The sequence below is a fragment of the Helicobacter felistomachi genome, from assembly GCF_030296895.1.
Lineage (GTDB): Bacteria > Campylobacterota > Campylobacteria > Campylobacterales > Helicobacteraceae > Helicobacter > Helicobacter felistomachi.
Genome location: NZ_AP028022.1, coordinates 912651 through 970321, shown reverse-complemented (window position 1 = coordinate 970321; position 57671 = coordinate 912651). Strand labels below are relative to the sequence as shown.

The window sequence follows — 57671 nt, the reverse complement described above, 5'->3', positions numbered from 1 at the left end:
GCTGGATCACCCCCAAGGATTTATCCACTTTGAAGGGACGCTATATTGAAAAAGGCAAGAGAAATCTTACAAAATTAGGTTTTAAATCTTGCTCTACGGTCTTATTACCCAAACATGCCATTTTATTTTCATCTAGAGCACCCATAGGCTATGTTGCGATTGCCAAAAGGAGAGTATGCACTGGTCAGGGTTTAAAAAACATGATTGCTAATAAAAAAGTTTATTTTGAGTTTTTGTATTATCTAATACGATATAACAAAGATATTCTTGAACTTATGGGTAGTGGGACTATTTTTAGAGAACTTAATGCGGATACAATAGGATCACTGAAAGTTAAGATACCAATAAACTACCACACACAAAAAGCCATTGCCCATGTGCTCTCCATCTTGGATCAAAAAATAGAACTCAATGAAAAAATCAACCAAGTCATATTGCAAAGCGTGAATGATGTTTATTGGCACTATTTTTATGGGCGATGCAAGAACGGCACGCTAGAAGACTTAATCATTGAAAACCCCAAATCCAAGATTGCAGTAAAAGATGCCAGAAATGCTCGCGGTCCCTACCCCTTTTTTACCAGTGGGGATGCTATTTTGTCCTACCCCCATGCCATCATCGATCGCATCGATCAAAGAAATTGTTTTTTGAATGACGGAGGAAATGCAGACATTAAATTCTATGTGGGTAAAGCAGCATACTCATCGCACACATGGTGTATCCATGCCAACGAATTTAGCGACTATCTTTTTTTACTTCTACTTAACTTAAAACAAGAACTACAGGTTAGATTTTTTCATGGCAGTACGCTTAAAAACTTACAGACAGATTCTCTCAAGAAACACCCAATCTATATCCCCACACCAAATGAGATCGAATCCTTTAATAAAATCGTTGTGCCCCTACTCACCCTCCGATCGCTGAATATGCAAAATTCTAGGCAACTAGAAGAATTAAGGGATTTTTTACTCCCCCTGCTCATGTCCAATCAGTGCAAGGTATCCCTTAAAAATCTCCACTAATTATTATATGATCTAGTCTTATTGTCTGCCGTTTGTGTGGAACACTTATAAGCGTCTTGCGTGAATGGACTTAGATTTTTTGGCTCAACCAAGTCTCCAACTTCAGCACAAATCATCTCTATTGTTCCAACGGCTCTTGACTTCATTGTGACAGACATGCCCATGAGCTCTCGCCTCACTACCAAATGTCTAGTTCTAGCTTGTGTTTTAGTGAGATCTATGGGCGATCACGCTGTCTTTAAAAAGTATGGATTTGATTGAAAAGAGCGGCGCATGCGATTATAGGTAAGAAAAAATAGGTGAATGGGTGGGCGGTGGCAACGCCTCATTTTAAAATAACCATTTAAAGCGGATTTTTAGTTATCTTATGCTAGAATGGGCGGACAATTCGGAGAGCGGACTTTCGCTCATCAACCACCCTTAGTGGTTGGCATATCTTAGTAAATCCTCACTGAAAGCCCTCAATAAGTCGTCTAAGAATTTTCCAATCTTGCTTGGGTGTATGCCTATAAAGTTATCTAGGATTTTTGTTGTCAATCTTGGGTAGGTCTGTCCGTTCTTGCCTACCCTAACCTTTGTGAGGTTCTCCCAATGGTAACAGCGGTTGCGTAAGATGTGAAACAGACTTAAAACGGCTTCAGCTTTGTGGTAGTGGTTTAAGTGGCTTTTTCTGCCATTGATAAAATGCCTTTTCTTGTTGCTAGGGTCATAGCTTTGGAGTTCTATTTTTGTGGCGTCCAAAATGTGTGCCAAAAGATTTTCTTGCCGTATGACATAAATCACCATGCCTAAAGTCATTTTAGAGAGATAGCTATCGTGGCTAAGAGTGGTCGCCTTGCATGCCTTAAGTGTTTCTGTGCGCATTTGGATCACACGGGGGTCTGTGGAGTTGTTAATCCATTCTGTATCTTTGGCACTCAGCAAATGGTCTAAAGAATTACGCAAGGCAATCTCTACAAGTGCAATTTTAGGCGTGTATTTGCCGATGAGTTTTAAATTCTCTAGGTGCGCTTGTAGGTCTTTGTTGTAAGAGTCCAAACGCTTTGTAGAGAGTAGGGTTTCTAGGTCTAACACTTTTCTAACTCCATTTGTCCAATCTTTTTTCTTACCCTTAAATTTTTGGGCTTGGTCTGTTGTCTGATCTATCAAGGTGTGTCTTACTTGTCTTTCTTAGGCTTTTTGCCATTTGCCTTTTGAGGTTCTTTTGGGCTAGAGGGCTTAGAAGTGCCTAGTCTTTGCTGTTGTTTTGTTTTTGTGCTCTGTGTGTCTTGTGTAGTGCTTTGTGGGGTTTGTAGAGCTTGTGTGTCTTGTCCTTGGGTTTGTGGGCTGGCTTCGTTCTTTGCACTCCCTTGCTCCTGCACCACTCTTGCTTGCGTGGCTGTAGCCACTTCTTGTGCCACCTTTCTAGGTCTGCCCACAGGTCTTTTACCCATAAGCTCTGCTGTCAGCATTTTTTTATTCTTATTAGACAAGGCTAAAAGGTGTTTAAAACCCTCCTGAATCTCCAAAGCTTCCTCAAACAACTCCAGCAAGTTCGCTTCTTGCATTTTGTCTTTGATCTCTTGCAAACGCAAGGCATAGTGAGTACAAAAGCTTTTAAGTTTAATTCTTTATCATAAAGGCACGCACACAGCTTGCCCTATCTTTAAGGTGTCTTTAGTGATGATGCATTTTAATCCTTTGTAGTTTTCAATGTCAAAGCGTAAATCCGTCAGCACTTCATGGATTTTTTGATCGAGTGCGCTCATGCCTGTGCCCTCTTTTAAAGCGTCTTCAATCAATAGGCGCTTAGCATCTGAGCTAAACTCTAAAGCACTCCACTTTTCTTTAAATTCTTCACAAAAGGGCTGGATACGGCGGTTAAAAAGTTCAGCGAGCATGTCTATATCCACCAAATCAAAAACGACTCGCACGGCAAAACGGCGCAAAAACTCCCGTTTCATCCCACATTCCATTAAATCTTCATTGCTAAATTGTGGCAATTTAAAAGGTTTGGAGTAGTCTGTGGGGATAAAACCGATAGAATGCGCTTTTTGCTCCGTTGAATTGCCGTGCCATAACTTTTCAAAATGCCCTAAAGCTACAAAAAGGATTTGATCGGTTTTTAAAGAAATGGTTTTCTTATCATATTCAAACGAAATCACGCCTTTTTCAATCGCCTTCAATAATTCATTCTGCACCCCCTGCCGCCATTCTTTAGAGTCGTCATTCCCTTGTCCTAATTTATCCACTTCATCTAAGACAATCACGCCTTTTTGTGCTTTTTCAATGTTCTTGTCAGCATTCACATAGAGTCCTATAAACATTTGGTCGGTTTCCTCCCCCCTATAACCTGTGGGTGTGAAGGAAGCCGCATTGGCGATACAGTAGGGGATGTCTAAATATTCTGTGGCCTTTTCAATTAAAAAAGTCTTGCCACTACCTGATGGTCCTACACAAATGGCGTTGGCTTTGATTAAATTAGACTGCCCATTGATGCGCTTATAATGGTCGCTAAAAACCAAACTCATGCGCTTTTTAGCCCCATCTTGACCGATGATGTGTTTATCTAAATACTTCTTAATGGCTTTGGGAGAATATTTGTTCTGGGGGTCTGTGGATTCTTCTGCTTGTAATTGAGTTGCATAGCTTTGGATGTTGCAATGAGAGTTTTCCATAATCTCTTTTATTTTGGTTTCTTCTAAGCTCCCAAAGCCAAAAAGAGTGCGTAAATTCCCTAAATCACGGGCACCCCTACATAAAAGCGCACTTGATTTGAAGTCATGGTTTTTGGTAAAAATCAGGTTTTCTTGGTCTTTAAACACAGCGATAGGAAAATCCATATGACACAAGATAGATTCCAAAGATACCACACATAAACTTTCCTCGTGTTCATAAAAAGCTCTTTCAAATATTTGGGATTCTACAGGGCTTAGACTTGCCAAAAGACTTAGTTTAACTTCTTCTAACTCTCCAAATTCATCAAAAATTTCCAATAGGTGCTCCAAAGCCCAAACCCATAATGCTTCTGCAATGTAATAGTTCTCTTGTTCGCCGTGTATAAAATGCCACCTCGCTAAAAAATTGTCTTTCTTGGGGTTGCTAAGGCGGAACTCTGCAATGTACTCAGGTGTAATTAGACCACAATGCCATTTTAAACAAAGCCTTGCAAGTTTATAGCGGACTTGGCGTGCTGAGTTATCTTTAACTCTAGAGCGAACCAAGTGCTTGATCACGCGTTCTAATTTGTTTTGGCAGATGTCAAGCTGTTTAGAGAGAAATGTGCGCAAGTACTGGGAATCGTATTTAGGCATGTTGTTGGGCACTGGATCGCGATCAATTGGAAAAACATAGACATCACCTTGGCGGTATTTTTCTAGGACAACAGAGACATGTTTGGGGAGAAAGGCAAGCCGTTCGACATCCACTTCTATCTGGGAGGTTGTTTCTACAGCGTTTAAAGAATCATAAAAATTAGCATGCCAGTCGTCCAATGCGAGCTCTGTTGCCCTTTGATTTATCTCATCTTCATCATAACCCTCATCATCTTCATCGCAATCACCATGAAGTTGCTCCCACTTAAAGTTCTCATAATCTTCAAACTTTGGATCATAGTAAGCGTAACAGTCAGCTAAGTCATACAAAAATTCCTCTAGCGTCCCGCTGTCAAAAAACCCGGGCACGGGCTGTATTGCTTGCCTCTCTTGGCATATTTGAGAAAAAAAGTACCACTTCCCACCCCAAAACTCACAATCATCGGCAATGCTGTCCCATTTGATTTGTATATCCTTAAACTCTTTTTCCTCTACATTAACCCACCCATAATTTTTAAACGCCTTTTGTAAAAACAATTCAGCAACTTCACCTGCTCCATTTTCCAGTAGATATTTTTCTAACTCATAACGACTCATGGATTTTTTGGGTTCTTGCATAAAAGATCCTTGCAAAAAATTAAATATTAGATACTAGCAAATCCTGTAATTAGACGAGTGCCAATGTCGAACATGCCATCACGCTTGGTTATATCAAGTCATGGCTAATTATTGTATGAAAATTAGAACTATATAAGCAAATTGATAAAAGCAAATTGATAAAATAGTGTTAAGGTGTTAGGGCATTTCTAGGACCCCAGTACTCCCCATCTCTGCAGTCTTTTAATACCCAACAGCCCTCGAATGGTCTTTGAGGATACTTTCGTCTCTTAGTATATACCAAATCACAGAGCTCAAGCAAGCGTTACACAAAGGCGACTTACTGCTAGTGGCTGAATTAACCCGCTTGGGGCGTTCAATGGTTGAAGTGATGAACCTAGTAGAGCATTTTAACCAAAGCGGGGTTTCTGTGCGCTTTATTAGACAGCCCGAGCTCAACACCTATAAAAGCGCATTAGGCGGGCTACTCATCGCCATTTATGGCTATATCGCTCAAGCCGAACGAGAGATGATAAGCCTACGCACAAAATCCGCTCTCGCCGCCAAAAAAGCCGATGGCATACACTTAGGGCGGGCTAATACAGAGAAATGGGACTCGCTTTTTCTGAAAGTTTGAAATTGCTGGACTGCCCAAAAACCAAAGCTTGTGAGTTTCTTGTGCTACTCAAGACTAGTGGAATAAATGTTTTCGATAAGTCTTGTTGTCTCTCTTTCAAAGGCTTTAATGTGTGTTTGACTCTTGGCATCTAACTTGGCTTTCTTTGATCATTGTCTTATAATGTGCTCGAATAAATATGGTGTATATAATCAACTTTCAATTTAATCAAGGGTAATGACATGCTTTTAAATGCCGTGATAGAAAAGGATGAACATGGGTACTTTGCTTTTGTCCCTTCTTTACAAGGCTGCATGACACAAGGTGATAGTTATGAAGAAGCTCTAGAGAATATTAAAGAGGCTGCAGAGCTTTATTTAGAGAGCTTAGAGGCAGATGAGTTAGCTCATCTCTCCAATAGAAATTCTGTAATAGTTCCTATTGAGGTAGCGGTTAATGCCTGAATTGCCACGCCTCACAGCAAAAAAGCAGAAAAACTCCTGTTACAAAATGGGTTTATCTTGGCTAGACAGAAGAGCAGTCATAGAATTTATGTGAAATGGACACAATTTTCCAAAATTCTCTCTAAAGAGAGTGCCTCTTTCTTTACTTCAAACTTTGGAGGTCAGTTTATATGCAATCAAATAAAAAAGAAAATCCAAGATGCATGCAAAGTTTTCTGATAAATACCATGACATTTCTAATGGAGATTGGAGATGAAATAAAAATGGTTTACCATGGATGAAAATCTTGATCTAGAAGCCCGACATGCGCAAGTCCAAGCCTTTAAAAGCGACATTAGAAATCTCATATCCTTAGAGCGTTTAAAGACCTATGACAATGACATTGCCAAGCACAACGCTAGTTTAGAGTTCAATGCTAGGCTCACCCCAAAGATCGCCCAAGCAGAGATTTATCTAAGGAACATTGTAGATTTTTGTATGCAATTAGTCACTGGCAGTCCAGCTTGGATTATCAACGCACCTACTTAAGCAAAGAGATAGAGAAGATTCATAAGCGAACAAGGAGAGATAGGTCAGCCCAAGAGGATATAGACCATGCCCAATCTGTTGATTTTAAAGCTTACAATTCGTATTTGCTGTCTAATTTAACCTTGGGATCTGTTATCGTTGTCATCAAACAAAACCATTTGCAAAATTTGATCTTTGATTTTAGAAAACATAGATTAGATTTTAGGGATTTTTGTAGTCTTAATAAAAGAGTGGATTTAAAACTCCCCAATTATCACAAAGTCAACATTGTCTTAGACCTATTTTCTAATTTGAGAAATGCTTGTTTTCACTAGGAAAATCTAGCAAAGACCAAAGTCAAGGATGGCATTGCATATCCTAGAATTTCTGTGCGCATTCTAAGTGGCGAGATGGGGTTGCATTCCAGGCGGATCGTGAATCTTGCACACGAAAAGATTGAGCATTTTTTAGAGTTTTTACTGCAGAAATTAAGGCAAAAAACCCAGTGAAACAACCAAAAAACCAATCTTCAAGTCGGGGGAGCCCCCCGTTGAATTTCATGCTTATTGTTACACAGATCGTGTAAAAAGCTCCTTAACAATATGAAAACACAACTGCAAACAAAATAAGGATATACTAAACACATGATCAGAAAAAAAGCAACAACACAGACCCTAAAACCCCATATAACACTCCCACCACCCTTTGGACTAAAGGAATTTGAGAATAGGTTTTGGCGTTTAAAAGAGAAAAAGTTGTTAGTGGATGCACACATCGGTTGCGTGTATGCGGATAAAGCCAAAGTGTGCGGATATGGAGCGGTGCTCACTTTGTTTTATAAAGAGAAAGACGAAACTCTTTCATTAGAGCAAAGAAAACTTGAACCTTGGCAACACCTAGAACACACCTTGCAGGGTGTGCCACCCACTAGCGTGCTGTCTTGGGATTTGGATCGGATGTATTTGTACACTCTGTGCAAAGTCTTAGGAAGTATTGGACGACCCTCTTATGTCTTTTTACACACAAAGTCCTCTTATCTTTTGGAGAATGTCCCCCATTTTAGGTCTCTAGCAGATCGTCCCACTCTAAAAGACGAGGATTTATGGATGCGCTTAGGGCACTTGTTAAATGAACACACTCTCATTTTTGACACAAAATGGTGTAAGAATGTGTGTTTTAAGTTTGCTTGGGACAACATCACCACTTCTTTACAAGAACGCAGAGAAAAGCGAGAGGAATTGAAGGCATGCAGGGCGCAATTAAAAAAATACAATGTGCAATTAAAGCCATATAAACACGAGAGACTTAAACAGCGCATTGCTTCTAGCTTTGCTATGGCAAAAAGAGGGACAAAAAGAAAGGACGGATGAAGCACCGAAACAGCTCCTAGCTTGATCCCCGCTTAGAGTGGGACACATACAGCGTAGCCCAACTAAGCATCCTTTTCTTCTGTTGTATCATCCTCATCTACACCTAATTCTAAAATTTTCAAGGGGGCGATGGCGTTGCCAGCAATACCTTCAATACAGCCACGTGTGCGCGCCACAATGAAATGCAAGCCCTCTATTTGTTTCTCCCTTTTCGCCCATTGCTTCTCAAGCTTACCCATGTATTTCTTTGCTTCTTTTTTCTCTTCATTGAGGCTAGCTTGCATGGCTTGAAAAATCACAATGGCATCGTGCACTTCTCTTGCAAACTCTGCCCCCACCAAGTAATTATAGAGCTCGTGGACTTTACCGCCCTTGTTTTCTTGGCTTCTTTGCGCTAAGGCGACATGCAAAATCATCTCCCTTAAAATCCCACAAAGCCCCTTAAATTCTTGAAAAGTGCAGACATACACACCTTTATAAAGCCCCATGCGCTCCATCGTTTTAGGCAGGGCTTGTGTCACAAGCACCCCCAAATGCGCCCCGCATTCCCGTTTGTTTTGTGTGAGTTTTTCAATCCATTCTTCTTTGAAATGTTGGGCGCGCTTGCTTTCATAACAAATCATGCCACAATCTTGCCCCCTATCGTCCCGCACGATTTGTAAACAATCCGCTCCCCTTGTTCCTTTGGGGACTTCTTGAATGCCATCTAGTGGGAAATTATGGCGTAAATATTCCTCAATCACCAACTCTTGGACTTCTCCTTGTAATTGTTGCGAAATTGTGGGTTGTGCTTTTTTATGGGCTTCTTCTAGGGCTTTTTCTAACCGCTCTTTTTGCACCCTTTCTTCTTTGATTTTGAGCTCGTATTCTTCTTGCAACTTGAGCCTTAAAGTTTTTTCTATTACTTCTTGCTGTGCCTGCAATTGCATGGCATTTTGGGCTTGCAAGCGGGCTTGCTCTTGCTGTATTTGGGCTTGCATTTGGGCGCGTTCTTTCTCGAGAGCCTGTGCTATACCCTGTTGTACTTGCTGTGCCATTACTTGCTTTTGGGCTTCTAGCTGTTTTAGGGCTTCTTGGGTTTCTTGCTTGTTTTTAGCCATTTGTGTGTTTAAGCGGGCTTGCTCTTGGGATAAACGGGTTTTCTCTTGCTCTAAATTAGCCTTCTCTTGAGCCATTTTGTGTTCTAACTCTTTGGCAACTTGCTCAGATAGAATCTCGCCCACATTAAAGGTGTGCTGACAATTAGGGCATGTGATGCTGTCGTTCATGGTTGTCCTTTGTGTTTAATAATGGCGCATTATAAACGACAAGTAATAAATTTAGCACCCACCAGCCCTAGATAATGGGTAAAATGTAGTTGAAAACAAATGCAGCTAGACAGCACTTTTGATACTGTGCAACTAATCACTTGTGATAAAATCCAAAAAGCAATAGAGTGGACGCGTCGTTTCAAGTTATCGACCCGAAGTCACAAGACTTAAAGGTTGCCAAATTTATTACAAAAAGAATCTATAGATTTTTTGAAAAAGTAGGGTTAGAATGCGACATCCCAATTATTCCGTGCGTAATATTGAGAGCATGGGAGGATTGTGAGCCTATGGGTAAAAATACAGCAAAAAGCCATTGCTTAAACCTCTCCAACACTCGAGTAACCAAAATCAATAGTGCCATTATCTAGTGTTATAATTCATTTCACTAATTATTAACGGATAATGAAAATGATAAATGATACAAGTGATAATAATATGACACAATGGACAGATGAACAAAAGGCAATCATTACAAAATATCAGCGCATTAATTTTGTCAACGCTTGCGCTGGATCAGGCAAAACCGCTACGATATTAGGGGTGATGGAGCACATCAAACAACAAAGAGATGCAAGAACCAAGACCCAAAAAACCAACGGCATATTAGGTTATGTTGGCAAACAAGAAAAATTGTTATATCTTTGTTTTAATAAGCACTTAAAAGAAGATGTAAAGAAAAAGCTAGCAATGAAAGGTTTAGAAAAACAAGTGCGGGTGGGGACTTTTAACTCTATAACTTATCAGTATGTTTTTTTTGAAAGGAACGGTGGGGTACCTAAATTTGATGATTTTCTAGTTGCTAGAGGTTTTGATTTGACATGCATGGACATGTCTGATTGTTGTAAAGCAATTTTGAAAGAAATGAGCAAATGGTTGGTAAATTGGAAAGAAGATCAAGAAATGGAGTTTTTAGTTGAAAAATTGCTAGAGTGCAAGGATTTTAAGATCACCCATGCACTGTGTGATAGATTGTATATGCTAGACAATCAAGTGCAACCTTATCGGTATATTTTTGTAGATGAAGTGCAGGATTTGAAAGGGTTGTTTTTAGAGATGCTGGTGCGGCAAGTTAAGTATGTTGATAAAATGTGCAGTCAAGGACAGGAGGGGGCGGTATTTTTTGTGGGAGATCCATGTCAAAAGATTTATGGTTTCTTGGATCCTAGGGAGGGATTTAACTTTTTACATAAACGTTTAAAAGAAGAAGGGGTGTCTTATAAAGAGTTTCACTTAACTTGCTCTTTTAGATGTCCGCCCCATGTCGTAGGAGAAGCTAATAAAATCTTGGCATTACTAGGTGCGATACCAATGCAATCTTTTAAAAACGAGATGAAGAATGAATACAGGGATGAATTTAAAGGCAAGGGGAGTATTTTATTGTGTCGCACAAATTTTGCAATTTTAGAGCACATTGCGCGGGCGATTCTACCGGACGGTAAGCGCGAAAAAGAGCTGCGGTTTTTTAATTTAGGTGAAAAAGATATAGGACAGATTTTTCGAGATTTTGAAGACATGTGTCTTTTTTGGAAAAAAGATTTTGACAAGATAGATAATAAAGAAAAGTTTAGCCCCTATGAGAAGTTAATGCAAAAGCAAGGTAGTTTATTAATAGTGCTGAAAACGGCTATTGAAAAAGGCGATAGTGTATTTGCTAGCGATTTGTCAAGTTTTATGGATATAAAAGAGCGTTTAGAAAATAGGGGGATTAATGTGGGGGTATTGCTTGATGAAATTAGGCGCCTAGAGGAGGAGGGGAAAAAGGATAGCCCTTTTGATTGTTACATCAGCACAGCACATAAAAGCAAGGGTATGGAGTTTCAGTCTGTGTGTTTAGCGCCACAAGGATTTATGCGTTATTATGGGATTGATTTGTTTGATTTTGATGAGCTGAAAAAATCTCTAGATAAGGTAGAGTTTAAAGTGAGGGAGGTGAAAAAGAAGGGAGAGGGTGAGGTGGGAGAGGTAGCAAAGAACTACTTGCGTGTTTTACGAGATTTTAAAGCGTTTTTAAAGCAAGATTTTGAGGACAATGTGGTGGTTGAGGAGTTGCGGTTACTGTATGTTGCCTTAACTCGCTCACAGAGCCATCTTGAAAATGCTACAAACTACACAAACAACTTAGAGAAGTGGTTAGATGGCATAAAAGATGTTGTAGTGAGCTACAAGGATCTTGCACAAGAAGGTGAGCGCCTTTATGAGAGAGAAAAGATCTCTACGTAGAATTTGTCTATAGTCTATTGTGTAGAATAGATGGTGGTAACTGATTGTGGCAAAGACTGCGGTTGTGTTTCTGTAGGCGATGGGCGTTAGTCTTGTTGTTCTGTTGATTTAAATAACTCTTGCACCACTGGGTCAATCTCACTAAAGGCATGGGCAAGATTACGCAAATAGTTATCTAGCTTGCCCCGTGGGTCGGTGTTTTTGATTGTTGCCACTCTAGCAATTTGTTTTTGTGCTTTGTTAATCACGCCAAGAACTAACCTAAGTGCATCATGGACCGCCTTAGAGTTTTTCTTACTAGGTAGCCTATTGATACAGTGCTCTAGTTCATTAAGGTGTTTTTGCAAGCTAGCATAGGTTGGCTGCTGATCAGGTAAAATTTTGCTCTGTGCTCTAGAGAATAATTGTGTGCGTACACTTTCTTTGTCCAAAGCTTTGAGATAATGGCTGGTGATCTGTTGCAAGGATGCTCCCATACTGTATTCTAGTCAAGATTGTTTAAATGAAAGATAAATGAAAGATAATAGCTTGTCTGGCCACATGTACATGCCCTGTTAGTACCTCTTGGATTTTTGATCGAGTGCGCTCATACATATGTTTTCTTTCTGAAGCCTCTTCAAGCAATAAGCATTTGGTATTGGAATAAGCTCTAAAACGCTCCCTTTTATAAATTCTTCACAAAATGACTAGATACGATACTTAAAGAGTTCAGCAGGCATATCTATATTCACTAAATTGAAAATCACCCACATTGAGAAACAACGTAAATTCACTCTGGTGCGTCCGTAATATCGCTCGCTCCTTGTTCTAAAAGTATTTTTCTAACTCATAATGACTAATGGAAAATATGTGGTTTCTAGTTTAATGGACATATCTGACTTACCCGTTGATATGCGTGGTTTGAATATCCCCATAATAGATTGAGTATTACCGTGCCATGGATAAACAAGATAAACGCTCACTCGTCGTCGTTTTTCTCGTTGTTTTTCTAAAGAAGCGTATACACTTGCGTACGCCCACATTTGGTACAGATCAGCTTTTTCAACTTTTTTTGATTTTTCAACTTTCCATTTGGTGTCTAAAATCAAAATTTCCTTTTCATTCTTAAGAACAATGTCGGGAACTAATGCAGAGTGATCTTTAAGTTTTTCATCTTCCATAAGGTATTCTCTATTCTCTTCTTGCAAGCTCACACGATAGCCCTCTACACTCCTTTGTAACCAATGCCCTACGAAGGACTCAAAGAGTCTTTCCATCTGGAACAAAAAAGCGTGAGCCTGATCTACTCCGCTGTAGGGAGTCAGAAATGTTTGGCGCAAAAACAGACGACACCATGCTAATAAACTTTGGTATTCTCTAAAACGCGTGGCGTGTTCGCTTTTGGCAAAGTCTGAATCGATTTCTGTGTCTAGAGTAGGGCTGATCTCCTCAAAGACAAACCACACAGGGTTAAATTTATCTTGTGTCTTAGGACTTAACGCTAGCGTTTTAAGATATTTAAGTGTGGCTTTGATTAGGCGGTTAGGTGGCACATCTAAACTATATTCATTGCTAGTGGTGTAAAAACGCTCCTTGTGGATTAAATTGAACTTAAGATGTTTAGCAATCTCTAACTTGCCCTTGAGAAAGGTGCGGTTTTTAGCTACACGCAAATAATCGCGTTTGAGTCCGCGTTTAATCAGTTGCTGGCACTCCTCTAAAAACATGCATGCAAAAATATCCAACAAGGGCAAGTTTGCATTGCCTAAATAGGCAGATTGGATCTTCTTAAAGGGAGCACTCCTAAGAGTGGCTAGACAGTTGTAGAGAATTTGTTTGGCATGGCAAATGCGGCATGGTGGTGGTGCTATGGGTTTTTGTTTCTCAGGTTCTTCTCCATGTTCTTCTTTCTTTTTGGGTTGAAGTTTCTCAACAAACTCCACGACTTGTTCTTGAAACTTAGTGTTGTCAAATGCATATAGAGAATTTTGGCAACTAGAGTCATGTTGGGCGTTTGAATCGCCCTCATGCACCTTAGGCAAAATTTCTAAACAAAACCCCCTCACTTGGAGCAAACCTACATAATTTTGTGTTCTCAAGGTATCCTTATTTTCAAATTTCAAAAAACAGCGATTTTTCTTTGGGTCGGCGAAATTCTGCAAAGTCTTCCATATTCTTTGCGCCTCCTCATCGTCATTGGGATCGGGTAGGCGACCCCTTATATCCTCCTTGGTGAAGTCAGTGTATTCTGCTCGGCAAAGTGTAGGTATGGTGCGCATAGGAGTTATTCATCAGTGGATGGTGTATTAGATTCAGGAGACGCGCTCTCTTCATCTGCTGGGCTTGTTTTGACTTCGTCTGACACCTCTTCCCTATCTGTATCGCTTGTCTCCCTTTTGCCATCATTCAATTTGTCCGGTTCACCGTTGTATATTTCCCTAAAAGACTTAGCCTCCCACTCATCCGATTCTGTAATCTCATAAATCCTTTTATCGGTATCGACAAAACCATTAAAAGATTTTCTAAGTTTCTTGTCATCTTTTACCGCTACCGCCCCATCCTTCATTGCATCTTCTATTGTCTCATTTTTTAGCATACCATTGCCATTCAGCACAATATCAATCTTGGCATAATCATCATAGAAATACTCTTGCAAAAGCGGGATGATCTTGTTTGTAAAGCACTCTCGCAAATCCTCTAAAGTCTCTAGCCCTAAAAAGTAAGTGTGCCCAATGGTGTGGTGGCGATCTAGTAAAAACTCTATGCGTTTATTCATTGCCCTTAAGAGTTTCGGCAAACTTATATGTGTGTCCTCGTTTTTCGCATTTCTGATACAAAGGTTTTTAAGCTCCTTAGGCTTTGACATCATCTCCACAAAAGTAAATCTACGGCGTAAAGCGGTATCCATCAAGGCAATATTCTTATCAGCGGTGTTCATTGTGCCAATGATGTAAAGATTCTTAGGGACACCAAAAAGTTCTTTTTCTCCATTTCCACTCTTTTGACCTTGACTATAAGGCAATACAACCTTTAACTCCTCGCTATTGCCTAGCCGTTTGCTGGGTTCTATGAGTGTGATGAGCTCACCTAAAATGCTCGCAAGATTGCCTCGGTTGATTTCATCGATGATGAGGATGTAGTTAGGCGCATCCTTGTCTAATGGATTCTGCTGGATTTCTTGTTCTTTTGACAGAGCATATGGAGTTTGTTGTCCCGAATATTCCAGCAATTCAGGGTCCTCTTCTCGTTCAAATTTCATCATTTTATTAAGCATTGCCCAAATGTAGGTATTGCCACCAATTTTAAGATCCGTTGGGTTCGGAGGTTTTCCATCCCGTATTGATTCATAGAATTCTTTATACTTATTCCTTAATGTTTCTTTTGATGGGGGGTTACCGACTTTTTTCCAGTATTTTTGATTTGTCAAGATAAATTGTGCTTGACTTATTTCCCCGATATTGTGCACTATGCCACTATAAAGTTTGGCAGTTCCATAATTCCCTTCTTCTTTGTATCTTTCTTCCAAAGCCTTAACAAACCTGTTAAACAAATTATCCACATGGAGTTCTAGACCTATCCTATCTATATTCTCATGGTGTGTATCAGATTGTACCTCCGTGTTTGATTCCATACTACTGGACTTCTCATTAGAAACTTGCTTAGATTGAATGCCTAAGTATTTTTTTGCGCTTTCACATATCCTCTTAAAAACTCCATCTTCGACAGGGTAATCAACTTGATTGCCTTTTGGTTTAGGTTTGATCCCCTCTACAAACTCTTCATAGCTATAACTCTGATGAAAGGTTACAAACTCGATCTGCCCTTGTTCTCTGTAATGATCAAACAAAGCCTTAGCGTAGATTCTTCGTCTTTTTTCTTCTCTTTTACTCTCATCAGTTTCATTAATCTCCTTTTGGACAGACTGAGGAATTTTATATTTGACAGAATCTCCAAATAATTTTTTTTCAATTTTTTCGTGATCTAACTTCCCTCCTGTTTCAAACTCCAAAATTTTTAACGCCTCTTCAATAGTTCTGTAAGTTTTGCCCGTCCCAGGAGGTCCATAAAGGATTTGATTTAAAGGATATTTAGAATCTGCCACTACATCTCCTCCTAATATCAAAAGTCTCTAGAAAACACCATCTATCGAATAATCGCATAAAAATCTAAACTGCACCACTGCATCCATCAATTTCTACCATTAATCAAGTCAAAATTTGACTAGCTACACATTCAAATATGCTCACTATCTAACTCCTCCCTATACCAATCCATCTCTTCTATTTTTGTCCCTTCAGCGACCAAATGAGGTCTGCCCGTTACAAGTGTATCGCTTGTGATGACACATTGATGCCCCACAAACTTTTGTTCTTGCAAGTCGGATATAATTAGGAGCAATCTGTCTGTTAACACAAGCCCAATGGCTCTCATGCCCGTTCCCTCTTGCATCGTTTGATCGATGATCATTTTTTTGGCTTTGGGAGTAAAGACAAGACAACTCCCATATCTTAAAAACTCATTTTCATATTCAATGATTGCCCGATCAAAGGCACTCTCTAACATTTTCGTATCCACATTTTCTAACACAATGCGCACGGGAATACGCCCTATAAGTTCTCTAATCAATCCACAACGCATTAAATCAGCACTTTTGACCTCTTGGGGAACACTGGGCTCTTGTGGTTAAACAATAGGCGGACGCTTGACAAACCCTATCGTATCTTGTCCTTCTTGATGGTCTTGATTATCCTTATTGTGATAAAGATTTGCAAAATGTCCAGCCAAGATAAACAAAATTTTTGAAGTGTCTATAGATATCTTCAGCTCTTTAGTCTTTCCATCTTCTTGTTGGTTGTAAGTAAAGGTGATGTTATGCCCTTCTATAATTTTAAGCAATTGTGTTTGCACGCTCATTTTAAACGAATCGTAATCACTAACTTCTATTCCTAGTTTATCTATTTCATCTAAGAATATCACGCCCTTTTGGGCTTTTTCAATTTCTTGCCCAGCATTTTGATAAAGATCAGCAAACATGCTAAGAATGTCTGCACCACGCCAGCCTTCTGGTGTAAAATGTGAGGCATCCATAATGCAATAAGGGATACCCAAATGTTTTAAAAGTGTCGTTGTCATAAAGGTCTTACCTGAACCAGAAGGACCTATCAATAGTGTATTTGTCTTGGGCATAACATTCTCATCCCCCACAAAGCGCTTATAGTGATTAGCAATGACCATACAGAGTCTTCTCTTAGCCTCTTCTTGTCCACTCACATACTGATCTAAATAGACTCTAAGCCCTTTGGCAGAACGATCATTGGGATCTACATTGATAACGGTTTCGATCTCTTTTTTAAAAGTAGCCGTTTTGGAGAAATTAGGGATTGCAACACTATTTTTGCTTGGTGAAACCTCTGTTTTTAATGGATCTCTTGTCAAGGCATATTGTAAGGCATTTAGAAGAGATTCAAAAGTCTTTCGATCGCTTTGCAGGTCAGATGTCCTAGTATGCCCTCTAAACTCTATGTCCAGCCCATTAGCCTGCTGATCGTTTAAAAAAGTTTGCAAGTCAAAAAAACGCGCACGGCAAGAGATGGTGAAACAATCATCATTTGTAACTTGATAAACAAGAGCCACATTAGCTTTATGGCGATCAAGCAAGCAGTAAGCTAAGAGTCCTAGAAAGCCCAAAGGCAAAGTAGCATTACCAGCCACAACTAATCCATCTGCATACTCTGTAGCACGGAGATCAGCAAGTAATTTTCTGTTTAACTCAAGTCGCTTTCTGTTGTAGTCATTAAGAATGCTAAGACTAGCCTCACACTTGGGATTAAGACAATAATGAAGAGCACAGTAATGATTATGGTTGTATTCTTTTTGATCTAGCTTTAGACCACTCAAACGCCCCGAACTATTAATCACATTGATGAAGTGAAATCCATACTGATAACTTAGATTTTCCCATGTGTTTTTATCTGTGCCAATCAGTTGTTTGATAGCCATGTGCTTAGGATTAAGCAGTCTCTCGTAATAAGGACGGTTACAATCATCTAGGGGGATATAACTACTCAATAATCCTACACTTGCTAACTCTAAGGCATCCTCGCAATCCTCCAATTCTAGCATTTCCTTAAAAAAATGGTAAGCCACCAAAGAACCGCTGTAGCTATGAATATTCGCTTTTTCGGGGTTATACTGGTAAACTCGTGTCTTTGTAGGTGTGTGATTGTCTGTGATAATGATATTCTCAAAAAAAATAGAATATTCTTGTAGAACACCCTCTTTCGCCATAGCTAAGCCAATACTCACTAACAAGGGTCCCAAGTTGCCATGTTTTTGCAAAATGTTCTTGTAGCTTGTCTTGAGATATTCTGGGGAGCTTTGAGAAGAACCAAATGCACATGCCATCAAACAAGACTCGTTATTAGCAATCTCATCTAAAGCCGCTAAGCTCAAACCATACCCATGGGTGTTGCGATTGGGGCTATAAACATAAACCCTACTTTCTATACCTGACTTTTTTAAAAGAGTTACTACACTGCTAGCCCCCATTAGTCCATCACAGTCATAATCACAAAACAATACAAGTGGATGCGTGTGAATTTTCTGTCTAAATTCTTTAAGCTGTCTGGCGTTGGGATTGTAAGGGTAAAGCATCAACGCATCCTTATAAAGTCAGTAAGATTAGCAGAAATCATACTACCAAATCGTAGTAAACTTAATGCCTTATTCTTTTCACACCCCAGTATCTTTATAAAACGACTTCCAAATATAAGGCTTACATATTGAGGAATGGTTTTAAAACCCGCTTGCAGAGAGATTTAGCTTATAGAGAGCTTTATCTGTACACTAAAAATTCATCCGTGTACAGTGGGCTTAATGTATAATCAACAATCTTGATACTCTCAGCTAAATATCAAGCTAAAGTTTTTTGGAGATCATCGGATGTTACAACTACTCATACTAGGATTGGCATTAGAAAGTGTAGGGATTGTTGCGTTATTAGTGTGGATCTATAAGTTGAAACAGCGGATTTCACAAACTGAAGCATCTTTGAATAGCACTAAGGAAAAATGTGAGATACTAGAAAAGAACAAGGATAGTGAATTAGAACAACAAAAAAAATATTTAGATCAAAGGCTCAAAGATGAGCAAGAAAAATATCAAATTCTACAAGACAGCAGTAAGAGGGATTTAGATCAACAAGGAAGGCATTCAAACCAGAGACTGCAAGACCAAGAAAACCATTTTAACCAAAGACTTCAAGACTGGCAAGAAAAATACCAGACCTTGCAAGAACAAATGCAAAAACAACAAGAAGACATGGGTGAGTTGACAAAGAAGCTTGTCTTAGAAGAAGTTAAAAATGAAAGTAGCGATTTACTAGATCAAAAGACCAAAGATTTCCAAGAAGCGCAAAGCGCAACTCTCAAACCCCTACAATCTGAGTTACAAAGCCTAGAAAATCTAGTCAGAAGTTTTAAAGAATATTAGATTAGCGAACAAGCCAGTTTAAAAACAGAGTTGAATTCTTTACAGAATTTAAATAAAAACTTAGCCCAAGAGGCTCAAAATCTTACAGATGCTTTAAGGGGTAGCCCACAAAAACGCGGAAGTTATGGGGAGTTATTGCTCAAAACATTGCTTGAGCGGCATAATTTTATTGAAGGCGTGCATTTTGAAGTGCAAAAGAGTATCCAAAATGACAATTCTTCTTCAGTGCGCCCAGATGTTGTGTTATATTTGCCAGATAAGCGCAGTGTGGTGATTGATTCTAAACTCAATCTAAATGACTATATGGATTTGCAAGGTGACCAAAGCAAAGATGAGAGAGTTAAGACACTTGGGAACTTAAAGAAAGCGGTTTATGAAAGTATAAAAAAGCTAGGGGAGAAAAACTACCACAACACCATACCAGATAGTGTAGCCTTCACCATCATGTACATCCCCTTAGAAGGTGTGTATTTAGAGTTGCTTGACCTTAATGCTCAAGAATTGTTAGAAAAGGCAAAAGATGCCCAAGTCATCATTGCATCGCCTAGCACGCTTATGGTAACCTTAATGTACATAGATCATTTATGGAAAAACGCAAAAATAGATGAGAATTACGAAAAGGTTATGAAAGAAATTACAAAACTAAAAAAGAACTTCGAAGAATTTTCTAAGCATATAGACGCACTAAGTAGAGATGTAAATAAAGTGCAAACGGATAAAAACAAGATTGCTAGGAGTTTTGAAAGTCTATCGGTGATATATCCCAATTCGATAGAGGAGATAACCGAAGTAGGCAGTTCTAATGATGCAAAAGATGAAAAGGACAAGAAAGATGACTAAATCAGTATTTAGCTAGTATTTATGGATATTGTAATCTGTTGTACTAAAGAATTAAAAAGATGTTTTATAAACTCTACACCCCACATAGAGCGCTTTGGTTCGTCCTCAAAACATCTTTTTTCAAGGCAAGTAGTTGAGTTGGTTGACCTTATGAGAGATGGTTTTGAAATATTGTTAAGGTGTTGACAAGATGGATGTTTGGTTACCATTGAGTGCCCGTTTCATCAAGCTATGTTTTTAAATAATAAATATTTTATTAAACACAATAATTAATATTTCAAATAGTATTTAATCTATTGTGAATTATCACTCTATCGCCCCACTCATCTAAATCAATTAAATCAATCAATCAACAATTTTCATCATCTCTGCCATTGAGCATCCTGACCGGCTGATTTCTGTAGCGATGAGGGTGTCCTGCGTTTGAGAGCTCTGCATAGGTCAGTGATACGCATAAAATCAGGGTGTGACCACTGCTCGCTTCTACAATGATTTTGTCATCAGTGATTAAGTTGTGGTCTTTAGCATATTTGTGTATTAAGTAGTCTTGACTGGCGATGTCTTGTTTTCAGTGGATACCCTTTTCATGCTCCAAATTTATTTGTGTGGTGTCTGTGGCTTTTAAACAGCGGTGGGGTTAGGCTTAGTTTTACTTTTTAAGCCCTTTTGTGCTATCCTCTAGCACACTTAAGGGTTCATCTGCAGAAGTCAGTGCAGGATTAAACTTAGTGCTATAAGCGGACAGGTTCGCGCCATCGCCCTTAAGCTCTTTAGGTATTTTGCCTTTTGTCTTTTTATAGCTTGTAAGAACCCAGTTGTTCTCGCCTTTGCCAAACCACCCTTTAGATAAGCCTACCAAATAGTAGTCATCGCCCTTTTTAAGCCATAGGGTATCCTTGCCATCCTCATTGATAAGAGTACCTTTTTGTATAATCTCCTCAATCCCACTTGCCAACTTCTCTTGCGGTGTTGTGCCCTCAAAGTCTTTAAAGTCGTTTAAATGTTTCTCAAGGATTTTAGCCAAGCCATAAGGGTTAAGGGGTTTGCCTTTAGCATCTTTCAAGCCTTTTAAGCTAGCTGCATTTGCTCCCCACACTAAATCAATATACCACTCCCCACTCTCGCCTAAGTCTGGGCGATAGAACGCCTGGGCAACTTGTCCGCATTGCATTTGTAGGAGCTTTTTCACTGCCTCTTTACCTTTGAGTGCATACTCTGCAAAGTTTTCGCCAAATTCGGGGGTTATGGTAATTTTATCTGTCAAATAAGCCTGCTTTTGGGGGTTGTGGTTGTGGTAGGGGGGTCTAGTGGGGTTAGAGTTTCAGAATTGGGTGTGTTTTTGATATTTTCGTGTTCTTTTTGAGTAACTTTTAAGTTACTTTTAAGTGAATATATGGAGGTTTCAGCTGATTTTTGGGTATTTTTGGGTACATTGCTCATGTTGATCCTTTTTTGTATGGTCTTTGATTGATTGTGTTTGAGGTCAAAGATAGAGGATTGGCGGATAGTTTTGTTTTAGGGTGTGTTAAAACTTTGGTCGGGGCTAACACACTTCCCTCAATCTCAACTTTTTTCAATCACGCCCTCCATTTTAACGAAACCTTTTTTAAATCCCCCTAACATCACACCTCTGCGGTTCTTGAGCTCCAAAATACTGTAAATGTCAATGTAGGATACTTGCTTCTTGCGGTAGTCTTTGATTTATTCTAGTAGTGAGTCCAAGATAGTATTAGCTCACACTCTGCCTTTTTGTCAACCTAATTTGTAGCCTTTTGCTTTTAATGCGTTTAACTCGGTTTTGGTGCGTTCGCTTATGTATTAATATTTCAAATAGTATTTAATCAATTATAAATTATCACTCTATTCCCCATTTTGGATGGTATAATGCACGGATGGTAAAAAGAGGATGTACGCCAATATGGTGGTCGCATGTGGCGGTCTTGCCGTTAAAATTGGGGGGGGGGGGGGGGGGGGGGGGGTAGGTTGTGGCGTGTGTGCTCTCTTAAAAGATTTTTATCCATACCCCTTGTTTTAGGCGTGGTGTTTGCTGATGTGCGCGATGGGTTTTTTGTAGGGGGCGGCTAGGTTTGACAAATGTGAGCCCCTCTTATGAAGCACCACAGCACAATGCCTCTAATCCCTCTGATACCCAAGCTTTTGCCTTGCAACAGCAACTCAACGCCGATATTGACAAGCTTGTTGCCAATCTCAATAGCATAGCGATCAAAGCCATAGAGAATGCCTTGAAGAACAATAAGGAGACCTATAGGGCACAAAACAATCAGGTTTCTACTACAGGGGATGTAAACAACCTCGATCCGTTATCCACTCCGCTTTTAAATGGGCTTGAAAGCCAGGACAACACTTTGGAGCAGGCCATTGCACAAAAGATTGGAGCACTGGATGCGATGATAGCTAACAAACAGATTCCAGATACTCCAGAAATCCAGCAAGCCAGCACCGAGTATGCCAACATTCTAAAAGCCCTGCAAGAGGGATCTAAAAATTTAATCCATGAGATCAATGAGGCGATCGATGCCTATAATAAGGCATTAGATGAAGCCAAAGCTACCTACAAGAGCGCTCTTGAAAAACACCAACAAACCGCACAAGAAAACACCCAGTATCAGCAAAAAGAACGGGCTTATGATCAACAAAAGCAGCAATATAGTAAAGCTTCAGGAGTTGTCAATGATTACAACCAAACGCTAGACCACCTGATTCAAAACATCCGCGAGTATGTGCCCCAATATAACAATCAAGGAAACCAGATAAGCAAGCCCCCTTCATGGCAGGCTTTCTTGAATAATCTTAAATCCATTAGTGGCAATCTTGATGCGATCAATGCAATGATTAGCGCCAATAAAGCGATACTGACAATGCCCTGGAACCCCCAAGAATTTAGCCAATACCAGCAAGATGGTTACCACGAAGCTCAAGGTAGCGCGTGCAGGGTGGATCAAAGTGCTGCTCAAGCTGCTGGTGGGTGGGGGCAGTATTTTATAAATTGCATACAAAACATGGTGCCCAAACTAAATCAAGGAATACTGCCCACCAATCCATACCAGCTCATAGAAGTCCAGTCATGGTTCTACCAAAAAGCGGTGTTGATCTCTGATTTGAAAAAGATCAGGAGCTATAATGAAAACACCATTCAGAATGCTGAAGAGGGACTGATCAATGCATACCAATCTTACTTAAATACTCTTAGCACCTCTAGTTTTCCCACTCCTGGGCGAGCACACAACCCTTATCCAACTCCCACACCCCCGGGCAAACCTCCTCCCCTATTAGTCCACTCCCCAACCCAAAATTTAGTTACAAATTTAGTTTTGCCAAGATTGCAAGTTTAAATGTTCCTCAATTTGCCACCCGTCCCAATTTATCAGGCATGGTGCATGCCTTTAGCAATGCCTTTTACCATGACATGGGCATCAATGGTAGTCTGGTGGCTAGCTACCAGCACTTTTTTAGCCAACATCTAGGGTTTTCCTTAGATGCTTTCCTAGGTTATGGCTATATACGCAGCCCTATTTATAGCCGCCTCTCATTCTTCAAAAACCTCCAAGACATCCAAATAGATGTCGGGGGGAATTTGATCTATGACTTCAATGTGCCTAAAAACTACCAATCTCCCTTGTTTTATGGAATGTTTGCAGGTGTACAGGGAGGTAGCACCAACTTTGTGTTAGGTGCTGGGGATAAAAGTCTATGGCGCGCCTCTTACAATTTAGATGTGGACTTAGGTTTTAGGTTTCAGTTTTCAACAAATATCATCAAATGGGGAGTTGACATCCCTTTGATCCCCCATGAACTCAACTGGCAGGTAGATTCTACTCATCTGCAATTAGATCAAAATGCCAAAGACATCGGGATTTTCATGACCTATGAAAAATTGATCTTTTAAGGAGTATTGGTGAGGCTATAGACTTATTACAGAGGGGGCAGATGTTGCAACAGATTCTAGTCTAAAATAAACTTGAATGGCATTTAAGCCCATAGGTGTTGTATCCGTGCTCCCTGTGCACCCGCTACTATCTCTCAAATGCGTTGTGTGTGCCCTTGTATGGCTCTTGCGCTCTTCCAAGCGTGTGCGCTTCTAGAGCGTGTTGTCTTCCGTGGCGATGAGCCTAAGCGCGCCCTGATCCTTGTAAGTTTGCCCCCCTGCCCCCCTCTTGGGGGCGCAAAGCTTAAGCACCCTTGGGCTTTAGCCTCTCTAAATTGCTTTTTAGCAATTTCATATTCTTTAGACTTCTCCACCCCAATAAAATCTAAACCCAAGTTTGCACACGCCACCCTGTGCTCCCACTCCCACAAAAAACAATCTAACACCACGCCCCACTAGGCACAATGGCTAAGCAATGCTCTAATATTTCTACAGGCTTTTGGGCGGCGTGGTGTTTGTACTTGGGGTTCATATAGATATGCTTGTATCCATAGCCATACCACTCTTTAGGGATTAGCTCCCCTTTAACGCCCGTTATCTGTCTTTTCAACAGCGCCTTTTAACCCTTGCTAAAATACTCTTATAGTAATATCTTAGAACTATATTTAAAGTGCAATTCATGTAAAAAGGCTTTTGGTGCAAAAATACATTTTAAAAAGTAAAAACACAAATGTATTAAGTTTTAGTGTGGATAAAGCACAAAAAAATTTAGACATCGCCACGCTTGAAGTGTTAGCCCCCCGCTTGCTCCCTATAAGCCTTCAAGGAGCAGGCAAACAAAATTTAAAAGAACACCTAATCAAATGGATTAAAGCGCGCCAAATCCCTAAACACCGCCAATTCATGCCTGAAATTCTTAATACCCTAGGCGCTGACATTAACGACCCCCTATCTTACGCTAAAGTGGGACTTGCTTTATCGCTCAACGACAGCTTTTGGATTGTGCCAAGTGGGAGTAACTACCTATGGCAAGATTTTAACCTCTACGATCACCCCTTTAATACAGCTGTAAGTTTGACCGCACTCACAGGACAAAGCACAGAAACCAAATTACCAACAAGCGGGTTAAAGCTTTCTCCCGAACTCACCACAAATGGCATGCTTAAGAAGTGTTGGCACAAAGACACAACGGGAGAAATCATACTCATTAAAGGGCAAATAGGCACAGAGAGCTATTCCGAACACTACATCGCCCAAGTCGCTAAGGCAATGGGGCTAAATGCTCTTTTTTACGATTTAGACAAGCAACATGGCGAAATTGTTTGCACTTGCAAGCTTTTCACGAGCGAACAAATCGGCTTTGTGCCTATCTTAGAGTGTATAGACTACCCTAAATACCAACGCTTACAACACGACCCCAAAGCCCGCCTTTGTATGCTGGCTCAGGTGTTGGGGCAAGAGTTTGTAGAAGATTTATTGCTCTTTGATGCCTTGGTGTTTAACACAGACCGCCACTTAGGCAATTTTGGGATGTTGTTAGACAACGACACAAACACTTTTGCTAAACCCGCCCCTATCTTTGACAATGGCATGGCATTTTTGGGGCAAATGAGCGAGAGTGAGTTAGACAACATCCCCGCCTTCTTTGCAAGTGTGGATAGTGCGCTAGACTTGAAATTTGACACACAGATTAAATTAGTGGTGCGCCCCCGCCACATCCCCCTATTAGAAAGACTTAAGGATTTTACCTTCACACACCACTCGCAATATAACCTACCCGAAAAGTGGTTACGAGCAGGAGAAACGATGCTAAGAGTAAGAGGTCAAGAGATCATTAAAACGATTAAAGGAGTTTAATGGCGGTTGTTGCCTATATCCGTGTTTCTACCGACAAGCAAGACATGCACAGCCAAGACCACGCCATAGAAATGCACGCTAAAAAGCTTGGGCTAAAAATTGATGAGACCATTGCCATTGAGATGAGTAGCACGAAAACCCAAGCTAAAAGACGCATTGAAGAATTGAAAGTAAAGCTACAAAAGGGTGACACGCTCATTGCCACTGAGATTAGCCGTATCGGGCGCACCATGCACGAAATCATTAATTTACTCTTAGAGTTAGACAAAAAGGGCGTGTCTTTTATTTTTATTAGGCAGCCTGAGCTTTCTAATGTTAATTCCGCCACTTCCAAGTTACTGCTAGCCATTTATGCTTATTTAGCCGAAACCGAGCGCACACTCATTAGTGAGCGCACCAAAGCGGGACTGCAAGCCTTAAAGGCTAAGGGTGTCAAGCTGGGTTGGCAAAAGGGGCGGTTAAGAAAGCACCCGCAACTTGATCCACACTTAGACTACATCCGCATCTTGCGCTCTAAGGGCTTAAGCTATATGGCGATTTATAAGCTCTTAGAAATCCAGAATAAAAGTGTGTATAGTGGATTTGTCAAGTGGTGCAAACGGCGGGGGCTGTGAATAAAATATAATAATGGTGGGCATTAAGGCATTTGCGCTAAAATCCGCCCATGCCTAAGTGGATATGGGAGCACACTTTCTTTAAGAACATGGACTTTGTCTATGAGAGCATAGACATGTCTAACCTGTTTGTAAAAATCCACAAGTTGAATCAAGTGGCACACAATGTGGAGATTTTGGCAGAGGTGTTAAGCGATGAGCTGATTTACTCATTTCTTATTGAAGCAGAGAAGTTAAATAGGGCATCGCTGTATGCATCCTTTGAGCACATCTTAAACAATCCCACAGCCACAAGCTCCAAACAAATAAAACCTACCGACAGCCTTGCTATGTTGTTGCATAATACAAGAGAGGACACCACACAATGGGACAAAGAGAGGCTTTTAGCGTGTCATAGGGGCTTACTCATTTCACCCAAATACGGCTTATGGCCCATTGACATCGGGGCTTACCGCAAAGATCTATATGGGCGTATGCAAGTGGTGTCTGTGCGTGGGAACAAGGAAAGCATACACTACATCGCCCCGCCTGCTAAGGATTTAGAAGGGCTCATGCAAGCCTTCTTGCACTTTGCAAACCACAAAGAAGGCACGCCAGAAAAGCAAATTGCCCACGCCTTTTTAACTCATTTAATCTTTGTGCTGATCCATCCCTTTGACGATGGCAATGGGCGTATGGCAAGGCTGATTCATTACAATCTACTAGCCCACTCAAAAGTTTTTAGCACAGGCTACTATGGGTTATCGCTAGGCATTTATAAGACCCGCAAAGATTACTACGACACTCTTGACATTCTAAACAAGCAACAGCACAACAACCTAACAGAGTGGGTTAAATATGGTGTCAAAAGCCTAGAAGTGGGGATAGATTTGATTTATCAACAAGCGGGCTTAATCATGTTCAAAGAGTGTATTTTAAAACGATTTAGCCAAGAATTGAACGCAAACCAAGTCCAAATCCTTAACTCTTTATTCGCAAGACATTTAAAGAGTTTAAGGGGGGATTGTGTTGGCACCGCCTTAAAGGCCATCACAAACGAGATAGGGCCCGACATTTTGCGTTTAAGGGATTTAGGGATACTCAAAGAAGTGGCTGAAAAACGCTTTGAGTTGGATTTTTCTATGGCTAAGAGAGTCAATGCTTGCTAAGAATATTTTTAAATAGGGTTTTAGTTCAAATCTTCAATAAAATTTTCTAAGTTTCCTTGTTTGGCATACTCTAAACTTTGTTTTTGGCAACGCTCTAAAAAGTGTGCAAAATCCCTATAATCGCCTTGAGTTTGGCAACTTTCTAAAAGACTCAAATACTCTTGGCGTTGTTGTTCCAAAATCAAGGGCGGGATCAAGTCATTTTGTAAGGTTTGAAAAGTCATCACAAGCCTCCCTGTGCGCCCATTGCCATCCATAAAGGGGTGTATGCTTTCAAATGCCGTATAAAACATCGCGATTTGGGTTAAATCAAGAGTACTTGGGGTTTGGAACAATAGATTTTCTAATTTTTGGGCGACAAGATGCGGGGGAGTAGGGGCAAAATTTGCACCCGCCACAATGACTTCAGCCATGCGGTAAGCCCCGATAGGTTTAGAAACAAACTGCGGGGTGATCTCTAAAGCACTTTTAAACAATAAATAGTGTAAGTCTTTAATCAAGGCTATGCTTAAAGGTGTTTTTTTATCACTTTCATACAAAATTAAATCATAGGCTTTGGCAAAGCCTAAAATGATGAGTTGTTCGTGTAGGGGCTTATTGTGCGCTGTGAGTCCCTTTGTTAAGAGTGTGTGGGTTTGCTCTAAAGACAGACTAAGCCCTTCTAGGGCGTTGCTGTGGTGTGTGAGGGCAACCCTTAGAGCGGTGAAAAGATTTTCTCTTTGCAGAGAGGATAAACTGCTTAGTTTAAGTGCCATGTGGTCTTTTTGTCAATTGCAACTAAAGCTAAATTATAAACATATTCACAGCATTTTCATTTTTATAAACAACCCTTGCACCTTTTTTGATTTTATTCTTAAGTGTGGCGACCCTTTTATAGGCATTGCCCACCACAATGAATTTTGTTTCAAAATCCTTAGCACAACTGCAAAACACCCTATCTTGACAACCAATCTCCTTAACAAACAGATAAAAGTCTTGCTCTTGTAAGACCAAATCCGTAGATTCAAGCGTGCTTTTAATCCATGGAACATGATCTAAACGCTTGCGCTGTAGCAACCTTAATAAACTTCCTGCTGTCAAATAAAGCTTTTTAGTCAAAAGGGCTTCAACACTAGAAGGGAGTTTAGGGCTATAATCCAAACAAATGTCTTTTAAATGAAAGATTTTTAACCAATCTTTTACCGCCTGTCGTGTAGTGTCTATAGATGTGCCACTTATTCTCATGTGAGTTCTTTTTGCCTTTTACGGATGATAACATGCCTTCAGTTAAGGCTTGTTTTTAGTGTTTTTGGGTATATATCTTGCGTGGCAAGTTGGGAGAGGAACATCTCTCTTGTTAAAGGTGTAGTGAGTATATTTACCCCTTTCTTGCTTCTCTTTGTTTTAAACGCGATGCGCTAAGATACCCCCATGACAATTTCTATCTTTTGCAACACAACATCTGTCGGCACGCTTGAGATATGGGCTAAGGGGCTGAAAGAAACCTATCAATTCACCTACAGCCCCAAGTGGTTGCAACAAGGTTTTAGCCTAGACCCTGCTTTGCCTTTTTGTGAGACTCCCACACTCTCCACAACTTTGTGGGGGTGTTTTACTGATACTTGCCCCGATCGCTGGGGGCGGTTTGTGCAAAGAGGCAAGCAAGGGCTTTTAAGCCCAAGTGCCTATTTGCTAGGGGTGAGTGATTTTTTTAGGCTCGGGGCGTTGCGCTGCTTTGTGGGTAATGCGTTTATCAGCAACACAAGCCAAATCCCTAAACCTATTCACTTACAAGACTTGCAAAGGGCTTGTGTCAAGCTAGAGCAAGGGCAAGCAAGCCAAGCCGACTTTCAAAAACTTCTTGCCCCATCGGGGAGCTTAGGGGGAGCTAGACCTAAAGCAAGTGTCGTCAAAGACAATGTGCTCTACATCGCTAAATTTTCTTCTATCAAAGACAAAGACACACAAGTTGTCGCGTGTGAGCAGACCATGCTAGAAGTAGCGCGCCTTGCAGGAATCAACACTTGTGAGAGCCACTTACTACACACAGACATGGGGGCGGTGTTGTTGGTCAAACGCTTTGATAGAGAGAATAATGAGCGCATCCCCTATATGTCTGCCTTGACACTCTTAAGCGCACAAGATGAACTCAACCAAGATTATTGCAATCTCGCTAAAAAGCTTGAAGCCCAAGACCGATTAGAGCTTTTTAGGCGTATGGTCTTTAATGGGTTGTTTGGCAATTGCGATGACCATTTAAAAAACCATGGTTTGCTTTACCAAAAAGGCAAGTGGCGCTTAAGCCCCGCCTTTGATCTCACGCCCGACCCTAAAGACTTTGCCAAACAAACCCACGCTTTGTGCTTTGCTCCCGATAAATACTTGCCTTCTTTGCTTTTATTTGAGCGCATTAAAGGGGAGTTTGGGGTGAGTGAAAGTCAATTTCAAGCAATTTTAGCGGACATGCTAAAGGCGCAAGAGAGCTTTGAAAGTCTTGCCAAGAAAAACAAAGTGAGCGCAAAGAATCTTGCTAAATTGCGCCACAATTACGCGCATGCAGAGTTTGAGAGTCTGCGAAAAAGGATGAAAAGGGGTAAGATAAAAAATGGAGCTAGAAAGTGTCAAAGCCTAGAGCAATGTCTAGAGCAGGGTTAAAGCCCTAGCGTAGGCTTTGTCTATGATCTTTTCTTTTCTATGTGTCAGCACCACTTTTAAGAAGTCCTTGTGTAAGTTAGAGATAAAGGGCGTGTTGTCAATGGTAGAATGGATTTTAATCATGTCCATTTTGGGGGCGAGTTTGACAAGGGTGTTTAGGCAGTCCTTGTTTTCAGTGGTTGTTAAGAAATTGTGGTAATTGAGTTTTTTATCATGGTCGTCTTTGAGCATAGAGCAGGGATAGCTATAAATGCGTGCATTTAATTCTTGCTTGTCGCTTAGGGTTTGTTGCATATGAGCGGCATCGCTTTGGGGGTATAGACACGAGCCACAATCAAAAATGGGTGCAATGGAGTAGCTGTGTGTGCTTAAGTCTTTGATAAACCCCCAATTGCCATTGTGCCGATCAAAGTTGCCTATCAAAGTATCGGCAATGAACATCTCCCAAAAGTGTGCTTTTAAAGCTGTGTTCTCCACAATGCCTTGTTGCTCTATGGCAAGCAACACCCCGCTTAAGGTCGTGTCCTTGCCCCCACTCTCTAGGGCTAAAATGCCATTTTTCACCGAGAGAAAATCCACAAAAATCTCGGTGTCGCTTGTAAAGTCTTTGCACGCCACGACTACTTTATCTAAGTAAGTCCCAAGCATTGTTTCTTGCACCCTTAAGCCTAAAGACTTAATAATGTGGCACGCGATGTATTCGCAAAAACAAGCGTGGGTGTAGGTCATTTCAAGGTTTTTAGTGGGCTTGACTTTAGGCGGAAATTTCAGCATATAGCGGGCGTTGTTGAAAAATATGGCGATTTTATTGCCATTGGCCCCGTCATAGAATTTTGTTTTATCTTGGGGGTAGGGGGTGAAGTCTAAAGGGGGGTTTGCGCCTTGCATAGTGAGCCTATTTAAGTTTTATGCTTGGTGTAGGGGCAAATATGTGCGCTTAGTTGCGCTTTATTAGTGTTGCCTGCAGCGACAAACACCACAAGGTCCTCAAAGTCTTTTTCAAAATTTGTGGTATCCACCCCGTTAGCTTCTAAGAAATGGACGGCAAGGTAAATGGCAGAGCGTTTATTGCCATCGGCAAAGGGGTGAAACTTAATGCATGCAAACATCAAATGGGCGCATTTGTCCTCAAGCGTGGGGTAGTAGGTGTCGTTTTGGATATTCTCTAGTGCGCTTCCTAAATAACCGACCCGCTCAACACTATAACCCTTTAACCCTTGTGTGAGTCCTAATATTTCATCGTGCAAAATGATGGCTTCTTCTAAGGCGAGATAAAACATTACTTTTGCGCTAACCTTTGATAGACCGCCAACACTTCAGGGTCTTTGAGCTTGCTTTGGCATTTTTCTCTCACCGCCTTAAACAGGGCATCCCTTGCGCTCTGGTTGGGTGTGGTTGGCATGTCTTTGTTTGGTGGCATTAAAACTCCTTGACAATAACTTAAGGGCAACGCTTGCTACAATCCTCAATCACCTCAATGGTTTTTTTCATCACTCCTAAGTTTTGGTACAAATCCCTATCCCCAATGATATAAAATTCTTCTTTGGCTCTTGTGGCGGCGACATTGACAATGTTAGGCTCACCTACCGCCCAAGCCGCCGCCCCCTTAGAGTTTTCATCAGCCCCTAGAACAAAATATACAATCTTGGCTTCTTTGCCTTGAAAAGTATGTACCGTGCCGACATCTCTTTTATGTTTAAAACCCAAATCCTTTAAAGACTCTGCAAGCTTAAAGGCAACATTTCTAAAAGGTGAAATCACATAAATCGCGTCTTTGTTTTCTTTGTCTTTAATGCCCTCTGGGGTTGCTTTCAGTTCTTGGTTTTCTTGCAATTTTGCTCCAATCAGCCCTTTTAAAAAATTTGCTTGCTCTGGCACAAATTTATTGTCAGCACGCCCCTTGACATCGTAAAACTGCGCTTTGCCATGAGCTTTATCTTTGCCCTGCACCATTAGCCCATCGTAAGAAATAGCGTTGGATATATCAAACATAGGGCTGTTGCAACGCCTATGCACCCATAAGGGGATACCAATATAACTCTTGTCTTGTTTTTGGTAACCATAGGGACTGATATAGTCCGTGATGCTTTGCACAGAAGTTTCATAGCTTAAAAAGTGTTCTGTTACATTGTATTTTCTAGCAATGAGATTGAGTAGACTTGGGTGCAAGGTAAGCACGGGTTTAATTTGTGAAGGATCGCCCACAGCCATGACTTTTTGGCTTCTAAAGAGCGCGCCCACACAACTTTGGGGCACAGCCTGCCCCGCTTCATCGATAAAAAGATTGCCGATAAAATCTGTTTCTTTACCCAAAGCATTGAACATGCGCTGAAAACTGGCAAAAGTGGTGCTGATGACAGGGATGGCTAGATTGATCCAATGAAAAGCCCCTTTTAATAATTCTTTGCCATTTTCTTTATCTTTGAGCTTATAGGCATTGCCCCATATATCTTTAGCATTTTTAAGATTGTCTAAATTATCTAGTAAAAATTGCTTTTTCACCCCTAGAGCCAACAAAAAGAGTTGGCTTTGTAATTTTCTAAAGTCGGCATTAAACCAAGGGTTAGATTTTTGCAAATCCTCATAGGACAAAGAAAAATCTAGGGGTTTAATGATGGTGTCTTGGGTGTTTGACAAATGGGTTATTCTTTGTTCTAAATTCTCTAAATCCTTGTTGCTTTGACTGACAAACCGATTAAAATTTTCTTGTAGGCTTTGTTGCTCTTGGTCTATGTTTAAAGCTTGTAGCCGTTGTAATTCTGTAGCAAGCCGGCTATAATGTGCGCGACTCTCACCTTTTTGCTGGTTCAAGGCATCTAGTTGCGTGAGGATTTGTTGCTCTCTTTCACTATATGATCTAAAGCTAGAGGTTCCTAAAACCCGAGCAAAAAAGCCGGGTTTATTAGACTCTAAAACTCGCTTTTCTTCTTCCAAAGTTTGCAAACCCCTATCTATACCAGTCAAATGTGTTTGGACTTGCCCCATTTCTTTTGTTAAGGCTTGCTTTTTCGTTTCTATATTGGTTCTATTATGCTCTAACTCATAGAGTTTTGCATCCAATTCATTCTTTCTTCTAGTTTTAGCGCTTTCAAAGTCTTTAGTTTTGGCTATGTATTCTTGTTGCAAATGGCTTAACTCGGTCAAGCTCTGGCTATACGCTTGCATCTTTTGACGCTTCTTGTCTACATGGTGGTAGAGAGCTAAAAAAGCTTTGTAAATGTCAAAACAATCTTGCCTGGTGTCTTTATCATCATCTTGAAAATCTAGAATGTCTAAAAAATCTATATCAACGGGAAAATGCGCTTTAATATAAGCTTTGAGCCATGTTTGGCATGTATGCTTTAAATCCTGTTTATTTTGCAAATCCTGCAGAGTTTCTACCATTGCTTCTATTTTTTCTAATAGTTTTTTGACGTTGGCGGATGCCCCGCCTTCAAGCGCAAACAACCCCCAGTTTTGTTCTCCCTCATCGTCTTTTATTTCATTGTTAGCCACTTTTGAAAAGTAGTCTATCTTTTCTGCCAACTCTTTAAACTCGTTTGCAATTTCTTTGCTTTTAGGCAACTCTTTGACAATATTTTGCACCGCTCCATTGTTAGAGCTAGCTACTAAGATGTTTTTATCCGCTATATTCTCAGGCAAAAGACCCAACTCAGCCATCTCCGTTTTAGACAACTTGCAATTAACATGGCTTTTAATGGTCTTATCTTTTAATTGCACAATCTCATAGGCTTGGCGCACCACAAGCTCAGCAAAAACATCCTTTAAGAGCGTGGTTTTGCCCGTGCCCGGCGGTCCATTGACACTTCTTAAAGGTTCATTGTTTTCATCTAGGGCAATGTTTAAAGCCACTTGTTGCATGAAAGAGAGGGCGTATTTGCTGTCCGCCACAAAACGCCCCAAAGGGTAGTTTTTAGGGGCTAAGATTTCGTGAAACAAACTAGGGTTAAAGTTAGGTGAGTTACTTTCGCTGTCACAATTCTTTTTGGCTTTATTGGATTCACTGAAGTAAGTGGTGAGATTTTTATTGTTTAGACTCTTGGCTATCTGTAGATCTTTGATAAAAAAAGAATGTAAATTAGTGAGTTCTGTGTCTATATTTTTGAGCAAAACAAATCTAAAATTGTCCTTATCCACTTTATATTTTTTGCAGAGATCTAGAAAGGTTGCATCAAATCCTTGCTCCTCAAATTGTATCTGCAATGCATGCTTAAGCTCTTTTTCATGGGCTTGCATGTCTTCTGTAAGATCCCCATTTTCACGCACATAAGCACTCATTGTGTAAAAAGTCTTGTCTTCTACAAAACTTAAGTCTTTGTCAAACACAAGAGCCAAACTGAACTTATCACCTTTAACGATGTCGTCATTGTCATCCTCAGCCTGGATGTTGTATTTTTCTCTAAAAATTTGCACGATTTCCTCAAAGGCAAAAATCCCAAAGTAACACACAAGCCCCATTTTCCTATCGTCTTGTATTTTTTGTCTATCTTTAAATGCTTGTAGCTCGTTTAAAAAATATTGCTTGTAGTCTTTTTGATCGGGCAACTCAAAGTCAAGTGTGCCAAGGGGTTTTAGTTTCTTGTCTCTTTTATCAATGTCCCCCTCCCCCAAATGCTCCACAATAGTGTAGGCATCTAAGATGTTTTCTTTGAGATTTTGTGCCATTGTTTAGCCCTAATCTAGTTTTTATAGTTTTAATGGAGATTATAACAAATGCTTACTAATGCTTAAGCTCTAACTCTATCCAGCTATGGCTTGGCACACTTGAGAGAGATTTTAGTTTGTAGCGGGTGTCAATCACAACACTACAACATAAATACAACATAGCACCATACTTTGCAACACCGCACTATACAACAATGTAAAATAATGGTAATCACAATAAATGACATTAAAATACAATACTTTACAACAAAACACCTAAAAATAATTAAATTTTGTTTTAAATACTTGTATTATAAATATAATATTGTAAAATACAATAATTTACAATACTAATATTGTATTGTGTAGTGATAAAAAACCTCAAAATCCGCCCATAAGACACAAGTAGTCTCAAGCAATGGGCTTAAAGTATCTATTCGCTTTCACTCTTTCTAAGCAAGTCTTTAGTGTAAAACCCTTCTTTCTCTCTTTTAAGTCGTGCCAACTCTTGCGTGTTATAAGAGATCGCCCTTTGTCCCCCGAACTCTTTAAGCCCGATTAAAGTCCCAAAATACTTTTTCATAAAGGGGTTTGCCTTTTCACAAAAACGTATTAAATATTCTAGCTCAGGGTTAGGGTTTGTGAGTTGCGTAAAAAACAACCACTCTTCAACAGCATCTATAAATTCTGTCGTGTCCTTTTCAATCTCTTTTAATTTAGCTTGCAGGGCTTGATATTTATCTTGTAAGTCTTGGTGTTCTTGCTTGATCTGTGCGAGTGTTAAATACTCCTTACTTGAGATAAACATCCCTTGCTCGGGGGTTTCTACCTTTGGCTCTATGATTTCATAAATAAATCTTTGGAAGCGCATTAAATTTTCTTTACTCAAAGACTCAGAGTAGCGGGCGAGTTGCTTGCCGCTTTTTAACTCCAAGGTGAAAAACCACACTTCCCAAGCGGTGGGTTTGATTTTATTGTATTCTAAGAGCACAAAGTCTGTAGCACGGGCGATTTTGCCAATCAATCGGGTGATTTGGCTGTGCTTGGTGTCTTCATAGACATTAAACACCATTTTTAAACAGGCATTGTCCCTTCTAGGGAAGAACCCCCTTGTGCGCTCCGTCTTTGTGTATTTGCGGGCATATGTCCGTGCATAGAGTCTTTCAAAGCAATGCAATCCCTTAGCACTACGAAACCCCTCCTTGCCCTTTGGGGGTGTGAAAAGATCGAATCTGTAATCCACTTTGACCCCGGGCTCTTCGGGGTAATGTTTGTTGCGCCCCCGGCACACAATCACAGATAAGAAAAGATTTGCTTGTTGTTTGGGGGGTATTTCTCCTAACAAAATCAACCTTTAAAATGTTTAAAATGTTTATACGTAAAAACTTTATAAAAATCAAGGCACACACCCGAAGCTTGTACTGAGAGAAAAACAAGCTATCTGTTTATACACTAAGAAACCGATAAGCAAAAATACTCTACCATGCCTGTGTTCTTGAAAAAAATGAAAGGGTCAAGGATGCAAGAAGTGGCAAAAATGGGATACTACGAGTTTAGAGAGTTTTTGGTTTCTAAAGGTGTGCGCCACGACTTAGAAAAGCGCATCAGCACACGCCTTTTTAACAATTATGGCTTGTTACCTAAAAGTTATGCTCTTGACTTCGAGAATGAGAGACTAGCCTACTCTAAAATCTTATTAAAAAAACAAGGATGGCAAAAAGGCTCTAAAGCTTGGGATTTTCCTAAACAAGAAGAGCAAGTGCAAGTTTTGCCACTTGACTTTAGCCAAATCGCTAAGGATTGTGGAGATTATCTTTTCTTTCCCCAAATTTGCCAAGAACGGCAAAGCAAAGAGCCTAAGCAAGTGTTTGCCAACCATGCCGAGATTAAAAATTTCTTATGTGGGTGTTTTTCTTTCGCCCACGCTAAGCAAATCCGCAAACACATAGACAAACATGGTGCCCAAGGCGATTTTGGGGGCTTGTTTGGCAACTCAGGTGATTTACATATCCCCTTTGAAGCGTTTAAATGGGATTTGCTTGAAGCTTTTAAGGGTAATGATTGGGAGTTGCAAAGGGCATTTTGCAAATTGCAACCCTACTTAGTGGGAGAAATCTTGCTCTTTGAAATCACAAAAGACACAAACACCCCCCAAAGATTTTTGTCTAAAGACTCTGTGGAAAACATTTGCAAGACACTTAAACAACAGGAAATGCAAGAGAGAAACAACCTCACACATTTAGTGCATATCTTGTGCCAAACCCCCTTGAAGTCGCCCCTTTTACAGCCAAAAACAAGACTGATGCGCCTTTACTTAGAAAAAGGCTGTGGGGTTTTAGAGCTAAACGCCTCGTTTGCACTAGACAGAGCTTTGCAACGCACAGAGATCGCTTTTACAAGTGTCCCTATCAACATAGATGGCACACACCGCTATTATTTTCCTCTTGTCTTTAGATTATGGGCTTTAGAACGCTTGCAAGAGCTGTTTAAAAGAGAGCATAAAGGCACCTTAGCAGCTTTATTGTCAAGACTAAGACCCCCTCACTTCTCTATGTTATGCCGTTTTGGGCGTTTTGAGCGGGAGAGATGGCACTCTTGTTTTTATGCCATGCTCGAGCATTTACAACTCCCCTTACACATAGCAAGAATAGAGGGGGCGTGGCAAGCAGATCGCGTGTTAGGGTTCCCCCCTTTTGCACTCTTGTTAAACGACAAGCCCACGCTCTCTAGAGATATTAATTTTTTTCTACAAGGAGGCAGACACAACACTCTCCCCCTTCTTCAAAGAAGCGAAAGATTTGAAACAAAGACTCCCAGAGAAGAGAGATTGAAGCACACCAGCGAGGGGGATAGAATGACGGCTATGGTGCATGGCGGGGCAATTGACATGGATTGCCAAGAGGAAGTGCCAGACACACAACCCTTGCTCTACACCCCAGAAACCCTCATGGGCTTTTTAAATGAAGTGAGCGGACAAGAAAAGGCAAAACATGCCCTATGTATCGCCATCAGCGAACACCACGCCCGTTCTTTGGGGCAATCCAGCCTAGAGAAAACCAACTTGCTTTTAATCGGGCCCTCGGGCAGTGGCAAGACCTTTATGACAACCACACTCTTAAAAAACCTAGACATCCCCCACTACATCGCAGACGCTTCAAGCTTAACCCCCACAGGGTGGCGGGGCGAAGAGGTGCAAAGCATTTTCATTGGGCTTTACATCAATGCGGACAAAGACATAGAAAAAGCCCAAAAAGGGGTGATTTTCTTAGATGAAGTGGATAAGTTGGGCTTAGAGGTGACCGACCAGCAATTTAAAAGTTTGGTGCAAACCGAACTTCTAAAACTCATGGAGGGGCACACCATCACCTTTGAGCACAATAAACAGAGCATCACCATGAAAACCGATGGAATTTTGTTTGTCTTTGCCGGGCATTTTAAGGACTTGTATGCCAACAACACAGGCAAAAATGCAGAGCAATCCCAAAACCCCATCGGCTTTACACAAAACCCCGCTCCCACTATGCCCTACAATAAAGCCCTAGAAGAGGTGAATAGCAAGGATTTACAACGCTGTGGGCTGTTTAGAGAGTTTGTCGGACGGATTGGCTTAAGGGTGGTTTTAGAACCCATAAACCCCCAAATGCTCGCCGATGCCATCATAAACGAGCTAAAGCCCTTTCGCAAACATTTCCAAAGACATGGCAGTGATTTAGAGATAGACAATGGGGCTAGAGAAACTCTCATCGTCCAGGCCATGCAAGAGGAAACGGGCATGCGTGCCATCAAAACCCTTCTAGCCCAAACCATCCACTACCTAAGATTTGACATGAAGGCGTGGGAGGGGTTTGTGTGTGTTGTCACGGAAGAAACGCTAAAAGGCAAAGGGGCAACAAAACGCCCACTAACTTCCCCCACAACTAAGCCAAATGTTTGAACAAGAAAAAGCCACACTCTCTAGGCTTGGATTTTTAAACGGCTTATGTTGCCACAAAATGCTGTGGTTAGAAACGCACATGCCTCAAACACTGAGTGCATTGAACACAGAAGAGAAAAGGAATTTGCGCCAAGAAATGGAGGTGCTTAGGGCGGCGCAAGGCTTGTTTGTGGGGGGTAAAGAAGTGGCACAACATCAAGACAAAGACGCACAAGTGCTTGAAACGCAAGAGTTGTTGCGTCAAGGGCATAGCGTGCTTTACGGGGCAACTTTTCAATACGGGAATTTATGCCTGTATGTGGATATTTTAGAGATTGTACGCGACAAGAGCGGGGCGCTTATGGGCGTGGTGCTCTATGGGGTGAGTAAGCACGCGAGCCTTTGCACACAAGGCGGGCATCCAACCCTACAAACGCATTTATGGGATTTGGCAGCACAATGCTATGTCTTGCAAAGCTTGGGCTACAACATTTGCGATGCGTGTTTGCTGTGTCTTAATGACAACTACACCCGGCACGGGGCACTAGACTCCACACAACTCTTTTTAAAAAGCTCATTTTTGGAAGCAATAGCACCTTTACAAAAGAAAATCCCCGAACTTTTAGCGCAAATGTCTCAAGTGCTGGCAAGCCCCACAGAACCTAAAATAGACATCGGTAGGCATTGCATACACCCCCACAAGTGCCGTGCTAAAACATATTGCTGGGAGAAACAAAGAAAAATCGTGGGGTTTGAACACATCTTTGCAATCCCACAGATTTCTTTTAAAACAGCCATGCCCTTGTACCAAAGAGGGAGAGTCTTTTTTAGGAATTTGAGTAAAAAAGATTTAGCGGTGTTTAATTGGCGGCAACAAATGCAAATTAGGTGTGCATGGCGCAATGCCCCCCACATTGAGCGTAGAAAAATCAGAGCTTTCTTAAAACAATTGCGCTACCCCATCTACCATTTGGATTTTGAAGCTTTTCAGCAAGTGATCCCCGAATTTGATGGGGTGCGCCCTCTTATGAAAATCCCCTTCCAATACTCCATACACATTGATTTTGGCAAGGGGAAACTAAAACACGAGGAGTTTTTAGCAGATTGTGGCACTGATGGGCGTTTGGCTTTGGCGCAAAGCCTCGTAAAGGTGATCCCCACTAATGCATGTGTCTTGGCTTACAATGCGGCGTTTGAGAAAGATAGGCTCACTGAGCTTGCCACCTTGTTTGCCCACACACATAAAGACTTGAGCGTTGCGTTGTTAAAAATTTGCCACAATGTGCAGGATTTAATGATTCCCTTTAAGCATAGACACTACTACACCCCACAAATGCATGGCAGATTTTCGATTAAAAAAGTCTTGCCCGCCCTAGTGCCTACCTTTGAAAACGCCTACACACAATTAGATTTGATTCACGATGGTGCAGATGCCGCCACTTCTTATGAGCAAATGCCCCACATGCCAAAAGAGCAACAAGAACGGACCAAAAAAGCCCTTTTGGCGTATTGTAAACTGGACACTTTGGCAATGGTGAAGGTATTGCGAGTTCTAAAGAGAGTCCTATTTCAATGGTGAGTGCTAAATATAAAACAACAATCAAGAAAAGAACATGAAAAAGAAACCCATAAAACCCAGCATAGTGCTTCTCCCCGCCCTTTGGCTTTAAAAACCTTGAGGATAAGTTTTAGAGATTAAGGGAGAGAAAGGGTACTTGTAGATATACACATCGGTTGGGTGTCACCATAACCCGATCGATTGCGCCATCAATCTCTTGTCGTTCTGCATTGCTATCAAGTGAAACATTGTGATTCCCTAAAACACGAGCCAAACCTAACACACCTCTTTGAAAAGACTTAGATGGAGCACTCCGATCGATATTTGGATATGTTTTAACACTAAAATCATTTTGAATGGTAAAAACACCAAGACAATCCTTGTCTGGAACTAAAGAAACCATTGACGTCACCTTTAAAAAATCATACAAACACCCCCCGCACCCCATCATACTTTTATGAGAGCACCCAACAATACAAACACAACCCCAACGGCATAGGTTCTAAGTTTGGTGCACTATTCTAACATCATTAAAAGTATTAAGCATAAAATAATTTTATGGTATTGTGTTGTGTTTTTAAGTATTGTATTATGCTGTATCATATTTAAGTATTTGCGCTTGCATTACTTAATTAAGAGCCCTAAGCCCCAAACTCAAAAACTACGATTCCCAATATTATTTATATTGTAATGTATTGTGTTGTATGATAAAGTATTATCTGATATGATATTTTGTGTTATTGTAAATTATTGTAATTTATGGTTATTTATTGCGCGGTGTTGTTTGGTATTTTGTATTGTTTTACATGATTTGTAAGGTCTAGTAATTTATGCTGCTACTTTGTATTTTCTTATATTTTGCGCTGTTGTATATTATTTTAATGTATTTTGCGGTATTTTAAAGCCTTGTATTTTATGGTATTTTCCACCAAAGAGAGAGTCTATGATCATCACCATCGCCAATGAAAAAGGGGGGAGCGGTAAAAGCACTTTATGCATCAACCTAGCCTTGCAGTTTTTAAAAGAGCAAAAAGACATCGTGGTGTTAGACACCGACCCACAACAAAGCGTAGAAGTCTTTGTCAATATCAGGGGCGAAACTAATTTGCCCACCTTCCCCCTTTTAACAGAACGGGCAACATCACAGACACGCTCAAACAAATGATAGGTAAGTACCACACCATTGTCATAGACACCAAGGGCGAGCATTCTAAAGAGAGCCAACGGGCGATTTTACTCAGCGATCTTGTGCTGATTCCCACCACCCCAAGCCAGCTAGACACCGCTGTTTTGTTGGAAATGTTTGAGCGCATTGAAAACCTTCAAGCTCTCAACGAGAAACTAAAAGCCTTGATTCTCATCAACCGCATGCCCCCCATCCCCATCCTCAAAGAAAAACAAGCGTTGGTAAGCTTCATCAAGCAACACAACACCAACGACCGAGTTTTTTTGTTAGACAGCAGCCTATGTGAGCGCATCGCCTTTAAGCGCAGCATCGCCGAGGGCTTAGGAGTGATGGAGTACAACGACCCTAAAGCTAAGGCTGAGTGGGAACAATTCTTTGATGAGTTGAGCACCCACTTCTCTATCCCACATTAGGAGCACCAATGCAATTTAAAAACACCAAGAGAGGCACCAACATGGACGCAAACGAACTAGAAGTTCTAGAACTCCAAATTCACCAACGAGCCAAACAAGGACACCAAGAAATACTACACCTTGTTTTTGTCTCAAGCCACGATGGCGAAACTAGAGACCTACCTTAAAGAGTTTGGGCGTTTCAAAGAGAACAAGAGCACTTTTATCCAAGAAGCCCTAGAAGAGCATTTAAAACGCAAAAAAGAGCAGATCAAACAAGAGTTGTCTCACAAGTTGGATAAGTTAGACTAGATAAAACCCTTGTCTAGCTGGTCTTATTTGCTTTGTAACGCTCGCTCTACCACCCTTTTAGCATCTTTTGCCCTTTGACAAATCACTTGGCTTAGGGTAGCAAGAAAACTTGCGGATGGGGTGTATTGAGGGTGTGCGATGAAGGCAAAGTCTTTGAGTTTGTCTAAAATTGCCAAATGTTTAGGCATGGCGTGCATTTTTACGAGCTTGTCAAAGCGGTGATTAAAATAACTTTTAAAAAACGGGGTTTTGCGCCCTAGCTTGAAGTGGTGGATGATTTGGGAGCTCTGCCCCCCTTTAATGAAATTGATGAACGCCCGCCCATTGTCAAAGATAGGAGCAGGTTTCATGAGTGTATTTGTGTCGTTGTCAATCAGCATCCCAAAATTACCTATTTTCAGGTAAGTTGTAGGTAGGGTAGCGTTTGAAAGTGTAGTTTTTAAGTCTTTCTAGGGAGCCATATGGTGGAGTTTGGCAACGAGTCCTAATTGATTTTGAAAAATGCAATTGTATAACAAAATACAACGATTCCTCTTTTCAAGAGTGCCAAACACTGCTATAATTCCTGCATCGTATTTTAAGGTTATGGATATAAAGTTTATTTTAGAGGTTGTCTGTGCCAAAAGAAAGTGGCGACCAGTATTTTGTCATGGCTCAAGAGGCGCGTAAAAACCGAGATTATGAAAAAGTCTTAGAATTCCTTAAAAAAGCTGCAGAATTGGGACATTCCGATGCTTGTTTTAATTTAGGAATTGCGTATGATGAAGGTCGGATAATCGCCCAAGATCTCCAAGAGGCTCTCAAATATTATCAAAAGGCTGCAGAGTTAGGGAATGCTGGTGCTTGTTTTAATTTGGGAGTGATGTATTACGAAGGGCAAGGTGTTTTACAAGACTACTCTAAAGCTGCCGCATATTATCAACAAGCTGCAGATATGGGAGATGCTGATGCTTGTTTTAATTTAGGGCGCATGTATGCTAAAGGACAGGGTGTTTTGCAAGACTACTCTAAGGCCCTAGAGTATTATACAAAAGCTGTGGATAGCGGAGGCGTTGAAGTTTACTGCAAGGCTAATTTTAAATTAGGTGTCATGCATGCTATGGGACAGGGCGTGCCTCAAGATAACTTGAAAGCTGCTAAGTATTATCAAAAGGCTGCAGATAAAGGGCATGTGAAATCTTGTTTTAACTTGGGGATTATGTATTATAAAGGACAGGGTGTGCCTCAAGATAATTTTAAAGCTGTAGAATACTTCCAAAAAGCTGCAGATCAAGGGCATTCCAAATCTTGTTTCAACTTGGGGGTGATGTATGCAGAAGGCCTGGGTGTCCCTAAAGACCCTCAAAAAGCCTCGCAGTACTTCAAGAGGGCATATGGAGATAGTCTAAGCTGAATCTAACACTTCAGTAGAGTAGTTAGGTCAGTTTAGATGACAACCTTAACAGAACTAGCTAGCTTGGATTTAATGTGAGGTTAAGGTCATTCGGTATTACCACTCGCGCCGTAAACCCCCTAGCTTTAGCTATGGGGATATGCCAATGATCTCATCTGTTGTTTTTAGCTCAAGTTCGTTCATATTTAGCATCTTAGCATCACCATTGGATTTTCAGCGACAAAATGTGCTCTACCTCTTTTTGTGGGATATGAAATGCCTGACTAAAAGAATCGATCTCTTGCCTTGTTGCCTCTTTTTGAATCACATCGATCGCATATTTTTCCAACAAAGTTAATATTTTTGGAGGGTTTAGAAATAAACTGACAAGATGCTCCAGTGTTAAATGGTTTTTAATGTTGCCTATAGAATTATTAATTGTGGCGTGTAACATATGTGGATAAATTTTTTCTTTCATGATCATTGCTCTACTTTCCTTGGGCAATCACCCCTATTTGTAGGGACTTACAGGGCTCGATCTCCAACCGTCTAATTTCTTACGGGGTCTTATACATCATAATCTAGCAAACACACAGCCCGCCTTCTCCAAAGGCGCGACTTCGGGCAGTCCCCACTCTAGCTTTAGCAAAAATTTGCTAAAAGTGTCAAGCCTTATATTCTCCGCCTAGAGAAAAAGGAATCATGGTTATATTTGTTTAAATCTTGATTGGTAAGAACCCCCAATCATAGATAGACTTTTAGCTAGTCAGTTGCTTGTTTTGCGGACAGTTGAAGTGTTTCGGTAAATCTTTACCAGGGTTGTCGTTAGATTGGCGTTAATCTTTGGGAATATTATCTTGATAGCGATATGATTTGCAACAATGAGGGTATTGAAGAGCTAGAAAGAGATATAGGTAAGATCACTAAAGAGTTTAAGAGCAGCGATGCCTATGGACGAATGTTGGAACAGCCAAATTGGATGCCCAATACTATAGGGACAAAACTTCGAAACTCACAGCGGAGCTAGAAGAGAAAGATAAAAAGATTAAAAACCTTAAGGAAGAAAACACCAATCTTAGAAACACTGATCTGCGCCTAGAAAATGAGACATAGAGAGATAAGATCGCCAAATTTGCAAACCAAATAGAGGACTTGTAGGCACAAAAAGACGCCTTGCAAAAGCAGAATGATGATCTCCAAGTAGATCTTAGTGGCACACAAACAAAGCTAGCAGATCAAGTGGCTCTGAATATACAGCTCAAAACAGACTTAGAAAAGTCTTTGGTTAGCCCATGGTTTGCGGGTTAGAAGCGGTTATACAGATTTTAAAGCAAAAATCATAAGAACCAAAATTTGTGTTAAAATACCCCTTTTTTGAGGATGCCATGCAAGAAGCCACCACACCAACAAAGCAAAACAACGAGCAAAACGCACAAGCCAAACGCAATGAGCTTTTTAAGAGCATTTGGGATATTGCGGACAAACTCCGAGGGGCGGTGGATGGCTGGGACTTTAGGCAATTTGTTTTAGGCATGATTTTTTACCGCTACCTCTGCGAGAATCTCACAAGCTATATCAATGCCAATGAACAAGCCCTAGATCCAAACTTTGATTACGCCACCTTAAACGATGGACAGGCACAGATTGCCAAGGATGTGCTTTTAAAGGAAAAAGGCTTTTTCATCCTACCTAGCGAGCTTTTTTGCAATGTGCTTAAACGGGCAGATACAGACGAAAACCTTAATATCAGTTTAAATAAAATCTTCCAAAACATTGAAGCCTCCAGCTTAGAGGGCGAAGCGCAAGAGAATTTTAAAGGGCTTTTTGCGGATTTGGACATGGATAGCGACAAACTGGGCAATAGCGTCAAGGAGAAAAACGAAAGGATCATTAGCCTTTTAAATTTCGCAAGAAAAATAAAAATTGATGACTACCAAGAGAGCGGGATCGATGTTTTTGGAGACGCTTATGAGTTTTTGATGGGCATGTATGCTAGTGCTGCAGGATAGAGTGGGGGCGAGTTTTTCACCCCCCAAGAGGTGAGCGAGCTCTTAGCCAGATTGGTCTTGCACGGGCAAAAGGACATCAATAAAGTTTATGACCCTTGTTGTGGGAGCGGTTCGCTCTTGCTCAAATTTGCCAAGATTTTAGGCAAGGACAACATCAAACAGGGCCTTTTTGGTCAGGAAATCAACCCGACCACCTACAACCTTTGCCGGGCGAATATGTTTTTACACAACATCGATTACGATAAATTCCACATCGCCTATGGCAATACCCTCACAGAGCCCAAGCACGAAGACGATGAGCCCTTTGATGCCATTGTGTCTAACCCGCCCTACTCCACCACTTGGGTCGGCGATGATGACCCCTTGCTCATCAATGACTCCCGCTTTGCCCCTGCGGGGGTGCTTGCCCCCAAGAATAAGGCGGATTTGGCTTTCACGATGCACATGCTCTCATGGCTCTCGGCTAAGGGGACTTGTGCCATTGTGCAGTTTCCGGGGGTGATGTATCGGGGCGGGGCGGAGGCAAAAATCCGCCAATACCTCGTAGAGCGTAATTTTGTGGACGCGGTGATCGCCCTAGCCCCCGATCTCTTCTTTGGGACCACCATCACGACTTGCGTGCTGATCTTGCGTAAGAATAGACGCGATCAACGGGTGTTGTTCATAGATGCTAGTTTAGAGTGTGTGCGTGCAGACGCACAAAACAAACTAGCCCCAAGCAACATCGCTCAAATCCTCAAGGTCTATGAGAATAGAGAGGAGTTGCCGCATTTTTCGATTTTAGTGGGGGCAGAGCAGATTAGAGCCAATGGCTATAACCTCTCAGTAAGCCGCTATTTAGAGCCCAAAGAGGAGGGCGGGGGGCTAGACATCGCCCAATTAAACGCCCAAATCGCCGCCATTGTCGCCAAACAACAAGCCCTAAGAGAGAAGCTAGAGCAAATCATCGCAGGGTTAGAGCATGCCTAAGCACCCTTTAGAAAAATTATTACAAGAACATTGCCCGGATGGGGTGGAGTTTGTAAAGCTGGGGGAGGTTTTGGGCTACACACAACCCACAAAATACCTTGTCAAATCTACAGATTACGACAACGCCCACAAGACTCCCGTTTTAACGGCTGGGCAAACTTTTATCTTGGGCTACACCGATGAAATTGAGGGGATTTAAAGGTAAAATCTTCCGCCCTAAAGATTTTAACGCCTACACAAACAGCCCAAGACATTAATTTTAAGTTTGTTTTCTATGCGATGAAGTGTATTCGCTTCACACCACGCGAGCACGCCCGCCACTGGATTAAAACCTATTCAGCCTTTCAAATTCCCCTCCCCCCTCTTATAGTGCAAGAGAAAATAGTAAGCATTCTCGATTGCTTTACAGAGCTTACAGCAGAGCTTACAGCTAGAAAAAAACAATATTCTTACTACCTCAACGCCCTTTTAGACTTTGGCACCCCTGCAAGCCCCAAAGGCGCACGCCATGCCCTGCTTAAAGAATCGTTTCAGGTGGAGTGGAGCAAAATCGAAGATTTTGCCACTTGTTTCACGGGAGCAACGCCCAGCACAAGTCAAAAAGAATTTTGGGAAAATGGGACAATCCCATGGATGAGTTCGGGCGAAGTGAATTTTAAAACCATCACCACAACGCACAAAAAGATCACGGAGTTGGGCTATAAATCTTGTAACACAAAAATATTACCCATTGGTAGCGTTGTCATTGCTCTAGCAGGGCAGGGCAAAACAAGAGGATTAGCCGCCGTTACACAGATTGAGCTATGCACGAACCAATCTTTATGTGGCATTGTCGTTGACCCCGCAAAAATCAGCAATAGGTATCTCTACCACTATTTAACGAGCCAATACAGACAATTAAGGCAGATTTCTTGTTTGGACGGGTTTCGTGGTGGCTTGACCTTAAAAATGATCCGCGATTTTGTCGTGCCTTTACCCCCCCTTGCCCTCCAAGAAAAAATCGTGGAGATTTTAGACAAGTTCCACGCCCTCACCACAGACTTACAAGAGGGTTTGCCCGCTGAGATAGAGGCACGAGAAAAACAATACACCCACTACCTCAACGCCTTGCTCAATTTTAAGGAGAGTGCATGACCACTTTAGAACAAATCGCCCAAGGGGATTTAAGCACGGTGGTGGCCAGCAAGCCAGCCAGCCAAAGCAGAGCCAGTGCTTACCAAAGTGAAGCCGAACTTGAGGCGCATTTGATCGCCCAGCTCCAAGCGCAGGGCTACACTCTGCTTAAAGGGGCCACGCAAGAGAGCTTGCAGGCGAATTTAAAGGTACAGATTGAAAAGCTGAACAAATTGGCGTTTAGCGATGGGGAATGGAGGCGTTTTATGCAACAAATCAACCCCAGCAACGCCACTTTTATCGATAAAACCCGCACGCTCCAGCACGATCATAAGCAGTCCTTGAAATTGGACAATGGGAACACTGAAAATATCAAGCTTTTAGATAAAGAGCACATCCATAACAATCACCTACAAGTGATCCAGCAATACCCCACCCCGGGCAGGGAGCACCGCTATGATGTGAGCATTTTGGTCAATGGGCTGCCCTTGGTGCATATTGAGCTTAAAAAAAGAGGGGTTAATCTGCAGGAAGCCTTTAGACAAATCCGAGGCTACCATAAGACGAGCATGAGCGCACCCGGTAGCTTATTTGGCTTTGCGCAAGTCTTTGTGATCAGCAATGGCACGCAGACCAAGTATTACAGCAACACCACAGCCAGCGATACTGACCAAGACTCTTACGAATTCACCAGCTTTTGGGCAGATAGGGATAACCAACGCATTGAGGATTTGGAGGACTTCATCCCCACTTTCTTTTGATAAAAATACTCTCTTAAGCCTTCTGCTTTATTATTGTGTTTTTACTAGCGAGTCTAAACTTCTTGCCATGCGTCCTTACCAAGTCGCGGCGGTGGAAGAGATTTTAAAGCAAATCGTGATCACACACCACCAAAAAAACTATGGCAAGCCAAAAAATGGAGGGTTTGTGTGGCACACCACGGGCAGCGGCAAGACTTTAACCAGCTTTAAACTCGCCCAGCTTGCCGGGGCATTAGACTTCATCTCTAAAGTGGTTTTTGTGGTGGATCGCAAGGACTTAGACCACCACACCATGACAGAATATGAGAAATACCAGAAAAACAGCGCAAGTGCCACCAAAAACACCAAAGGGTTGCGAAACCAATTGGGTATCCAAGACACTAACAAAAAAATTATTGTTACCACGATCCAAAAGTTACACAGACTCATTCACTCGGACAAGAAACAAAATGGGCAGACTAACAAGAACAAGAACGATCAAGAAAAAGAGATCGCAAGAAACTTCCAAGAACTCTTAAAGGAAAAGGAAGTTTTGTTTATCTTTGATGAATGCCATAGAAGCCAGCTGGGTAAAATGCACGCCGACATTGCTAGGGTTTTCAAGAAACACCACTTTTATGGATTCACCGGCACGCCTATTTTTAAGGAAAATTGTGATGGCAAAGAGCACGCCATCACACAGGAGAGATTTGGTAGGGAGTTGCACCGTTACACGATTGTCAATGCCATTCACGATGGCAATGTTTTGCGTTTTTTGATGCACTACTACAACACCAACACGGACATAGAGTTAAAGAGTGAGGCGGATTTTTGCCACCCTAAACGCATTGCTCAGGTCGTGGCACACATCTTAAACAATTTTGCCAAAGTTACAAAGGGGAGTTTTAACTCCATTTTAGCCTGTGCTAGCATCGAGATGGCTAAAGAATATTACCAAGCCTTTAAAGAGCATGTGCATTCTTTAAAAGTCGCCCTCATTTACAGCTATAACCCTAGCGATGACCTAGAAGATGAGAACAACGAAGAGGCGGACAAACTCAAGCCAAATGACAAGGATTTTCTAACACAGGCGATCCAAGACTATAACAGCACATTTGGGAGCAATTACAGCATCGAGCTTTTTAACGACTACTATAAAGATGTCTCCTCACGGATGAAACACAGAGAGATCGATTTGCTCATCGTGGTCAATATGTTTTTGACCGGCTTTGATGCACGCACTTGCAACACGCTTTGGGTGGATAAGAACTTAAGATACCATGGCTTACTGCAAGCCTTTTCAAGGACAAACCGCCCCCACAATAGCGTTAAGAGTGAGGGCAATATCGTGTGTTTTAGACCCCTAGAAGACAATTTAAACGACGCTTTAAGGCTCTTTGGCAGAGAAGATTCTCATTTTGGCAGAGAAGATTCTCATGAGGTTGTGATCTTAGGTGGCTTTAAAGAAACCTACACGAAGTACGAAGACTTGGTATCCAAACTTTTGAGCACATATCCGCTCCATGCATTTTCCGAGCACACAATGGCGGAGAGTGCAGAAGAGGCGTTTATTAATCTTTATGGTGAAATTCTAAAAATACGCAATGTTTTGGTGTGCTTTACGGAATTTGACCTAGATAAAGACCCCATTAGCCTTAGAGAGTTGCAAGACTACCAACGGCATTATTTAGACTTGTTTGAAAAGTTTAGAGGACCTAGAGAAAGTCCAGACAAGGCGCATAGGGAATTTGAGGATAATTGTGTGTTTGAGATGGAGCTCATCAAGCAAGTGGAAATCAACATTGACTATATTTTAAATCTCATTGCAGAGGGTAAATCCACAGAAGATATTTTGCGTGCTATAAAGTCCAGCCCCAAAATGCGCAGTAAGCAAGAGGTGATTTTAAACTTTTGGGAGTTCTTCAAACAACATCCAAGTCCAGACATCCAAGCCAGTTTTAGAGATTATATGGATAGTCAGCGGAAACAAGAATTTGCTAATATTGTCCAGCATTATCAACTCCAAGAAAAACCTGCTCATGATTTTATGTCCAAAGCCTTTAAGCACCATAACATCAGCTTCAAGGGGACACAATTCCCTACACTTCTCCCTAAAGAAAGGGCATCGTTCTTTAGCATAAACCTTGAAGGTCAGCCCATGCGCAATCATTTAAAAAATCAAGTGCAATCTGTTCTACAAGCATTTTTTGACAAATACCATGACATTTCTAGTCAGGATTGGAAATAATTAAGCGGTTTTATGGGCGAAAATTTTGATTTTAAAGCTAAACACGCGCAAATCCAACGATTTAAAGAGGATATTAGAAATCTCATATCCTTAGAGCGTTTAAAGACCTATGACAATGACATTGCCAAGCACAACGCTAGTTTAGAGTTCAATGCTAGGCTCACCCCAAAGATCGCCCAAGCAGAGATTTATCTAAGGAACATTGTAGATTTTTGTATGCAATTAGTCACTGGCAGTCCAGCTTGGATTATCAACGCACCTACTTAAGCAAAGAGATAGAGAAGATTCATAAGCGAACAAGGAGAGATAGGTCAGCCCAAGAGGATATAGACCATGCCCAATCTGTTGATTTTAAAGCTTACAATTCGTATTTGCTGTCTAATTTAACCTTGGGATCTGTTATCGTTGTCATCAAACAAAACCATTTGCAAAGATGGGTTGCGTTCTAAGCGGATCGTGAATCTTGCACACGAAAAGATCGAGCATTTTTTAGAGTTTTTACTGCAGAAATTAAGGCAAAAAACCCAGCGAAGCAACTAAAAACTAACCTTCGAGCCGGGGGAGCCCCCCGTTGAATTTCATGCTTATTGTTACCACTTGCGCCGTAAAGCCCCTAGCTTTAGCTAAGGGGATTAAGGCGCATGCTCTCTAGAGCATAATAAAAATATCCACTTTAAAGTATTGGTCAATATTGTATTTGTATAACACACTGCATGCGAACTATCAAATACAAGAGCGATAATAACATTGTCTAACGCTCTGCGTTAAACCCCTCTTGCAAATGTCATATCGTGTGGTGTCTAAAATATAGAAGTGGCACAAGAACTAGAAGTAGAGATTTTAGAGATGGAAACAGATTTGGAATGATGAAGTTTATCAGGACGGCCAAGGGCAGAAGCAGTCGCCTTTTAAGATAGGAGTTTTCACATTTGAAAACTAAGTTGCCTACACTATAAACGAACTCTTGCTTGATCTCTTCTGTGGGGGGTGCGTCTTTAGAGGTGATTAAACAAGACATTGCCAACCAACAAAATTCTTAAGTGGCCTAAACAAAAAAAACAAGTGGAAAGATTATGTTGATCGCCTACAAGCAGAAGCTCTACAATGCAAGCAAAAATAAGCACATAGGTAATCTCCTACGCCTTTATGGTATTTGCTACCATCATTGTATCGCTTTGCATAAGCGATATTATAGGCTTTTAAAAAGCATTTAAAACTTTATGCCTTGCAAAAGCACATCACCAAACTAAAAGAACAAACAGATTTGCCTTTTTAAAAACTCTAGGTTCTCAGACATTGCAGGAGTTGGTAGAGAGGATAGACAAGGCTTATCAAAAGTTTTTTAAAAAGCAGGGCAGACCGCCTAGATTTAAAAAGGTGACTCTTTATCAATCTTTCACATTCAAAAGCAAAGTGGACTATAAAATCCAAGATAACATTATCTCTTTTAGTGGCGATGCTTTTAAGTTTGTCAAAACCTACGGCCTTGTAGGCAAACCCAAGACCTTTAGGCGATTATTTCTTGTGTCTGGTATGTGAAGAAAAACGCAAAGCGTTTTCCCCCTAAGCCCGCATGCGGTAACAGCGTGGGGCTTGATTTTGGCTTAAAAACTTTTCTCACCTGCTCTAATGGCGCACAAATCCCATCGCCTTTATTTTTCTCTAAATTCTTGCCTTTGATTAAATCTTGTTCTAAATCTCTCTCTAAAAAGAAAAGAGGGAGTCATGACCGCTTGAAAGCTAGGCTAAGGCTTGCTAAGTTACACCGCAAAGTGGCTCATCTTAGAACAGACTTTTTCTATAAACCCGCTAATAGTCTAGCCCAACAATACAGCCATATTTTCATAGAGGATTTAAACCTGAAGGGCATGGTTAAACTATGGGGGCGCAAAATCAGCGATTGGGCTTTCAGTGAGTTTGTGGCGATTTTGGAGAGAAAAACCCAAGTGGTTAAGATAGGTTTCATCAAAAGCCTTGCTTTTGTTCCTAGCTCTAAGACCTGCTCTCACTGTGGGACACTCAAAGAGGATTTGGGCCTTAAGGATAGGGAGCGGGCATATAGTGCCCGCCAAAATTGCCCTTCTTGTGGGTTTTCTTTGGATAGAGATTTAAACGCAAGCATCAATTTACATGGAGTGGGGGCATCCACTCTTGGAGTAGAGGCTGTAAGACCCGCCTAGCGGGCTAGCCTTGTTGAGACATTCCATCCCCTAGCTTTAGCTATGGGGAGTGTGTCAAAGAGCTCGATCTCCAACCGTCTAATTTCTTACGGGGTCTTACACATCATAATCTAGCAAACACACAGCTCGCCTTCTCCAAAGGCATGACTTCGGGTAGTCCCTACCCTAGCTCTAGCAAAAATTTGCTAAAGTGTCAAGCCTTATATCCTCCGCCTAGAGAAAAAGGAATTGCGATTATATTCGTTTAAATCTCGATTGGTAAGAACTTGCTCTTACAAACCTATAAAACCGCACAAAACTCTATCAATAAAAAATTAATGAGCATTATTTACTCTTGCCATGGCATTTATCCATGGTATTTATTCGCCATTAATTCTTGGACTTCTCTCAAAAACTCTACCTCTCTTTCATAAGTTTTGATAAAAAAATCCAAATATTCTTGATGATCCCCTCTCTCATAATAGGCAATCAAAGCCCCTCGATATTGTTTATAAAGTGTGGAGTTGTCCTCCACAAGCACTAAGGGTATTTTATTATCATTTTTAAGAGATAAAAATTGCATACACCTTGCCGTGCGTTTGTTGCAGTCCTCAAAATATTGCAAATAACACAAGTTGTTGTGTAGATAAATAGCCCGTTCAAAAGGGTGGCCAAGGCTAGCGTATTGTTTGAATAAATGTTTCATCTCTGTATGGAGTCTATCCCCACAAGCAAGGGGTAGATAAGATGTGCCTGTAATGCCAGTGATGTTGTGGTTACGCATCACACCACAATTATTGGGGGAGACCAACTCTTGGGACAAGAGAGCGTGTAAGTTTTGACAAGTTTCCAAACTGATGGATAAATCCTCTTTAAGAATCACATCAAAAGCGTTTCTCAAGTTTAAAATCATCTTGGCATCGCTGTATTTCTTACCCCCTGCAGTCAATCCCTCTTCCAATAGGGCAAGCGTGTCTAGCTTGCTATAGGTGTTGCCCTCAATTTGAGCGGAGGAATAGATAAAATCAAAACGTAACTTCTCCATACAGTCTTGCAACTCAATAAAATCGCTAAAGTCAAGCGTCAAAGACTCTAATCGTTGCTTTTGTTGAGAGTTTAAAATGTGTAAGTTGTCTAAGAATTGCGGATTGTAGTGCATGGCATTAGCTTTTTTTGGATATAAACATCATTTTAGCAAAAATCCTCTATTTAGTATGTTTTCACTACCACACACTACTTAGGTAGTTTTTTGGTGCGTGCCACAACTCCCATACAGCGAGGTCTGCAAGGCATTTTTAGCGCGCACATACTTGCAATGTCCCACACAGCAGGGGTTTGGTGCACTTACTCTCAGCCTTTTTAGCTACTGGGGCTACTTTGGTGCGCTAGTTTATCATCTCTCGCTCTGTTTGGGTAAAGTGTGGATTTGATTGAAAAGATCGGTGTATGCGATTATTGCGATTATAGATGAGAAATAAATAAGTTGTGTATGGCAGTGGTGTTAATACCCCAGCTTGGCTTTCAAATATTTTTAAAGTATCTATTCTCAGCAGATTTTTATATGCCTTGCATTAAAACGGACGAGCAATTTAGAGAGCAGACTTTCGCTCACTCACTTACAGTTAGCATATGCTAACAATCTCTCACCAAAAGCCCTCAACAAATCATTTAAGAAATTTTCTATTCTGCTCGAATGTATTGTTGTAACGTTTGGCGTTACGACTTGTTCTTTATAACGACAAATTGCGTAGGACATTGAGTGGGTTGTAACACCCAAAAGCCCCCAAACCCCCAAGAGAAGGTTTTGAAGTGAGGATTAGTTTGTTTTATGGCTTTATCACGCCATTGCAGTAAAGAGAGCTTTTTGGTTTTAACACCAAAAACGCCCCTGCAGTAAAATGGCTTGGGGAATTCTAAAATAAGAATCTACGTTTAAAAGACCATAGGACGCTTTCTTGGGTTAAAGAGTGGTTTGTATGGGTTAGGGGTAAAGTGTTGGTTGTGGGGGCTATATGGCGTGAAGAAAGGGTATCCAAATTAAATAAGTCAAGCTTGCAAATAACAATCCACATCCTAAAATAGCTCCTCAGAGCTTTGAAATGTAGATTAGATTATTTGTGTGAAACATCTAAGATTTTTGGGGTCATAATGGATGTTGAGAGAGAGTAAACAAAACAATAAAATAAACATAGCGTTTAAAGCGCTTTTAAATGGTCGTAGAGCGCAAGGTTATGGGTTAGGAGAACAAAAACATAGTTTGTGGGTTGAAGCGGTTGTGAGGGCTTGTAGAAGCATAGGATACGAAAGCTTGCAATGTCTAAGAATTTGTGATTACTTGTTCGGTATATTGGTGTTTCAGTCCAACTGGAGTATTTCAAGCTAAAATAATGCCTTGACTTGTAAAGCAAGGAGAAACAATATTAATCAACATCTCCGACTCGCTAGCTCAAAGATTGCAAAATGTGTTAGGCATGCATTCATTGCAAGAAGCCGTAGAAGAATTTATCGTCCAATGCGAGCACATGCCTAACCAAGAAACGATAAAAGCTATGAGAGAGGCAGATAGTCCTGACTCAGATTATATGCGTACTGACAGCTATAAAGCCTTTTTACAGAAAGCCTTAGATGATGCTTGAACTTGTCTTTAAAAAATCTTTTAAAAAGGATCTCAAGCCATTTTTAAGAGATCAGTTTGTGATGAATTATCTTTCAGTGGTTTATGGCAAGGTTTTAGGGATTGCCATATCAAAGCTGACTTAATCTTAATCTATCGCTACCGTAGGGATGCCTTGGAGCTGGTCAGATTAGGGAGTCATAGCGACTTGTTTAAAAGTTGATTTTCATTTACTGAATCTACTGATTGTTCTCTTTAATTTCTAAGAAGCTTTGCGCTAGTAGCTGCTTGGTAGGGGATTTTAAGATCTTGAAAGTCTTAGTTTGGTGGTAACACTCTATAGCATCAGTATAGGCGCATCCGTCCTCAGTAGATTATTTAAGGAGCTAGTAAGAGGATTTTAGAGTGGCTTAGCTAGTCCTATTAGCTATCCATTAAAAAAAATACGCTAGACCGAACTACTTTGTTTTACGGAGGTTATTGTGGCGACTAGGTCAGATGTGCAAGGCATTCAAATGGATGTTTTAGGTCATTTGTCTAAAAATGAATTTATAGTCCCCCCTTGCCAAAGAGGTTATGCATGGGGGCGAGCAAGTTGGGCAATTGCGGGAGGATGTCTATCTTTAGTACGCAATGCACAATTAAACGTATTTGCCAAAAAAACGCTCCAAGATTTTTTCATCTTCCAAACTCCCCAAGAGTGAGATTGACTTTCCGATAGCGTTAGAGTGCGCACAGAGGAGATTTGCTAGCGTTTATGTGTGTTTTTAAGAATATGCTATTAAGGAGGCACAATGATAGAAAGAGTGGATTTAGGTTTTAAAGAGAAAAAAGAGCTTGATGACTATTTTGATGCATTTAGTCGCTGTGCGGATGAGGGCGATGATGCCAAAGCAAGGGGCGTGCTTAAGGGCATTAACAAGCTCTTAAAAAGCCTAGGATGGGTGGGCGTGTTTGAGAAAGAGCCCTTTAAAATTCTAAACCATAGAGGGGTAGTAGAAGAAATTAGGGGTGCGCTCATCTTTGCCCCCCAAAATCTCTTGCAAGAGGATTTAGTGAATACCAGCAGGCTAGAGAGCGCGCGTGGTTTTTATCTGTGTTTTGCACCTTTAAAAAAGAGCGGTCATAGATGTTCTTTTTGCATCACTTGTGGAGCGCAAAATCTCAAAGAAGCGCAAAAATGCCCCGCATTTAAAAAGCTTTTTAAGGGCAATAAGGCCAGATACCACTTCAATCACTATGAATATGCGGTTTGTTTTTTAAGACTCGTGGCGTTGTTTAACGACTTGCCCTTGCAAGATTTTATGGGAGGTGTTGGCTCTAAACAAACCTTCCCTAGAAAGGCAGATGTGCTGTTTTTAAAGGGCGCACAGGCGCGCGAGGAAGGATATATTGATAAAGCCATAGAGTGCTATGAAAAGAGCGCAGAGCTTGGGGATGTGGAGAGTTTCTATGAGCTAGGCAAGGTCTATAGCGATTTTGTACGGCTTGGTTCTTTTAAGGGGTGTCCTAATTTCACCAAAGCTCTAGAATACCTGAAAAAAGCGGGAGAAATGGGGGACACTAGGGCTTATACAATGCTTGGAGGGTTTTACCTAAATGGTAAGGGTGTGCCTGTAGATATAGAAAAAGGCTTAGAATACCTAAATCGGGCGGCGGATATGGGTTCTAAAGATGCTTGTTTTGACTTAGCCCACTTTTATCTTGATGGTATCCATGTGCGTAAAAGTCCTAAAACAGCTGAGGATTATTACAACAAAGCCCTTAAAATGTGTCAAACTAAATTAGAGAAGGCACGCATTTGCTATCGCATAGCGAGGCAATACATGGGGCGTAGTGAGGGTTTCCGTTCTAGGAGAGATCGCAAAAAAGCGGTGCTTTTTTTTGACAAAGCCGCAGCTTTTGCTGAAGAAGTCTTTGGGGCAGAGGCTTATGATTGGATGGCGGATATGGGCTGGGCGGACTATGACAACACCCAAATTTTAGAATGGTATCTTAAAGCCATAGAACTAGGCAACACGCGCCTTTATGTTTGTGTGGCGCAAATGTATGTTGAAGGGCAGGGGTGCGTGCAGGACTACCAAAAAGCCTTAGAGTTTTACCAAAAGGCGGTAGAGGCGGATCAAGAGAACCACAGAGCCTATTTTGGATTAGCCGAGCTATATTTTAAGGGTGAGGGGGTCGAGCAAGACTATGCCAAAGCCTTAGAGTACTACACAATAGTTGCTAAAGGGGCATATTGTGAAGAGCCTTTTTACGATGATGCTTTTCGCAGGTTAAGCTATATGTACGACAAGGGTTTGGGCGTAACACCCGACCCCCTAAGGGCGTTTGAATACCTTAAAAAGGCTTGCGGGATGTGGGATTGGTGGGGGAGTGAGGGTTAGCCCCTAGGGGCAACCTATTCTAAACGCCCCAACAACTCTTGGCTGATAGACTTACGCAAGTTTAGCAAAGGTTCAGAGCCATTGGCTAGGGCTTTGAGGCATAAGCTAAAAAGTAGCCCTCGGGCAGTTAGGAGGCTAAAGCAACGACTTTTCTTTTTCTCAAGATTGTCCAAGAAACGGTGTTTATTTCGACTTATAAGCATTTTA

49 protein-coding genes and 6 pseudogenes (1 of these 55 only partly in view) are annotated in these 57671 nt (G+C 41.1%); 32 read left to right on the top strand and 23 right to left on the bottom strand.

Features of this window, described 5'->3' with window-relative positions; translation table 11 throughout:
* Positions 1 to 1022, top strand: partial view of a restriction endonuclease subunit S gene (locus QUE23_RS05055; RefSeq protein ID WP_286348030.1) — the 3' portion only. 100 nt of this gene lie to the left of the window's left edge; the window shows 1022 of its 1122 coding nt (coding positions 101-1122); its start codon lies beyond the left edge, outside the window; the stop codon is at positions 1020 to 1022.
* 420 nt (positions 1023 to 1442) lie between these two features.
* On the opposite strand, the gene QUE23_RS05050 is transcribed toward QUE23_RS05055, so the two are convergent.
* The 3 genes from QUE23_RS05050 to QUE23_RS05040 are packed head-to-tail and all read right to left on the bottom strand — an operon-like array spanning position 1443 to position 4933.
* Positions 1443 to 2171 carry a hypothetical protein gene (locus QUE23_RS05050; RefSeq protein WP_286348029.1) on the bottom strand — a complete coding sequence of 243 codons (729 nt, stop codon included), beginning with the start codon at positions 2169 to 2171 and terminating at the stop codon, positions 1443 to 1445.
* Between the two features lie 8 nt (positions 2172 to 2179).
* Positions 2180 to 2590: a hypothetical protein gene (locus tag QUE23_RS05045; RefSeq protein WP_286348028.1), complete on the bottom strand. Its 411-nt coding sequence runs from the start codon at positions 2588 to 2590 to the stop codon at positions 2180 to 2182.
* Positions 2591 to 2635: 45 nt separating this feature from the next.
* Positions 2636 to 4933: an AAA family ATPase gene (locus QUE23_RS05040; RefSeq protein ID WP_286348027.1), complete on the bottom strand. Its 2298-nt coding sequence runs from the start codon at positions 4931 to 4933 to the stop codon at positions 2636 to 2638.
* A 328-nt stretch (positions 4934 to 5261) separates the two neighbouring features.
* On the opposite strand from QUE23_RS05040, the gene QUE23_RS05035 reads away from it, so the two are divergent.
* The 5 genes and pseudogenes from QUE23_RS05035 (at position 5262) to QUE23_RS05015 (ending at position 7869) form a co-directional block, all read left to right on the top strand.
* On the top strand, positions 5262 to 5549 hold the full coding sequence (locus tag QUE23_RS05035) for a recombinase family protein (protein WP_286348026.1): 288 nt from the start codon (positions 5262 to 5264) through the stop codon (positions 5547 to 5549).
* Positions 5550 to 5770: 221 nt separating this feature from the next.
* Entirely contained in the window at positions 5771 to 5992 is a 222-nt protein-coding gene (locus QUE23_RS05030; RefSeq protein ID WP_286348025.1) for a type II toxin-antitoxin system HicB family antitoxin, read from the top strand.
* Positions 5985 to 6088 (top strand): annotated as a pseudogene (locus tag QUE23_RS05025) (type II toxin-antitoxin system HicA family toxin); the annotation flags it as partial. The gene QUE23_RS05030 and the pseudogene QUE23_RS05025, both read left to right, overlap by 8 nt.
* A 177-nt stretch (positions 6089 to 6265) precedes the next feature.
* Entirely contained in the window at positions 6266 to 6520 is a 255-nt protein-coding gene (locus QUE23_RS05020) for a CAAX protease (protein WP_286348024.1), read from the top strand.
* Between the two features lie 623 nt (positions 6521 to 7143).
* Complete coding sequence (locus tag QUE23_RS05015; RefSeq protein ID WP_286348023.1) at positions 7144 to 7869, top strand: F0F1 ATP synthase subunit B family protein; 726 nt, start codon at positions 7144 to 7146, stop codon at positions 7867 to 7869.
* A 62-nt stretch (positions 7870 to 7931) separates the two neighbouring features.
* On the opposite strand, the gene QUE23_RS05010 is transcribed toward QUE23_RS05015, so the two are convergent.
* Positions 7932 to 9137 (bottom strand): DUF2130 domain-containing protein, encoded by a 1206-nt coding sequence (locus tag QUE23_RS05010; protein WP_286348022.1) that lies wholly within the window; start codon positions 9135 to 9137, stop codon positions 7932 to 7934.
* A 450-nt stretch (positions 9138 to 9587) separates the two neighbouring features.
* On the opposite strand from QUE23_RS05010, the gene QUE23_RS05005 reads away from it, so the two are divergent.
* On the top strand, positions 9588 to 11399 hold the full coding sequence (locus QUE23_RS05005) for a UvrD-helicase domain-containing protein (RefSeq protein WP_286348021.1): 1812 nt from the start codon (positions 9588 to 9590) through the stop codon (positions 11397 to 11399).
* A gap of 86 nt (positions 11400 to 11485) precedes the next feature.
* Here QUE23_RS05005 and QUE23_RS05000 read toward each other — a convergent pair whose 3' ends face one another.
* The 5 genes from QUE23_RS05000 to QUE23_RS04980 form a co-directional block, all read right to left on the bottom strand.
* Positions 11486 to 11863 carry a hypothetical protein gene (locus QUE23_RS05000; protein WP_286348020.1) on the bottom strand — a complete coding sequence of 126 codons (378 nt, stop codon included), beginning with the start codon at positions 11861 to 11863 and terminating at the stop codon, positions 11486 to 11488.
* Positions 11864 to 12220: 357 nt separating this feature from the next.
* Positions 12221 to 13657 carry an McrC family protein gene (locus QUE23_RS04995; protein ID WP_286348019.1) on the bottom strand — a complete coding sequence of 479 codons (1437 nt, stop codon included), beginning with the start codon at positions 13655 to 13657 and terminating at the stop codon, positions 12221 to 12223.
* A gap of 5 nt (positions 13658 to 13662) precedes the next feature.
* On the bottom strand, positions 13663 to 15480 hold the full coding sequence (locus QUE23_RS04990) for an McrB family protein (RefSeq protein ID WP_286348018.1): 1818 nt from the start codon (positions 15478 to 15480) through the stop codon (positions 13663 to 13665).
* A gap of 131 nt (positions 15481 to 15611) precedes the next feature.
* Positions 15612 to 16016: an ATP-dependent Clp protease ATP-binding subunit ClpX gene (locus QUE23_RS04985; RefSeq protein WP_286348017.1), complete on the bottom strand. Its 405-nt coding sequence runs from the start codon at positions 16014 to 16016 to the stop codon at positions 15612 to 15614.
* A 45-nt stretch (positions 16017 to 16061) separates the two neighbouring features.
* The gene (locus QUE23_RS04980; RefSeq protein WP_286348016.1) at positions 16062 to 18032 is read right to left on the bottom strand and encodes an AAA family ATPase; all 1971 of its coding nucleotides are present in this window, start codon (positions 18030 to 18032) and stop codon (positions 16062 to 16064) included.
* 288 nt (positions 18033 to 18320) lie between these two features.
* Between QUE23_RS04980 and QUE23_RS04975 the strand changes: the two genes are divergently transcribed.
* Positions 18321 to 18869 (top strand): hypothetical protein, encoded by a 549-nt coding sequence (locus QUE23_RS04975; protein ID WP_286348015.1) that lies wholly within the window; start codon positions 18321 to 18323, stop codon positions 18867 to 18869.
* Between the two features lie 30 nt (positions 18870 to 18899).
* Positions 18900 to 19709, top strand: coding sequence for a DNA recombination protein RmuC (locus QUE23_RS04970; RefSeq protein ID WP_286348014.1), 810 nt, complete (start codon positions 18900 to 18902; stop codon positions 19707 to 19709).
* A gap of 649 nt (positions 19710 to 20358) precedes the next feature.
* Here the strand turns inward: QUE23_RS04970 and QUE23_RS04965 are convergent.
* On the bottom strand, positions 20359 to 20973 hold the full coding sequence (locus QUE23_RS04965) for a putative barnase/colicin E5 family endoribonuclease (protein ID WP_286348013.1): 615 nt from the start codon (positions 20971 to 20973) through the stop codon (positions 20359 to 20361).
* 832 nt (positions 20974 to 21805) lie between these two features.
* Here QUE23_RS04965 and QUE23_RS04960 point away from each other — a divergent pair.
* Together QUE23_RS04960 and QUE23_RS04955 are read left to right on the top strand one after the other, a co-directional pair.
* A complete protein-coding gene (locus tag QUE23_RS04960) occupies positions 21806 to 23062 on the top strand; it encodes a GumC domain-containing protein (protein ID WP_286348012.1) in 1257 nt (418 codons plus the stop codon).
* A gap of 38 nt (positions 23063 to 23100) precedes the next feature.
* A complete protein-coding gene (locus QUE23_RS04955) occupies positions 23101 to 23616 on the top strand; it encodes a hypothetical protein (protein ID WP_286348011.1) in 516 nt (171 codons plus the stop codon).
* Between the two features lie 418 nt (positions 23617 to 24034).
* Here the strand turns inward: QUE23_RS04955 and QUE23_RS04950 are convergent, their stop codons facing one another.
* On the bottom strand, positions 24035 to 24205 hold the full coding sequence (locus QUE23_RS04950; RefSeq protein ID WP_286348010.1) for a hypothetical protein: 171 nt from the start codon (positions 24203 to 24205) through the stop codon (positions 24035 to 24037).
* A gap of 86 nt (positions 24206 to 24291) precedes the next feature.
* On the opposite strand from QUE23_RS04950, the gene QUE23_RS04945 reads away from it, so the two are divergent.
* The 3 genes from QUE23_RS04945 to QUE23_RS04935 are packed head-to-tail and all read left to right on the top strand — an operon-like array spanning position 24292 to position 27214.
* The gene (locus QUE23_RS04945) at positions 24292 to 25452 is read left to right on the top strand and encodes a HipA domain-containing protein (protein ID WP_286348009.1); all 1161 of its coding nucleotides are present in this window, start codon (positions 24292 to 24294) and stop codon (positions 25450 to 25452) included.
* Positions 25452 to 26066, top strand: coding sequence for a recombinase family protein (locus tag QUE23_RS04940; protein WP_286348008.1), 615 nt, complete (start codon positions 25452 to 25454; stop codon positions 26064 to 26066). The genes QUE23_RS04945 and QUE23_RS04940 overlap by 1 nt, the downstream gene beginning before the upstream one ends.
* 50 nt (positions 26067 to 26116) lie before the next feature.
* Entirely contained in the window at positions 26117 to 27214 is a 1098-nt protein-coding gene (locus QUE23_RS04935) for a Fic family protein (protein WP_286348007.1), read from the top strand.
* Between the two features lie 20 nt (positions 27215 to 27234).
* Here the strand turns inward: QUE23_RS04935 and QUE23_RS04930 are convergent, their stop codons facing one another.
* Both QUE23_RS04930 and QUE23_RS04925 read right to left on the bottom strand, forming a co-directional pair.
* The gene (locus tag QUE23_RS04930) at positions 27235 to 27969 is read right to left on the bottom strand and encodes a Fic family protein (protein ID WP_286348006.1); all 735 of its coding nucleotides are present in this window, start codon (positions 27967 to 27969) and stop codon (positions 27235 to 27237) included.
* A gap of 28 nt (positions 27970 to 27997) precedes the next feature.
* Complete coding sequence (locus QUE23_RS04925; RefSeq protein WP_286348005.1) at positions 27998 to 28438, bottom strand: hypothetical protein; 441 nt, start codon at positions 28436 to 28438, stop codon at positions 27998 to 28000.
* Positions 28439 to 28624: 186 nt separating this feature from the next.
* Here QUE23_RS04925 and QUE23_RS04920 point away from each other — a divergent pair, with 186 nt between their 5' ends.
* On the top strand, positions 28625 to 29848 hold the full coding sequence (locus QUE23_RS04920) for a type II toxin-antitoxin system HipA family toxin (protein WP_286348004.1): 1224 nt from the start codon (positions 28625 to 28627) through the stop codon (positions 29846 to 29848).
* On the opposite strand, the gene QUE23_RS04915 is transcribed toward QUE23_RS04920, so the two are convergent.
* From QUE23_RS04915 to QUE23_RS04895, 5 genes are all read right to left on the bottom strand, one after another.
* The gene (locus QUE23_RS04915; RefSeq protein ID WP_286348003.1) at positions 29834 to 30736 is read right to left on the bottom strand and encodes a HipA domain-containing protein; all 903 of its coding nucleotides are present in this window, start codon (positions 30734 to 30736) and stop codon (positions 29834 to 29836) included. The two genes, QUE23_RS04920 and QUE23_RS04915, sit on opposite strands and share 15 nt — an antisense overlap.
* Positions 30737 to 30747: 11 nt before the next feature.
* The gene (locus tag QUE23_RS04910) at positions 30748 to 31128 is read right to left on the bottom strand and encodes a type II toxin-antitoxin system death-on-curing family toxin (protein WP_286348002.1); all 381 of its coding nucleotides are present in this window, start codon (positions 31126 to 31128) and stop codon (positions 30748 to 30750) included.
* Positions 31128 to 31268 carry a hypothetical protein gene (locus QUE23_RS04905; RefSeq protein ID WP_286348001.1) on the bottom strand — a complete coding sequence of 47 codons (141 nt, stop codon included), beginning with the start codon at positions 31266 to 31268 and terminating at the stop codon, positions 31128 to 31130. Before QUE23_RS04905 ends, QUE23_RS04910 begins: the two co-directional genes overlap by 1 nt.
* A gap of 20 nt (positions 31269 to 31288) precedes the next feature.
* Positions 31289 to 34513 carry a DEAD/DEAH box helicase gene (locus tag QUE23_RS04900; protein ID WP_286348000.1) on the bottom strand — a complete coding sequence of 1075 codons (3225 nt, stop codon included), beginning with the start codon at positions 34511 to 34513 and terminating at the stop codon, positions 31289 to 31291.
* Positions 34514 to 34925: 412 nt separating this feature from the next.
* Entirely contained in the window at positions 34926 to 35837 is a 912-nt protein-coding gene (locus QUE23_RS04895) for a hypothetical protein (protein WP_286347999.1), read from the bottom strand.
* Positions 35838 to 36011: 174 nt separating this feature from the next.
* Here QUE23_RS04895 and QUE23_RS04890 point away from each other — a divergent pair, with 174 nt between their 5' ends.
* On the top strand, positions 36012 to 38426 hold the full coding sequence (locus QUE23_RS04890) for an AAA family ATPase (protein ID WP_286347998.1): 2415 nt from the start codon (positions 36012 to 36014) through the stop codon (positions 38424 to 38426).
* Positions 38419 to 39984: a DUF2779 domain-containing protein gene (locus QUE23_RS04885; protein ID WP_286347997.1), complete on the top strand. Its 1566-nt coding sequence runs from the start codon at positions 38419 to 38421 to the stop codon at positions 39982 to 39984. The genes QUE23_RS04890 and QUE23_RS04885 overlap by 8 nt, the downstream gene beginning before the upstream one ends.
* Positions 39985 to 40093: 109 nt before the next feature.
* Here QUE23_RS04885 and QUE23_RS04880 read toward each other — a convergent pair whose 3' ends face one another.
* The gene (locus tag QUE23_RS04880) at positions 40094 to 40366 is read right to left on the bottom strand and encodes a hypothetical protein (RefSeq protein ID WP_286347996.1); all 273 of its coding nucleotides are present in this window, start codon (positions 40364 to 40366) and stop codon (positions 40094 to 40096) included.
* 540 nt (positions 40367 to 40906) lie between these two features.
* Between QUE23_RS04880 and QUE23_RS04875 the strand changes: the two are divergent.
* From QUE23_RS04875 to QUE23_RS04865, 3 genes and pseudogenes are all read left to right on the top strand, one after another.
* Positions 40907 to 41562, top strand: a pseudogene (locus QUE23_RS04875) (AAA family ATPase).
* A gap of 8 nt (positions 41563 to 41570) precedes the next feature.
* On the top strand, positions 41571 to 41729 hold the full coding sequence (locus tag QUE23_RS04870) for a hypothetical protein (RefSeq protein WP_286347995.1): 159 nt from the start codon (positions 41571 to 41573) through the stop codon (positions 41727 to 41729).
* Entirely contained in the window at positions 41704 to 41853 is a 150-nt protein-coding gene (locus tag QUE23_RS04865) for a hypothetical protein (protein ID WP_286347994.1), read from the top strand. Before QUE23_RS04870 ends, QUE23_RS04865 begins: the two co-directional genes overlap by 26 nt.
* Before the next feature lie 23 nt (positions 41854 to 41876).
* Here QUE23_RS04865 and QUE23_RS04860 read toward each other — a convergent pair whose 3' ends face one another.
* Positions 41877 to 42233: a hypothetical protein gene (locus QUE23_RS04860; RefSeq protein ID WP_286347993.1), complete on the bottom strand. Its 357-nt coding sequence runs from the start codon at positions 42231 to 42233 to the stop codon at positions 41877 to 41879.
* Positions 42234 to 42469: 236 nt separating this feature from the next.
* Between QUE23_RS04860 and QUE23_RS04855 the strand changes: the two genes are divergently transcribed.
* On the top strand, positions 42470 to 43246 hold the full coding sequence (locus QUE23_RS04855; protein ID WP_286347992.1) for a tetratricopeptide repeat protein: 777 nt from the start codon (positions 42470 to 42472) through the stop codon (positions 43244 to 43246).
* Between the two features lie 199 nt (positions 43247 to 43445).
* On the opposite strand, the gene QUE23_RS04850 is transcribed toward QUE23_RS04855, so the two are convergent.
* Entirely contained in the window at positions 43446 to 43709 is a 264-nt protein-coding gene (locus tag QUE23_RS04850) for a hypothetical protein (protein WP_353622213.1), read from the bottom strand.
* A 491-nt stretch (positions 43710 to 44200) separates the two neighbouring features.
* On the opposite strand from QUE23_RS04850, the gene QUE23_RS04845 reads away from it, so the two are divergent.
* From QUE23_RS04845 to QUE23_RS10180, 8 genes and pseudogenes are all read left to right on the top strand, one after another.
* Complete coding sequence (locus tag QUE23_RS04845) at positions 44201 to 44338, top strand: hypothetical protein (RefSeq protein ID WP_286347990.1); 138 nt, start codon at positions 44201 to 44203, stop codon at positions 44336 to 44338.
* A 272-nt stretch (positions 44339 to 44610) separates the two neighbouring features.
* Positions 44611 to 46203 (top strand): annotated as a pseudogene (locus QUE23_RS04840) (type I restriction-modification system subunit M).
* On the top strand, positions 46196 to 46402 hold the full coding sequence (locus tag QUE23_RS04835) for a restriction endonuclease subunit S domain-containing protein (protein WP_286347989.1): 207 nt from the start codon (positions 46196 to 46198) through the stop codon (positions 46400 to 46402). The pseudogene QUE23_RS04840 and the gene QUE23_RS04835 overlap by 8 nt, the downstream one beginning before the upstream one ends.
* A gap of 80 nt (positions 46403 to 46482) precedes the next feature.
* Entirely contained in the window at positions 46483 to 47337 is an 855-nt protein-coding gene (locus QUE23_RS04830) for a restriction endonuclease subunit S (protein WP_286347988.1), read from the top strand.
* A pseudogene (locus QUE23_RS04825) lies at positions 47334 to 50304 on the top strand (type I restriction endonuclease subunit R, EcoR124 family). The gene QUE23_RS04830 and the pseudogene QUE23_RS04825 overlap by 4 nt, the downstream one beginning before the upstream one ends.
* 12 nt (positions 50305 to 50316) lie before the next feature.
* On the top strand, positions 50317 to 50571 hold the full coding sequence (locus tag QUE23_RS04820; protein ID WP_286347987.1) for a CAAX protease: 255 nt from the start codon (positions 50317 to 50319) through the stop codon (positions 50569 to 50571).
* A 521-nt stretch (positions 50572 to 51092) separates the two neighbouring features.
* Positions 51093 to 51424 (top strand): annotated as a pseudogene (locus QUE23_RS04815) (transposase).
* A pseudogene (locus QUE23_RS10180) lies at positions 51378 to 52484 on the top strand (RNA-guided endonuclease InsQ/TnpB family protein). The pseudogenes QUE23_RS04815 and QUE23_RS10180 overlap by 47 nt, the downstream one beginning before the upstream one ends.
* A gap of 346 nt (positions 52485 to 52830) precedes the next feature.
* Here QUE23_RS10180 and QUE23_RS04805 read toward each other — a convergent pair.
* Positions 52831 to 53622, bottom strand: coding sequence for a Fic family protein (locus tag QUE23_RS04805; RefSeq protein WP_286347985.1), 792 nt, complete (start codon positions 53620 to 53622; stop codon positions 52831 to 52833).
* A gap of 1516 nt (positions 53623 to 55138) precedes the next feature.
* Between QUE23_RS04805 and QUE23_RS09965 the strand changes: the two genes are divergently transcribed.
* The 3 genes from QUE23_RS09965 (at position 55139) to QUE23_RS04790 (ending at position 57464) form a co-directional block, all read left to right on the top strand.
* Positions 55139 to 55300, top strand: coding sequence for a type II toxin-antitoxin system mRNA interferase toxin, RelE/StbE family (locus QUE23_RS09965; protein WP_353622243.1), 162 nt, complete (start codon positions 55139 to 55141; stop codon positions 55298 to 55300).
* A 292-nt stretch (positions 55301 to 55592) separates the two neighbouring features.
* Positions 55593 to 55781, top strand: a complete 189-nt coding sequence (locus QUE23_RS04795) for a hypothetical protein (RefSeq protein WP_286347984.1) — start codon at positions 55593 to 55595, stop codon at positions 55779 to 55781.
* Positions 55782 to 55871: 90 nt separating this feature from the next.
* The gene (locus QUE23_RS04790) at positions 55872 to 57464 is read left to right on the top strand and encodes an SEL1-like repeat protein (RefSeq protein ID WP_286347983.1); all 1593 of its coding nucleotides are present in this window, start codon (positions 55872 to 55874) and stop codon (positions 57462 to 57464) included.
* 14 nt (positions 57465 to 57478) lie between these two features.
* On the opposite strand, the gene QUE23_RS04785 is transcribed toward QUE23_RS04790, so the two are convergent.
* A complete protein-coding gene (locus QUE23_RS04785; protein WP_286347982.1) occupies positions 57479 to 57667 on the bottom strand; it encodes a hypothetical protein in 189 nt (62 codons plus the stop codon).
* Positions 57668 to 57671: the final 4 nt, after the last annotated feature.

Excerpts from the sequence above, each read along its gene's own strand:
- QUE23_RS05040 (WP_286348027.1), bottom strand. The coding sequence starts at position 4,933 with ATGCAAGAACCCAAAAAATCCATGAGTCGTTATGAGTTAGAAAAATAT.
- QUE23_RS05030 (WP_286348025.1), top strand. The coding sequence starts at position 5,771 with ATGCTTTTAAATGCCGTGATAGAAAAGGATGAACATGGGTACTTTGCT.
- QUE23_RS05020 (WP_286348024.1), top strand. The coding sequence starts at position 6,266 with ATGGATGAAAATCTTGATCTAGAAGCCCGACATGCGCAAGTCCAAGCC.
- QUE23_RS05015 (WP_286348023.1), top strand. The coding sequence starts at position 7,144 with ATGATCAGAAAAAAAGCAACAACACAGACCCTAAAACCCCATATAACA.
- QUE23_RS05010 (WP_286348022.1), bottom strand. The coding sequence starts at position 9,137 with ATGAACGACAGCATCACATGCCCTAATTGTCAGCACACCTTTAATGTG.
- QUE23_RS05005 (WP_286348021.1), top strand. The coding sequence starts at position 9,588 with ATGATAAATGATACAAGTGATAATAATATGACACAATGGACAGATGAA.
- QUE23_RS04995 (WP_286348019.1), bottom strand. The coding sequence starts at position 13,657 with ATGCGCACCATACCTACACTTTGCCGAGCAGAATACACTGACTTCACC.
- QUE23_RS04985 (WP_286348017.1), bottom strand. The coding sequence starts at position 16,016 with ATGCGTTGTGGATTGATTAGAGAACTTATAGGGCGTATTCCCGTGCGC.
- QUE23_RS04980 (WP_286348016.1), bottom strand. The coding sequence starts at position 18,032 with ATGCTTTACCCTTACAATCCCAACGCCAGACAGCTTAAAGAATTTAGA.
- QUE23_RS04975 (WP_286348015.1), top strand. The coding sequence starts at position 18,321 with ATGTTACAACTACTCATACTAGGATTGGCATTAGAAAGTGTAGGGATT.
- QUE23_RS04955 (WP_286348011.1), top strand. The coding sequence starts at position 23,101 with ATGGTGCATGCCTTTAGCAATGCCTTTTACCATGACATGGGCATCAAT.
- QUE23_RS04940 (WP_286348008.1), top strand. The coding sequence starts at position 25,452 with ATGGCGGTTGTTGCCTATATCCGTGTTTCTACCGACAAGCAAGACATG.
- QUE23_RS04935 (WP_286348007.1), top strand. The coding sequence starts at position 26,117 with ATGCCTAAGTGGATATGGGAGCACACTTTCTTTAAGAACATGGACTTT.
- QUE23_RS04930 (WP_286348006.1), bottom strand. The coding sequence starts at position 27,969 with ATGGCACTTAAACTAAGCAGTTTATCCTCTCTGCAAAGAGAAAATCTT.
- QUE23_RS04925 (WP_286348005.1), bottom strand. The coding sequence starts at position 28,438 with ATGAGAATAAGTGGCACATCTATAGACACTACACGACAGGCGGTAAAA.
- QUE23_RS04920 (WP_286348004.1), top strand. The coding sequence starts at position 28,625 with ATGACAATTTCTATCTTTTGCAACACAACATCTGTCGGCACGCTTGAG.
- QUE23_RS04915 (WP_286348003.1), bottom strand. The coding sequence starts at position 30,736 with ATGCAAGGCGCAAACCCCCCTTTAGACTTCACCCCCTACCCCCAAGAT.
- QUE23_RS04910 (WP_286348002.1), bottom strand. The coding sequence starts at position 31,128 with ATGTTTTATCTCGCCTTAGAAGAAGCCATCATTTTGCACGATGAAATA.
- QUE23_RS04905 (WP_286348001.1), bottom strand. The coding sequence starts at position 31,268 with ATGCCACCAAACAAAGACATGCCAACCACACCCAACCAGAGCGCAAGG.
- QUE23_RS04900 (WP_286348000.1), bottom strand. The coding sequence starts at position 34,513 with ATGGCACAAAATCTCAAAGAAAACATCTTAGATGCCTACACTATTGTG.
- QUE23_RS04890 (WP_286347998.1), top strand. The coding sequence starts at position 36,012 with ATGCAAGAAGTGGCAAAAATGGGATACTACGAGTTTAGAGAGTTTTTG.
- QUE23_RS04885 (WP_286347997.1), top strand. The coding sequence starts at position 38,419 with ATGTTTGAACAAGAAAAAGCCACACTCTCTAGGCTTGGATTTTTAAAC.
- QUE23_RS04880 (WP_286347996.1), bottom strand. The coding sequence starts at position 40,366 with ATGGTTTCTTTAGTTCCAGACAAGGATTGTCTTGGTGTTTTTACCATT.
- QUE23_RS04870 (WP_286347995.1), top strand. The coding sequence starts at position 41,571 with ATGCAATTTAAAAACACCAAGAGAGGCACCAACATGGACGCAAACGAA.
- QUE23_RS04865 (WP_286347994.1), top strand. The coding sequence starts at position 41,704 with ATGGCGAAACTAGAGACCTACCTTAAAGAGTTTGGGCGTTTCAAAGAG.
- QUE23_RS04860 (WP_286347993.1), bottom strand. The coding sequence starts at position 42,233 with ATGCTGATTGACAACGACACAAATACACTCATGAAACCTGCTCCTATC.
- QUE23_RS04850 (WP_353622213.1), bottom strand. The coding sequence starts at position 43,709 with ATGATCATGAAAGAAAAAATTTATCCACATATGTTACACGCCACAATT.
- QUE23_RS04835 (WP_286347989.1), top strand. The coding sequence starts at position 46,196 with ATGCCTAAGCACCCTTTAGAAAAATTATTACAAGAACATTGCCCGGAT.
- QUE23_RS04830 (WP_286347988.1), top strand. The coding sequence starts at position 46,483 with ATGAAGTGTATTCGCTTCACACCACGCGAGCACGCCCGCCACTGGATT.
- QUE23_RS04820 (WP_286347987.1), top strand. The coding sequence starts at position 50,317 with ATGGGCGAAAATTTTGATTTTAAAGCTAAACACGCGCAAATCCAACGA.
- QUE23_RS04805 (WP_286347985.1), bottom strand. The coding sequence starts at position 53,622 with ATGCACTACAATCCGCAATTCTTAGACAACTTACACATTTTAAACTCT.
- QUE23_RS04795 (WP_286347984.1), top strand. The coding sequence starts at position 55,593 with ATGGATGTTTTAGGTCATTTGTCTAAAAATGAATTTATAGTCCCCCCT.
- QUE23_RS04790 (WP_286347983.1), top strand. The coding sequence starts at position 55,872 with ATGATAGAAAGAGTGGATTTAGGTTTTAAAGAGAAAAAAGAGCTTGAT.
- QUE23_RS04785 (WP_286347982.1), bottom strand. The coding sequence starts at position 57,667 with ATGCTTATAAGTCGAAATAAACACCGTTTCTTGGACAATCTTGAGAAA.